Genomic DNA, 55,624 nt, shown 5'->3' on the forward strand with positions numbered 1-55,624 from the left:
CGCGCTGATGGGACTGCTCGGACTGTGGTCCCTGCTGGACGGCCGCCCCTCAGGTCTCGAACCCGGGTGGCCGCTGCTGCTCGCCGGCGGCGCGGTCGCTCTCGTCGGCCGCGTGGCCTGGCTGCGCACCACCGCCGGCTGGGCGGAATCCGCCGAGGAGTCATGACCATGACGCTTCGGCGCTGAAGATGTCGAGGCCGTCGAGTCCCGCTGTCAGAGGGGCCAGACGGTGTTGACGTCCGGGGTCTTGCCCTTCTTGGTCAGCCATTCGTTCATGCCCTCCGCCCAGCGGCGGTGCCAGCCCATCTGCTCCCGGTGCAGCTCCTCGAGCGAGGAGGCGCCGAGCTTCGGGTACTTGCCCGTGAGGGCCCGCAGCACGTCCAGGGTGGCGGAGACGTCGACGTCGGCCGTGTGGAGGCGGCCGTCCTGCTCGAGCCCGTAGAGCGCGAGCACGTCGGTGAGCGTGCGCTTGCCCTTGCGGTAGCGGTCCACGCCGCGATCCAGGACGAGCGCATCGAGCACCGGGGCGATGTCATGCCCGAGTCGCTGGCTGAGCGTGGGCAGGCCCAGACGGGTCAGCTCGTTCTCGAGGATCGCGAGGTCGAAGCTGATGTTGAAGGCGACCAGCGGCACGTCCCGGCGCAGCGCGTCGGCGATCATCTCGGCGACCTCGTCGAGCGCCTCCGCGGCCTTCATGCCATGGGCGCGAGCGTGCTCGGTGCTGATCCCGTGCACCCGCTGCGCGGGCTCGGGAATGTCCATCTCAGGATCGATCAGCCAGGTCGCGACGGTCTCGTTCTCCCGGCCCGGACCCACGGAGTGCACCAGGGCGACGGTGACGATCCTGTCGGTCGCCACATTCGTGCCGGTGGTCTCGGTGTCGAAACCCAGCAGGGGTCGGTCCGTCCAGGTCAGGGTGCTCGCGCTCATGCACACAGCCTAGGCATCGGCGCAGACATCCGTTAACCACGGCTGTGGATGACTTCACCTTGGGGAGGGACGGTGAGTGCCGCACGAGGACGGCGGAGACCGCAAGGCGATGGTCGGGACGGCACGGCGATGGCGGGGCCCGCTCGGCGACGGCCCGCAGCACGATGGACCGCAGCGCGCCCAGGCGTCTACCCTCGTCCCCACAGCGATCCCGGACCCGATCCGGTCGCGTGACCGAGGGGACCCTCATGCCCGCACCGGCTCTGTACCTCCACCTGCCCGGCACCGCGCAGGGCGCACTGGACTTCTACCACGCGGTCTTCGGCGGCGAGATCGAGGTGCACACCTTCGCGCAGTTCGAACGCACGGACGGTCCGGCTGCGTCGATCGCCCACGGTGTGCTGCGCGGGCCGGTGGACCTGTATGTCTCCGATACCGGAGAGCAGGACCGGCCGTTCCACGCCGAAGGGCTGATGGTCGCGCTGCTCGGCCATGCCGAGCCGACCACCCTGCGCACCTGGTTCGCCGCCCTCGCCGAGGGCGGGGAGGTCGTCGATCCGCTCCAGCGCCGTCCTTGGGGAGCCTCCGACGGGCAGGTCCGGGACCGCTTCGGGGTGCTGTGGCTGATCGGCTATGAGCACGCGAGCGATCCGTCGGCCCAGGCGGCGACCACCCAGGAGTGAGTCGGCGCCGAACGCCGGCGCAGGCCAGCACAGACCAGCACACCAGCTCACCAGCTCACCAGCTCACCAGCTCACCAGCTCACCAGCTCAGAGCAGCACGATCCCCGCTCCCATGGCCGCGAGCAGAACGGCGAGGGTGAGGACCGGTGCGAGGACCGCGAGGACGATCGCAGAGATCGCCCGCGCCCGTCCGCTCCCGGCGCGGAGGCCGAGCACGGCCAGCACGACCCCGGCGAGCCCCGCGACGGTCCAGATCAGCAGAGAGGCGAAGCCCACGAGGACCGCGACCTGATACCAGAGGGGCGTGTCGGTGAAGTAGTAGCCGGACGCCGCTTCCATGGGCGCCACCGAGGCCCCGACCGCACCCATCGCAACGATGCCTCCGATCAGGGCGAGGAGCGAGAGCCCGAGCGCCCAGGATGACGCCCGGGCCGATTTCTCGGGAGCGTCGGAGGACGGTACAGCGGGGAATGCGGGGATGTTGTACGAGGTCATGCCCACAATCCTAGGAACCGTCCCCCGCGCTCTGCCACGGTGACCTCCTCCGGCCGCGCAGGGGGATACCCCCCTGCCCCGGCTCAGCGTGAGCTGTAGTTCGGCGCCTCGATGATCGCGGCCATGTCGTGCGGGTGGGATTCCTTGAGCCCGGCGGCGGTGATGCGCACGAACTGGCCGCGCTCCTTGAGCTCGGGCACGGTGTTCGCGCCGACGTAGAACATCGACTGGTGCAGGCCGCCGGTGAGCTGGTGCACGACGGAGCCGAGCTGGCCCTTGTAGGAGACCCGACCCTCGATGCCCTCGGGCACGATCTTGTCGTCGCTGGGGACGTCGGCCTGGAAGTAGCGATCCTTGGAGAAGGACTTCTTGCCGCGCGAGGACATCGCGCCCAGCGAACCCATGCCGCGGTAGGCCTTGTACTGCTTGCCGCCCACCAGCACCACTTCGCCCGGGGACTCCTCGGTGCCGGCCAGCAGCGAGCCGACCATCACGGTGTCCGCGCCGGCGACCAGGGCCTTGGCGATGTCTCCGGAGTACTGCAGGCCGCCGTCGCCGATCAGCGGGACGCCGGCGGGGCCGCAGGCCTTGGAGGCCTCATAGATCGCCGTGACCTGCGGGACGCCGACACCGGCGACGACGCGGGTGGTGCAGATGGAGCCCGGGCCCACGCCGACCTTGACCGCGTCGGCACCGGCGTCGACCAGAGCCTGTGCCCCGGCGCGGGTGGCGACGTTGCCGCCGATCACCTGGACGTCGGCGAAGTACGGGTCGTTCTTGATGGTGCGGATCATCTCCAGCGCCAGGCGGGCGTGTCCGTTGGCGGTGTCGACGACGAGGACGTCCACCCCGGCCTCGCGCAGCGCACCGGCGCGCTCGAGGGAGTCACCGAAGAAGCCCACGCCCGCGCCGACCAGGAGCCGGCCCTGGCGGTCCTTGGAAGCGTCGGGGAACTGCTCGGACTTCACGAAGTCCTTCACGGTGATCAGGCCCGTGAGACGGCCGTCGGCATCGACCAGAGGCAGCCGCTCGCGCTTGTTCTTGCGCAGCATGGCGGTGGCCTGCTCCGGGGTGACGTCCTCGGGCGCGGTGAAGAGCTCGGTGGTCATGACGTCGCCGACCTTGGTGGCGGCCCACTCGGCGACGGGGATGAAGCGCAGGTCGCGGTTGGTGCAGATGCCCAGCAGGCGCAGGTCCGCATCCACCACGGGCAGGCCGGAGACCCGGAACTGCCCGCACACCGCGTCGAAGTCCTCGAGGGTGGCGTCGGGGCCGATGGTGACCGGGTTGGTGATGCGGCCGGTCTGGGTGCGCTTGACCAGATCCACCTGATGGGCCTGGTCCTCGATGGAGAGGTTGCGGTGGAGGATGCCGATGCCGCCGTGGCGGGCCATCGCGATCGCCATCCGGGACTCGGTGACGGTGTCCATCGCCGCACTCGCCAAGGGGATCTTCAGGGAGATCTCCCGCGTGAGGCGACTGGAGGTGTCCGCCTCCGAGGGGATCACATCCGTCTCCCCCGGGAGAAGCAGAACGTCGTCGTAGGTGAGTCCGATGAAACCGAAGGGATCCGCGCTCGTCATGCCCCGATGGTAGCGGCGCGGGCGCCCGTCGCGCTGTCTCGCCCACCACAGGCAGGACCAACATCTCGCTCCTTGACCTGCGCCGATGTTGGCGGTGGGCGGGATCACGCAGGCAGGAGCAGGAGCGAGCGATCGATCACCTCCCGAGGTCCCGGCTCTGTGATCTCGGGCGAGCTGGTCTCGTGATGTTCGACGGATGTTCACCCCGGAGCCCTTGACGGCCTACAGTGGCGGCGGCCCTGTCGGGGAGTCCGAGCGCCAGCACGTGCGCGGCCCCTCCCCCATCCTCCTCATCCCCGGGAACTCGACGATGCCTGGCACGCCCGCTCAGAAGACCACTGATGCCCCTCCCTCCACGGGCTTCCTCGGCCCCGACCGCAACTGGCACCTCGGCGCCGGTCTGATGACGGCGGCGACCGTTGTCGCCTTCACCATCTGGGCATTCGCCCACACCGGCACCGGGACCAACGCCTTCCTGCTGATCCTGGCGGTCGCCTTCGGACTGTTCATGGCGTTCAACATCGGCGGCAACGACGTCGCCAACTCCTTCGGCACCAGCGTCGGGGCGGGCACGCTCACGATGAAGCAGGCGCTCGTGGTCGCCGCCGTCTTCGAGGTCTCCGGCGCGGTCCTCGCGGGCGGCTCGGTCACCGAGACCGTGCGCAGCGGCATCGTCGACATCAGCGCCATGCACATGGACCCGCTGTCCTTCGCCTTCATCATGATGGCCGCCCTGCTGGGCGCGGCCGTGTGGCTGCTGCTCGCCACCAGGATGGGCTGGCCGGTCTCGACCACCCACGCGATCATCGGCGGCATCGTGGGCGCCGCCGTCACCACCGGCATCGTCACCGGCACCGGCGGCTTCGAGATGGTGCAGTGGAGCGAGATCGGGAAGATCGCCATCTCCTGGATCCTCTCGCCGCTGCTCGGCGGCGTGTCTGCGTACCTGTTGTTCGGAGCGATCAAGCGCCACATCCTGGCGCCCGCCGCGCGAGCCATCGCCCTGGGATCACGCGGGTTCGACGACGCCGAGGACGACGACGACGAGGACGACGACGACGAGGACGACGAGGACTCGGAGGACGGTCCCAGCCGCCACGTGCCCGGCTACGAGCGAGTCTCCGAACTCCAGCAGAGCGCCTTCGCCGAGTCCGCAGCGTTGGATCTCACCCCCGGCGGGCCGGGCGCGGAGCTCGCTGAGCACGCCTCGCATCTGTCCAAGAAGGAGCGCAAGGCGGCCCGCAAGGTCGAGCGACGCGCTGCCTACCACGCACTGGAGAAGCGGGTCCCCCCACTCGCAGCGGCTGCCGCTGTGCTGCTCGCGGCGATGCTCGTGTTCAAGGGTCTGAAGAACGTGGGCCTGGACATCTCGGCCGGCAGCGGGGTGCTGCTGCTCGTGATGCTCGCCCTGGGCGTCTGGATGGCCACGACCGTCTTCGCCCGCGCTCTGAAGAAGCAGTCGATCTCGCGGGCGACCTTCATCATGTTCAGCTGGATGCAGGTCTTCACCGCGTGCGCCTTCGCCTTCAGCCACGGCGCCAACGACATCGCCAACGCCATCGGCCCCTTCGTGGCCGTCCTCGACGTGCTGCGCACCGGGGTGATCTCGCAGGAGGCCGCGGTCCCCACAGCGGCGCTGATCGCCTTCGGCATCGCCCTGGTCTCCGGGCTCTGGTTCGTGGGACGCAAGGTGATCCACACCGTAGGCACCGGGCTCACCGCGATGCACCCCTCCTCAGGATTCGCCGCCGAGCTCGCCGCAGCCACCGTGGTGCTCTTGGCCTCGGTGCTGGGCTTGCCTGTCTCCTCCACGCACATCCTGATCGGCGCCGTGCTCGGCGTCGGGATGGTGAACCACGCGGCCAACTGGAAGCTGATGCGGCCGATCTTCCTGGCCTGGATCATCACCCTTCCGGCCGCCGCCGGCATCGGCGCCGTGGTGGTCCTGCTCCTGCGCGCGATCTTCTGAGCGAGGCTCAGGGCCTCGGGTCCGCGTCGCGGGCCTGCTCCTTGCCGCCGAGCACCCGGCGCACCCGATCGAACTCGGCCTGGAATGCGGCATCGTCGTGCTCGTATTCCTCGCGCCAGGGCATGCCGAGGCGGTCCGCGAGCTCGCGGTGAGAGCGGGCCCGACGTACCCGACGGTTCTCCCGCACCAGCTCGGCCCTGGGCGGGGCGGGCCGCAGGCCGGCCGCCGCCTGCAGGACGCGCAGACCGTCGAACGAGGCGGCGTCCCAGCCCACTTCGGGGATCACCCACTGCTGCACGGGCTGACCTACTCCGCCCGGTGTGCGGATCCCGATCAGGGCCATTCCGCCGCGTTCCGCCTCCCCCACCGCATGATCGACCTGTGAGACCGGTGCCCGCTGGATGATGCGCAGGCCCTTGCGCAGGGCGACGCTCCCCTGGTCCTCGTCCAGCAGCACCACACGCTGCGTCAGCAGCAGCGGCACCAGTGCCCACAGCGCGAACAGCACCCACAGCATCGCGGCGCCGAGCAGCAGCTGCACCCAGGCAGGGGCGAGGAGCTGTTCGAGCAGGCCATCCTGCCCGTCGCGCAGCCGGGAGTAGCGCCATTGCTGGATCCCGGCCCCCGCGAAGGGACTCAGCAGCAGCGAGACCAGCGGCAGGCCGATGAGGGCACCCGGCGTATAGCGTGCCCGCACAGTCGGACCGACGATCACTGCACCTGCCCGGGTGCGCCGCGGTGAAGGATCCGGATCGGCGGGCTCGGGGAAGCGGGGGACGGTCACTGCCCCAGGGTACGAGACCCCGCCGGAAGCACCTGGGAGCTGTGGAAGTCCCGCTGCGCGCCGGTGAACGGATCGAGGAAGCGGAGGCGGCGCGCCAGCAGCTGCAAGGGCAGCTGCTCAGGCCAGACCTGTGAGGACGGCTGAGGCCTCTGGGCTGGCCAGTAGAGGTCCTCCCCAAGGATCGGTGCACCGCGCGAGGCGAGCTGGATGCGCAGCTGATGGGTGCGTCCGGTGCGCGGCCGCAGGAGCACCCTCAGCACTCCGTCGGCCTCCCCTGTCTCTGCGCCGAGCACCTCGACGTCGCTCTCAGCATTGATCTCACCAGGCAGAACCTGCGCGGTCAGCTCGCCGCGTCGCTTGACCAGATGATCCTGCAGCCGGCAGCTCTCCCCGGGCAGGATCGGCAGGGACGACGAGATCGAGGGAAGGATCCGCGCTTCGTACTCCTTGTCCACCTCCGTGCGGGCGAACAGCTGCTGATATCCGGCGCGTTCCTCAGGGCGGATCCCGAAGGCGAGCACCCCGGCCGTGCGCCGGTCCAGCCGGTGAAGCGGAACCAGCGTCTCGATACCGGTCTGGCGGCGCAGCCTCACCAGCGCACTGGCCAGGATGTGCGCGCCGCGGGGCATGGTGGCCATGTCGTGGGGTTTGTCGAGGACCAGCAGGTGCGCATCCTGGTGCAGGATCTTCACCTCGATCGGGGGGACCTGCTCGGGGCGCAGCTCGCGATGGAACCACAGCTCGTCCCCGGGGCTGAGGGCGTCCTGCGGACCCCATGCCCTGCCCTCGGAGTCGACGATCTCTCCGGCGGCGAACCGAGCGGGAAGCGGGGTAGCCTCCGGATCGCCGAGCGCCGGGAATCGTCTGCTGAGCGCCTCGAGAGCGGGACCAGCTGAGGTCCCGTCCTGTGGCACCCGCCAGCGCACGGCGTCCAGGCCCTCGCGCTGCGGGAGCGGAGGCGGGCGTCGACGGGCGCGCCTCCGTGCCGCGCGCCCGGGCCGGACAGCAGCCTCAGCCGGCGCTCCAGTACTGAGGTCGTGGCCGGAGCCGGATCCGGCGTCGGCTCCGGAGCCGGTTCCAGAACTGGCTCCCGGGCCTGGCCCTTCGGAGACTGCGTTCACAGCCCCCACACGATGAAGGTCAGCACGTTGTGGCCGATGTAGAACAGCAGCAGCGCCAGGAGCAGCGGGTTGGGATGGCGATCCACGAAGGTCATCGCCTGCGGCGCCTGGCGTATCAGCTCAGCGGGGGTGATGGCGTCGATGTGCACGATGTCCACTCCAGCCTCCCGCGCACGGTGGAGCGTCATCGCCTGGGCCCGCTGACCGAACAAGCGGCTTGTGACCGCAAGGATCCGGCGCCCCTGCGGATCCAGGATGTAGACACCGTCGTAGGCGGTCTCGGGCGCATCGAGCGCTTCCGCTGCGCTCGCACCGCGATCGATGTCACGCGCCGCGATGACCTGCCCGACCTCGTCCCAGCTGGTCTTCCGCGTACGCCGGAACAGGCTCCGCAGCTCGAAGCCGTCCTCATCGATCTGCAGCCAGGAGGTGATCACCCGCAGCACCGCCACGGTCACCGTCACGGCGATCAGCACCCAGATCAGCAGCGGCAGGGTGAACACGAGATCGTGCATCAGCTCAGGGTGGTTCCAGAGCCTCTGGCCGACGAAGCTGATGATGACCAGGAACTCGAGCACCACCAGGAACACGAAGCCCACCACGAGGGAACCGATCACCACAGAGGCGGGGGGCCCGTAGGTGCGGGTGGGGAGGTCTCCATCCTGCGCCGGGATCGCGACATCCGGTGTACTGATCACCACTTCTCCTCCGACCGTCGCCCTGGTTGTGATTCAGCCCATCTTACGTCCAGGAGACATGGTTCAGACGCGGCTCGCCACACCTCGGACGCGCCGCAGTCCCCGTACCTCACCAGCAACGATGACCCATCCCAACATTCACATGCGGGGGCGGTCGCCGCGATGGAGGTCGTCCGCTCACGGCCGATGTCACGCGGCCCGGCATGCAGAACGGGCCCGGCATGCAGAACGGGCGGGTGGCCCGGGTCTCCCCGGATCACCCGCCCGTTCGGTGCGAGCTGATCAGCTGATCAGTCGATGCTCTGTCGAGCGGTCACTCGTCCTCGTCGTCGCGCTTGTCGATGATGAGGGTTTCGGTGGTCAGCACCATGGCCGCGATCGAGGCGGCGTTCCGCAGGGCGGAGCGCGTGACCTTGACGGGGTCGATGATGCCGGCTGCCACCAGGTCGACGTACTCGCCGGTCGCGGCGTTCAGGCCGGTGCCGAGAGCGGCCTCCCGGACCTTCTCGACCACGACGTAGCCCTCGAGGCCGGCGTTCTCGGCGATCCAGCGCAGCGGCTCGACGACGGCGCGGGCGACGGCGCGCACGCCGACAGCCTCATCGCCCTCGAGGCCGAGGCCGTCCTCAAGGATGGAGGACGCCTGGACGATGGCGCTTCCGCCACCGGAGACGATGCCCTCCTCGATCGCAGCGCGGGTCGCGGAGACCGCGTCCTCGATGCGCATCTTCTTCTCCTTGAGCTCCACCTCGGTGTGAGCCCCGACCTTGATCACGGCGACACCGCCAGCCAGCTTCGCGAGACGCTCCTGGAGCTTCTCACGATCCCAGTCGGAGTCGGTGTTCTCGATCTCGGCGCGGATCTGCGCGACCCGATCGGCGACGGCCTGGTCATCGCCAGCGCCGCCCACGATGGTGGTCGAATCCTTGGTGACGACGATGCGGCCGGCCTGGCCGAGCACCTCGGTGCCGACGGTCTTGAGATCCAGACCGAGGTCAGAGGTGACCACCTGGGCGCCGGTGAGCACCGCGATGTCCTGCAGCATCGCCTTGCGGCGATCGCCGAACGCGGGAGCCTTGACCGCTGCACCCTTGAAGGTGCCACGGATCTTGTTGACGACCAGCGTGGACAGGGCCTCGCCGTCGACGTCCTCCGCGATGATGAACAGCGGCTTGCCACCCTCGACGACCTTCTCCAGCAGCGGCAGGATGTCCGCCACGGCCGAGATCTTGCCCTGGTGCAGCAGCACCTGGGCGTCCTCGAGGACGGTCTCCTGGCGGTCTGCGTCGGTGACGAAGTGCGGGGAGATGTAGCCCTTGTCGAACTGCATGCCCTCGGTGAAGTCGAGCTCCATCGCCGTGGTGGAGGACTCCTCCACGGTGATGACGCCGTCCTTGCCGACCTTGTCGAACGCCTCGGCGAGCAGGTCGCCGATCTCGGTGTCCTGGCTCGAGACGGAGGCGACGGAGGCGATCTGGGCCTTCCCGTCGACCGGCGTGGCGATCTCGCCGAGCTTCTCGGAGAGCGCCTCGACGGCCTTCTCGATGCCGCGCTTCAGCGCTGCCGGGGCAGCGCCGGAGGTGACGTTGCGCAGACCTTCGTGCACGATGGCCTGGGCGAGGACGGTGGCGGTGGTGGTGCCGTCGCCGGCCACGTCGTTGGTCTTGGTCGCGACCTCCTTGGTGAGCTGAGCGCCGAGGTTCTCGTAGGGATCCTCGAGCTCGATCTCACGGGCGATGGTCACGCCGTCGTTCGTGATGGTGGGTGCGCCCCACTTCTTGTCGAGGACGACGTTGCGGCCGCGGGGGCCGAGCGTCACCTTGACGGTGTTGGCGAGCTTGTCGACGCCACGCTCGAGGGCGCGCCGGGCGTCCTCGTTGTAGATAATCTCCTTGGCCATAAAGCTCAGTCCGCTCAGTTCTCGATGATTGCGAGGATGTCGCGGGCGCCGAGGACGAGGAACTCCTCGCCGCCGTACTTCAGCTCGGTGCCGCCGTACTTGGAGAAGACGACCTTGTCGCCGACCTTGACGTCCATCGGGACGCGCTGACCGTTATCGTCGAAGCGGCCGGCGCCGATGGCGACGACCTCGCCCTCCTGGGGCTTCTCCTTCGCGGTGTCCGGGATGACCAGGCCGGAGGCGGTGGTCTGCTCCGCCTCGAGCGGCTTGACGACGACGCGATCCTCGAGGGGCTTGATGGAGACCGACATGCGGCTCACTCCTTCATGAAGAGATGACTCTGCTTGAGTTCTGGGTGGTGGGGATCCGTTCCCGATCGTCGTCGCGGTGCCGACCGGGGGAAGATCCCTCTGCGGCAGTCTCTGGCACTCTCGGCCGTCGACTGCCAACGAGCCCCACTGTAGAACCCTCGCTGGCACTCATGCAAGACGAGTGCTAGAACGATGTCGTCCCGCGGCCCGGTTTCGGCTCTATCCCAGCTTCGGCCGCAGGGTCCTTGCCCGCGCCTCACCCCGGACCGAGCCGGCGATTCCGCCGAGGATCGTGGCCGCCGCAGGCAGGGCCAGCGCCCACACGGCCCACCACCCGACGTCCAGCTTCTCGTTCCGCCATGGGCCGAAGGCGTCCCACGGGAAGGTGTCCTTCGGATCGATCAGGAGTGCCACCAGGAACGGCAGGAAGAACAGCAGGCTGGAGATCACCGAGCCGAAGCGCGCTGCCGTCACCCGAGTCCGGCGAGCGGGCGTGGCGTCGGCGACGGTGCGCATCCCCGGCTGCACCAGTTCGGACTGATCGATCGGGGCGAGCCATCCGGTCCAGTACGACAGCGGCAGGACGGCGATCAGCACCAGCACCGTCGGCCCCGGCCAGAGCGGCGGGAGCTCCGCGGACCGACCGAGGATTCCCGGCAGGTCGACCCCACCGGCTCCGAGGAACCACAGCAGGAGCCAGCCGAGGACCACCAGGCTCAGCGCCCACAGGATCGCCGTGGACCCCATCAGCGCCCGTCGCGCGCCGGGACGCGCATCCCGCTCATCGATCTCTCGGAAGAACGTCGAGTGGGCCCGTCGCCAGCGGCGCTGGTAGTCCTGATGGCGGGCCACCTCCGCGTCCTCGACGGGATCAGGCCGCTCCCCCGGAGGAACCCAGTCTTGCCGGAGCAGCTTGAGCCCCTTGGTGATCGCAGCGGTCAGCACGACCCGGGAGGAGAGCACGCGCAGGGGCAGCAGGCGATCGAGGGTCTCGCGCGGGATCGACCGGATCACTCCGACCAGGCGCCCCATCTCGCCGAGGCCCGGTGCGCGAGGTCTGGTCTCGAGCTCCGAGGCGGCGAAGAGGCCCTCCCCCTCGTGCGTTTCGAGACTCTTCGCCAGGGCCGCATATCCCTCAGCAGCAGCCGTGTCGAGATCGGAACGGGCGAGGACTTCACGCAGCGCCACGATCCAGGAGCGGGCGGCACGATGGTCGATGCCGATCAGCTCGGTGCGGATCCTGAGGGTCCGCAGCCGACCCAGCGTCTCCTCGAGGAGGTCGAGCACGACAGTGCCCGCCTCGCGGGCCCAGCGCACGGCGTGCGGGGCCGGCAGGATGGCACTGAGCTCCTCCTCGGTGAATTCCCGGGACTCGAAGCGGCTCATCGCGTCCTCGAGGCGTTCCAGGTCCCGATCGGTCTCGATGCCTTCGAGGCGCGGGATCACGTATCCGGCCTTCCCGAAGACCTCCCGGGCCTCGTCGAGGGTCGCCTGGACCACGGCGAGCCGGCGCACGCTCGAGCGACGCACTCCCAGGGCGAGGAGCAGCTGTCCGAGCGCCACCCAGAGGAAGGTCTCGTCCAGGAGCGCGCGGACCCAGCGGGGCAGCCGTCCGCCGCCGCCGGGCCCCCGCTCCGAGAGCCGAGCCAGGAACCGCTCCAGCAGCCAGTCGCGCATGGGTGGGGCCCTCTCCTGTCAGCGGGTCATGTCGGCGGGTCGTGTCGGCAGGACGAGCACCAGGTCACACACTTTTTGTGAGGCTGGCAACTTGTGCGGTCGGAGTGAATGCGGAGCCGCCCGGCCGCGCGTTATAACAGAAGTATCGATGACGTCGAGGCACCTGCGATCCAGGGCCCGGCCGATCACCTCACTCCGAACCGAAGGGGACCCCGATCATGACTTTCCTCCGCTCTCTCAGCTCCGCACTGAGCCGACTCTCCGAACGCATGCAGGGACAGGACGTCGAGCGCCACAACGCCGTGCCGAACAACCGCCTCGGCGGGGACTACGCCGCAGTGGCACGCGCTCGCTCCAGCCAGGGCATCAGCCCTCTCGGCATGGGTCGCTGACGCCACCCGAGCATCTTCACGAAGCCCCTGCAGAACTCGTCTGCAGGGGCTTTTTCGTGTCCGGATGCTGGTTCATCCCCGGGGCCGATGCTGACTCCGCTCCCGGGTCAGGTCGGGTCCGTCCGGATGCTCCGCCTCAGCGCCCTGCAGCCTCAGCGCCCTGTAGCCTCAGCGCCCTGCAGCCTCCACGATCTGCGCGACCTGCTCGGGACTGAAGCGGTAGACGGGGACCTCGGCGTCTTCTGCGGTATCCCCCAGGTTCGGGAACACAGAGCTGAACACCCGCGGCGCACCCTGGCCGAGCTCGACCACGCTCGCGCCGGACAGCGCCAGCGCCTTCTCGCTGGCAGCTGCGGTGACGGGGTCCACCACATTGGTGATCCCCGGGGCAACGTGGACCGGGATCCCGGCGATCGCCCCGTTCATCTCGTGGTGGTAGTGGCCGGAGAGCACGATGCGCACGTCCGTCCCCTCGAGCACGGCGGCGAGCTCGTCGAGCCCGTCGAGGTCCAGTCCGCGCAGCAGGGTGGTCGCTCCCACGAGCGGGGGATGATGGATCGCGAGCACCGTCCCGGCGGCGACGGGCTCGGCCAGCACGTCCCGCAGCCACTGGAGCTGTGCCGGCTCGAGGTGTCCGTAGCCGGCCCCGGGGACGCTCGAATCCAGCACCACCACGCGGCCGCCCCCGCCCACCTGCACCACCCGGTCCTGGCGGGAGGCGAGGTGCTGACCGGGGTCGATCTCCTCGCTGTAGACGCTGGAGACGTCATGGTTGCCCATCACGACGACCAGCGGCGCCCCGAGCGACGCCGCGAAAGGATCGAGGATCTCGTGCAGCAGGCGGTAGCTCTCCGCGGTGCCGTCCTCGGAGGCGTCCCCGGTGTGGACCACCACATCGATGTCGCGCAAGCCCTCGAGGCGGGTCAGCACGCCGGCCAGGGCGGCGGTGGTGTCGATGCGGTCGTAATGGCGGGCCGACGGATCGCCGTAGAGATGGGTGTCGGTCAGGTGCAGGATGCGCATGGGAGCACCGTAGCCATCGCGGGTGTCCGGCAGGTGAAGCCCGCGAAGTGCGCCGACGGGCGCCTCCTGCTGGCCGAACTCAGCCCAGGGCCTGCTGGCCGGACTCAGCCCAGCGCGCCGACCCATTCGCTCTCGCCGTCGTCGAAGACCTGGTGCTTCCAGATCGGGACCCGCTGCTTGACGGTGTCGACCAGCTCGTCGCAGGCGACAAAGGCCTGCTTGCGATGCGGTGCGGCGACGGCGCAGACGAGCGCGGAGTCGCCGATCTCGAGCGGACCGAACCGGTGGGCGACGGCGATGAGAATATCGGGATAACGCTCTGCGATCTCCCGGGCGACCTGGGCGATCACCTCCCCGGCGGTGGGATGGGCGGAGTACTCCAAGCGCTCGACGCCCCGCCCGCCGTCGTGGTCGCGCACCACTCCATCGAAGGTGACCACGGCGCCGCAGCGTGGATCGGTCACCGCCTGGATCATCTGAGCCACCGTGATCTCGTCCCGGCGGACCTCGGCGAGCCGGGCCCGTTCTGCGCCGTCGCCCATCGCGGGATCCCCAGCGATGCGGAGCTGCTCCGCCGCAATGCCGGAAGGCGCGGCGCCGAAGGGCGCAGTGCCAAAGGGTGTGGTGCCGGAGGGTGCGGCTCCGGAGGATGCAGTGCCGAAGGGCGTGGTGCCACGGGTCGGGTCCGCGGTGGTTCCGGTAGGTCCAGTGCTTCCAGTGGTCCCGGTAGGTCCAGTGCCGTTCATGCGTGGTCGCCTCCGTCGCGCTGTTCCAGCAGATGGTCGAGTATCGGGTCGAGCACCTCGATTCCGTCGCGCACTCCCCCGCGGGAACCGGGAAGGTTCACCACGAAGCTGCGCCCGGCCATGCCGGCCAGTCCGCGGCTGAGCAGCGCGGTCGGGATCTTCCGGGCTCCGAGCCGGCGCACCGCCTCGAGGATGCCGGGCATCTCGCGCTCGATCAGCGGGGCGGTCTGCTCGGGGGTGACGTCGGTAGGGCTGATGCCGGTGCCGCCGGAGGTGACGACGATGTCGATCCCCTCCGCGATCGCCTCGGCGAGGGCGGCTCCGACCTCGGGTCCGTCGCTGACGATGCGCGCTTGGACCTGCTGGAGGCCTCGCTCGCTGAGCCATTGCACCAGCAGCGGGCCGGTGCGGTCCTCATAGGTGCCGTCGGCTGCCCGGGTGGACGCGATGATCACCCGGGCGCTGCCCTTCAGCAGCGGCGCGGGCGCCGAATCCTCGCGCACGGTGCAGTCCTCATCGGTGCGACGGGCCGGGATGTGCTTCACCATCAGCGGTCCGCCCCCGGTCCCGCAGGCAGCCCCGGGCGTCCTGCCGTCCCGTCCTGCCCCGCGGGTTCCGGGCGCGCCGCCGACTCACGCGTCCAGTCACCGCTCTTGCCGCCGGACTTCGCGAGCACCTGGATGCCCTCGATGGTCGCGAGATGGTCCACGGCCTTGATCATGTCGTAGACGGTCAGCGCGGCCACCGTGGCAGCGGTCAGCGCCTCCATCTCGACCCCGGTGACGCCCTTGGTGCGCACCCGCGCGGTGATCTCCACCCGGTCCTCGCGAGGCACCAGGTCCAGCTCCACTCCGGACAGCGGCAGCGGATGGCACAGCGGGATCAGCTCCGGGGTGCGCTTGGCGCCCATGATCCCGGCGATCCGAGCCGTGGCCAGGGCCTCGCCCTTGGGCAGGTTCCCCTCGGCGATGCGGGCGACCACGTCGGGCCGAGTGCGCAGCACGGCTCGGGCGCTCGCCTCTCGGGAGGTGACAGCCTTGTCGGTCACGTCGACCATGTGGGCGGAGCCGTCCGCACGCACATGGGACAGGTCACCGGTGGTGCCGTCGGCAGCGACGTCGTTCATGAGTCTCCTCCAGGGATCAGCAGGGTCTCGAGCTGGTCGCCGTCACGCACGGTCTTGGTACCGCGCGGGACCAGCACCAACGCATCAGCAGCCGCATAGCCGCCGATCAGGTGGGAGGAGGCACCGCCCACCAGGCGCACCCGGCCCGAAGGCAGCACCCGGGCCCGACGGTACTGATCCACCGCAGGCGGCGAGGACTCCTCGGCCTCGAGCTGCACCGCCAGCTGCAGCCGACGACGAGCGGGTGCGCCGAGGGCCGGCCGGGCGATCAGCTCGCAGCTCAGCAGCGCGGAGACGGGATTGCCGGGGAAGGCCAGCCAGGGGACCCGGCGCCCGTCCACGTCCAGGAAGCCGATGCCCTGGGGGCCGCCCGGCTGCAGGGCGACCTTCGGGAAGGCGAGGGTGACGCCGTCGCGCCCGGCCGCGTGGCGGACCACCTCGAAGGCGCCCATGCTCACCCCGCCGCTGGTGACCACGAGATCGATGTTCAGTGCCCGGATCTCCCGGCGCAGATGCGTGAGCAGGGCGTCGGCATCGTCGGGCACCGCACCGACGTGCACCACCTCGGCTCCCGCGTCGGTGAGGGCGGCTGCCAGCCCGGGACCGTTGGCGTCGAAGACGCCGCCGGGGGCGGGCGCTCCGCTGTTCCGGGGGTCCCGGGACTGCACCTCGGTGCCGGTCGAGAGCACCATCGTGCGCAGCGGGACGTCGACCTCGACGTCCCCCACCCCGCAGGCGGCGAGGTGGGCGATCCGGGCCGGGGTGAGCAGGCGGCCCTCGCGCAGCACGGTGTCCCCGCGGCGGGTGTCGGAGCCGCGACGGCGCACGAACCGGCCGGTCATGATGGAGGAGGGGGTGAGCGTGATCGTCGCGGCCGGGTTCTGAGCAGGCACACTCTCGGCAGCTGCGAAGCGCCCCTCGGCGCTCTCCTCGACGGGGATCACCAGCTCCGCGCCCGCCGGGATGGGTGCACCGGTCATGATCGCTCGCGCGGTGCCGGGTGCGAGCACGGCGGGCTCGTCCCCAGCGGCGATCGTCGGCCCCAGCGGGAGCGTCACGCGCACGCCAGGCCCCTCGAGGTCACCCGCTGCAAGGGCGAAGCCATCCATCTGAGAATTGTCGTGACCGGGGACGTCCACCAGCGCACGTCGCTCCGAGACGGCGACCCGCCCCACCGCGCGGCCGTCCAGAGGGATCACCTCGGTGGTGCGGATGCTGCCGAGCAGGGCGACGGCATCGGCCACATGATCGGCCAGGGGGATCCGTTGGGCACCGGACATCTGCACTCGCTCCCGTCTGCACGTTCGGGCGTCTCCGTGACGCCTCACCAGTATGGCGCGCCGGGTCCAGCCCCGGCGCCGCGGAGGTCGCCACGGCGCCCGTGCCGACCGGACCGCACCGCCCCTGCGACCGGTGTGCGTCCGAGGTCCCTGCCCCCCGCGCCGGTGCGCCCCCTATCCTGGAGCGACATCCCGGCGTCGCCGGGCCCGGACGGAAAGGGGTGAGCAGATGGCATCGCGCCGCATCTCGCTGGGGATGCCGACACCACGCAGGACCGACGAGACCGCGTCCGAGCTGCCCGACACCTCGGACCGTCCTGACACGCCTGCTCTCGCCGACCGGTTCGGCCGGGAGGCGACGGACCTCCGCCTCTCGCTCACGGATTTCTGCAACCTGCGCTGCACCTACTGCATGCCCGCGTCCGGGATGACGTTCCTGAAGAAGGATCAGCTGCTGAGCGTGGACGAGGTGGTGCGCCTGGTGCGGATCGGGGTGGAGCGCCTGGGCATCGACCAGGTGCGCTTCACCGGCGGCGAGCCGCTGACCCGCCCCGATCTCGAGCAGATCATCGCGGGCGTCGCCGCGCTCCCCCAGCGCCCGGACATCTCGCTGACCACCAATGCGATCGGCCTGGACCATCGCGCCGCACCACTGCGCGAAGCGGGGCTGGACCGGATCAACGTCTCCCTCGACTCCGTGGTGTCCGAGACCTTCGAGCGGCTGACCCGACGCCCGCTGCTGCACCGGGTGCTGGACGGGATCGAGGGTGCCCGGCAGGCCGGGCTCGACCCGATCAAGGTCAATGCTGTCCTCCTGCCCGGCGTCAACGACCATGAGCTGCCTGATCTGCTGGACTGGTGCCTGGACCGGGATCTGCAGCTGCGCGTGATCGAGCAGATGCCGCTGGATGCGGACCACATCTGGGACCGCAGCTCGATGCTCACCGCCGGCGACATGCAGGCACTGCTGGCCCCCCGCTACGTCCTCACCCCGGTGGCCGAGGCCCGGAACGGTGCACCGGCGGAGCTGTTCGAGGTCGAGGACCGCGCCACCGGTCGCCATCGCGGACGGGTCGGCATCATCGCCTCGGTCACCCGGCCCTTCTGCGCCGACTGCCGACGCACCCGCCTCACCGCCGAGGGCCGGGTACGCACCTGCCTGTTCTCCCGTGAGGAGACGGATCTGCGCGGCGCGCTGCGCTCCGGGGCCGAGGACGAGACCATCGCCGAGATCTGGCGCGCCGCCCAGTGGGGCAAGAAGGCCGGTCACGGCATGGACCGCGAGGACTTCGTGCAGCCGGAGCGCCCGATGAGCGCGATCGGCGGCTGAGAGAGGACGAGATGACCAGCATCGACATCACCACCGAGGGAACCACCGGCGGGACCACCGAGGGCTCCCCCGCCACCGCACCGCGCATCGCCGTGCGGCTGTTCGCGGGGGCCGCCGCCGAATACGGGGCCGACGCCACGACCGTCCGGGCGGCGACCGTGCAGGACGCCGTGGACGCGCTGCTGGCAGATGCCTCCGCGGAGGCTGCCCGCGTGATCGGCCGCTCGAGCTTCCTGATCAACGCCGTGGCCTGCACGGACCGCACCCAGGTTCTCGCTGGCGGCGACCGGATGGATGTGCTCCCGCCCTTCGCCGGAGGGTGAACCCTCTCGCGGCGCACTCCGAGCGCGACCTTGCAGTCACTCTGGCGGCGCAGTCACTCCGGCAGCGTCACCGCGATCCCGCTGCCCTCCACTGCGCCGAAGCCGCCGCGCAGCGAGCGCACGGAGATGCCCCTCCCCGCCAGCACCTGCTGCGCGCTCGCCGAACGTGAGCCGGCCGCGCAGTAGAGCACGGTGCCCTCAAGCGCCGCTGACGCGCTCGACGAGTCCGTCGGTCCGTGCTGCGCGAGCAGCTCGGCCATCGGCACGTGCTCGGCGCCGCGCACCATCCCGCCGGCCAGTTCATGAGCCTCCCGGATGTCGATCACCCGCACCCCGGCGGCCAGCAGCGCCGGCAGCTCGGCGACGGTGAGCTCATCGGTCGCGGGCCCCGTCGGCCCCGGCAGCCCGCAGGTCACCATCACGTCCTCGACCTCGCTCACCGCGAGGCGCTGCGGGTCCCGGGCCAGCGGCAGCTCGTCCCAGCGGGCGCGGAGCGCGTCATAGAGGGCGAGGCGGCCGAAGAGCACGTCCCCGAGGCCGGCCAGGACCTTGACCGCCTCCATCGCCATGGTCGCGCCGATCACCCCGCACAGCATCCCGAGCACTCCGGCCTCGGAGCAGCTGGGGACCTCCCCGGGCCGGGGCGGGACCGGGTGCACGTCGCGGTATGTCACCCCGCGGCCGCTCGCTCCCCAGAACACGCTGACCTGTCCGGAGAACGCCAGGATCGATCCCCACACCAGGGGGAGGTCGAGGATCTCGCACGCGTCGGAGGCCATATAGCGGGTGGGGAAGTTATCGGTGCCATCGAGCACGAGATGGTGGCCGGAGAGCTTCTCGAGCGCATTGGCGGGGGTGACCGTCTCGACCTCCGCCCGCACGGAGATCTCCGGGTTCAGCGCCTGCAGCCGTTCTGCCGCGGCGATCGCCTTGGAGCGGCCCACGTCCGCATCGCCGAAGAGCACCTGCCGGTGCAGGTTGGTCGTGTCAACGGTATCCGGATCGAACACCGTGATCTCCCCGATCCCGGCCGCGGCCAGATAGGAGAGCACCGGCGCTCCGAGGCCGCCGGCGCCAATCACCGCGACCCGTGAGGCGGCAAGCCGCCGCTGCCCGAGGGCGCCCAGCTGCGGCAGGCGCATCTGGCGGAGGTAGCGCTCCGGGAGCCCCGCCGCCACCTCCGCAGCCGGTGCGATCGCGAGGTCGCCGATGTCCGGCAGCCCGCGTCCACGTCCGGACTCCGGTCGCCGTGCCGCCCCGGGCGAAGGCCGCTCCCCTGTGCCGGGCGAAGTGACCGCTCGGGAACCTTCGATATGCACAGACCTCTCGAAATCTCCATGTCTTTCCACCATGTGAGGTAGTCTCCCCCACGGCCACGCACTGTGGCAGGTGGATAACGATTCGGCCATGGAGCCGATCCCGGCGCGAAGATGCGTGTCCGAGTGACCTACAGTGCAGAAACCTGCTCAGAGGACCCGCGCGGTTGCGGACCGAGCACCGATCATGTGAGGAATTCTGACGATGCGATCACCTTCGTCTGCCTGGAGTCGTCTGAGCTGCCGTGAGGGCGCCCGGATGCTCGGCGTCCCCGGTGCGATGATCCCGAATCTCATCTCGGGAGTCCGTGCATGACCAAGTACATCCTGCGGCGGTTCGTCAACTACCTGATCCTCACGGTGATCGCGACCGTGTTCTCGTACATCGCCGCGAGCCTCTTCTTCTACCCGCGCCGGCGCTACCTCGGGGTCAACCCTCCGATCCCCGAGGAGTCGGTCGACGGCATCCTCAGCGCCTACGGCGTCAACGACAAGGACCCGGTGCTGCTGCGCACCTGGTGGTGGATCGAACGCGTCCTGTTCGAGCCGCTCTCGCAGAAGCTGGGTCAGGACCTCCAGGGGAACTGGGTCATCAACGAGATCGTCGGACGCGCCGGGACCAGCCTCCGCCTGCTCCTGCTGGGCGCTCTGCTGGCTGCGCTCCTCGGCGTCACCCTCGGCGTCTGGGGCGCGGTGCGGCAGTACAAGGCATCCGACCAGATCGTCTCCTACGCCTCCTTCATCCTGATCTCGACCCCGACCTTCGTCGGCGGCGTGATCCTGATGATCCTGGCGACGAACTTCAACCAGCTGCTGGGCTTCCAGGTGATCCGCTTCACCGGGTCCTACACGCCTGGCATCACAGGGTTCTTCCCCCAGCTATGGGACGGGTTCGTGCATCTGCTGCTGCCCACGATCGCGCTGATGCTGTTCGGCGCGGCCGGCTACTCCCGCTATCAGCGCTCGCTGATGCTGGACGTGCTGGGCAGCGACTTCATCCGCACTGCCCGGGCGAAGGGCGCCACCCGCAACCATGCCTTGGTCAAGCACGGGGTGCGCGTCGCGCTGATCCCGATGTCGACCTATTTCGCCTACAGCTTCGGCACCCTGGTCGCGGGCTCGGCGTTCCTCGAGATCATCTTCTCGTGGGAGGGCATGGGGAAATACGGCATCGTCGCCGTCCAGACCTCCGACGTCAATGCGCTGGCCGGCAACGTCTGCTTCACCGCGATCCTGCTGCTGTTCAGCTCCACCCTGTCCGAAGTGCTGTACGCGGCGCTCGACCCGAGAGTGAGGGTCTGACATGTCGATGAACGCACAGCAGCCCGCTGACCACAGCGCCGATCTCGCCGAGGACATCGAGCCCACGGCGAGCCTGATCGCCGATTCGGCCGGTGGCTCACCCGCCTCGCCGCAGCAGGCGCACCGCCCGATCTCTCGTGGCCGCCTGGTATGGCGCCGTCTGAAGAGCAAGCCGAACTTCTACATCGGCGGCGCGATCGTGGCCGCGATCGTGGCCTTCGCCCTCTTCGGCGACTTCTTCAACATCTACACCCAGGGTCAGCAGGACTCGTTCAACTTCAACTCCCCGCCGAGCGCGCAGCACTTCTTCGGCACGGATGCGATCGGGGTGGATCTGTACGCCTCGATGACCTCGGCGCTGCGCACCTCGCTGCTGATCGGCTTCCTCGCGGCCCCCACCGCCACGCTGGTCGCGGCGGTCATGGGGTCGTTGGCCGGCTATCTCGGCGGGCCGTTCGAGATGTTCACGAACTGGCTGATCAACCTGCTGCTGGTGCTGCCGGTCTTCTACGTCCTGATGATCGTCTCCCCCGCGATCGCTGATCCGAGCAACCTGCCCGGCGCGATCCAGTGGCTCGGCTTCATGCCCGCCTGGGGCCTGCTGGTCATCGCGATCGGCCTGTTCAGCTGGATGATCATGGCCCAGATCGTGAAGAACCAGACCAAGTCGCTCAAGGAGCGCGAGTACGTCAAGGCCGCCCGCTACATGGGCGTGAGCACCCCGACCATCCTGCGCCGCCACATCATCCCCAACGTCGCCTCGCTGCTGATCATCGACGGCGCCCTCGGCGTCGCCGGCGCGATCCTGGCCGAGACCTCGCTGTCCTTCTTCGGCCTGGGGATCCAGGCTCCAGACGTCTCCCTGGGAACCCTGCTGCAGGACGGCACCGGCGCTGCGGTCTCCCGGCCCTGGCTGTTCATCATCCCCGCATCGTTCCTGATCGCCCTGCTGACCGGAGTCGCGCTCGTGGGCGACGCCCTGCGCGATGCCATCGACCCCACCAGTGAGGTGAACCGTGCTTGAGCCACTGCTGCAGGTCAAGGACCTGACCGTCACCTTCCCGAACGCGAAGGGCGGCGTCCGCGCCGTGCGCGGCGTCGACTACACCGTGGACGAGGGCGAGTTCCTCGGCATCGTCGGCGAATCCGGCTCCGGGAAGTCTGTCTCCTCCCTCGCGGTGATGGGACTGCTCCCGTCCTCCGCGAAGATCACCGGCGACATCACCTTCCGCGGTGAGTCGCTGCTGGGGATGAGCGACCGTGCGCTGTCGAAGCTGCGCGGCCGCGAGATGGCGATGATCTTCCAGGATCCGCTCTCTGCGCTGACGCCCGTCTACACCGTGGGCCAGCAGATCGTGGAGGCGCTGACCCTCCACGACAAGAGCATCCCTCAGCGCAGCGCGGAGAAGCGCGCCGTCGAGCTGCTGAAGATCGTCGGGATCCCCGCGGCGGAGCGTCGTGTCAAAGCCTTCCCCCACGAATTCTCCGGCGGTATGCGCCAGCGCGCGATGATCGCGATCGCGATCGCCAACGACCCGGCGCTGATCGTCGCGGACGAGCCCACCACCGCGCTGGATGTGACCATCCAGGCGCAGATCCTCGAGGTCCTGCAGAAGGCCAAGGAGGTCACCGGCGCAGCCGTCGTGCTGATCACCCACGACCTCGGCGTGGTCGCCGGCAATGTGGACCGCGTCGCCGTGATGTACGCGGGCAAGCTCGTCGAGAAGGGCCCCGTCGAGGAAGTCTTCCACTCCCCGCGGATGCCGTACACGATGGGCCTGCTGCGCTCGGTGCCGAACATGCTCACCGCTGGCAAGGAGAGGCTGGTGCCTCTCGAGGGGCGACCGCCGAACCTCGCGAACCTGCCCGTGGGCTGCCCGTTCGCGGATCGCTGCCCGGCGGTCCAGGATCGTTGCCGCACCACCGAGCCGGAGCTCCTCGCGGAGCTCGGCGACGGCCGCGAGGTCGCCTGCCACCGGTCCGACGAGATCGCTGCGGGCACTCTGAAGCCCTCGGACATCTTCCCGCGCCCCCCGCACGAGGAGCGTGCGGTCAAGGACTCCACCGGCCTGGAGCCGGTGGTCCGGGCAGAGGATCTGATCCGTCACTTCCCGCTGTACAAGGGGTCGGTGTTCCGCCGCGTGGTCGGCAAGGTCAAGGCCGTCGACGGAGTGGACTTCGAAGTCCTGCCGGGCGAGACCCTGGGCCTGGTGGGCGAGTCCGGTTCGGGCAAGTCCACCACCGCGCTCGAGATCATGGAGCTGGTCAGCCCGCAGCGCGGCAGCCTCGAGGTGACGGGCAAGGACGTCAGCACGCTCTCCCGGAGCGAACGGCTGGCGATGCGCCAGGACGTGCAGATCGTCTTCCAGGACCCGATGGCGGCGGTGGACCCGCGCATGCCCGTCGGCGACATCGTCGCGGAGCCGCTGACGGTCCATAAGGTCCCCCGCGCCGAACGCGACCGCCGCGTGGTGGAGATGCTCGAGCTGGTGGGCCTGGACCCGGAGATGACCGACCGCTACCCGCACGAGTTCTCGGGCGGTCAGCGCCAGCGCATCGGCATCGCCCGCTCGCTGATCACCAACCCCAAGGTGCTGGTGCTCGACGAGCCGGTCTCCGCCCTCGACGTCTCGGTCCAGGCCGGCGTCGTCAACCTGCTCGAGGATCTGCGCGACCGGATGGGACTGTCCTATCTGTTCGTCGCGCATGACCTCGCGATCGTCCGGGAGATCGCCGACAAGATCGCGGTGATGTACCTGGGCAGGATCGTCGAGTACGGCCCGGTGCAGGAGGTGTACGAGACCCCTCGTCACCCCTACACCCGTGCGCTCATGAGCGCGGTGCCGGTGCCGGATCCGACGATCGAGCGTGAACGCCGACGGATCCTGCTCACGGGAGACCTCCCCAGCCCCACCGAGGACATCCCCGGCTGCAACTTCGCCTCGCGCTGCCCGTTGTTCCGGATGCTCGACGAGACCCGCCAGGCGCAGTGCCTCGGCGATGATCCGGCAGCGATCGTGCACGGGAAGTCCAAGGTGGCCTGCCATCACGTCGAGGAGATCCATCGGCTCGATGATGTGGACATCTCCGCCCTGTCCCCCACCCCCGGCGACTGACGCGCCGCGTCCAGCGCCCCCAGAACCGCAGTACCCACCCCACGACCCCGAGACCCCGTGCCGAGCAGCACATCTCACCCAGGAAGAGAGAAACCCATGAAGATCACGAGCACTCGTCGTCTTTTCCTCGCCGGAACCGGCGTGGTCGGCTCCGCCGCCGCCCTCGCCGCGTGCGGCGGCCAGGCCACCGAGGAGGAGCAGCAGTCGCAGGCTGCTGAGGAGAACGACAAGGCTGCGGAGGAACAGGGGGAGCTGCCTTCGACCGCCTGGGAGCGCATGGAGTACGACCAGGTCCCCGACGGTGGATCCCTGCGCAAGGCCATCCTCACCTTCCCGGCCAACTGGAACCGCAGCCAGGTCGACGGCAACAACGCCGACACCTCCGACATCGCCGACCCCTGCGGAGGTGGCGGCGAGCTCATCCTCTCCGAGACCGGTGAGAAGTCGCTGAACCCCGACTACATCGAGTCCGCAGAGATGACCTCCGAGGACCCGCAGACCATCGCCGTCAAGTTCAACCCGAACGGGAAGTGGGACGACGGCACCCCGATCGTGGTCGAGGACCTCATCGCGCAGTGGAAGGCGCTGAACGGCACCAACGAGGAGTTCCTCGTCGTCTCCACCGTGGGCTGGGACCAGATCGAGTCGATCACCCAGACCGATGACGAGTACTCCGCAGAGATCGTATTCTCCAGCCCGTTCATCGACTGGATCACCGTGCTCCACCCCGTGTCCCCGGCGTCGGTGTACGCCGACCCGGAGACCTTCAACACCGGCTTCGCCGATGGCCCGACCCCGGGCAAGGGCCCCTTCAAGGTCGGGACCATGGACCAGGGCGGCGGCGTGGTCACCCTCGAGCGCAACGAGCACTGGTGGGGTCGTGCGCCGAAGCTGGAGACCGTCATCTTCCAGGTCGTCGACCAGACCACCCAGCCCCAGTCCTTCGCCAACGGCGAGATCGACTGGCTCGAAGTCGGCACCGGCGACGTGCTCAGCCAGGCGAAGACCCGTTCGGATGCAACCATCCAGGCCACCAACGGCCTGACCTGGACGCACCTGACGATCAACGTCAATGGCGGCGACGGCCTCCTCGAGGACGTCAAGGTCCGCGAGGCGATGGCTCGTGGCATCGACCGCGACGCCATCGGCCGCGCCGTGGTGGGCCCGCTCGAGGCCCCGATCGTGCTGGTCGACAACTTCGTCTACATGCCCGGCCAGGACGGCTACCAGGACTCCTACGAGTCCATGGGCAGCCTCACCTTCGACCCCGAGGCTGCGGGCAAGATCCTCGACGAGGCCGGTTGGGCGCTCGAGGGCGACAAGCGCACCAAGGACGGCAAGGGGCTGGACCTCAGTGTCATCATTCCCGCGGACACCAAGTCGAACTCCGACCGTGCCCGTCAGGTGCAGACGAACCTCAACGCGATCGGCTTCAACGTCGAGCTGCAGACGGTGCCGTCCGACGGCTACTTCCCCGACTACGTCATGCCGAAGTCCTTCGACATGGTGACCTTCTCGTGGGTGGGCACCGCCTTCCCCGAGACCTCCTCGGTGAACCTCATGTACCCGCTCGAGTCGGGTCAGAACTACACCGGCTTCGCCGACGATCGCCTCGGGCCGCTCAATGAGCAGATCAAGGGTGCCTTCGATGAGGAGGAGCGTCGCAAGGTCGCCAATGAGATCTCGACGATCATCGCCGAGTCCTTCGTGGTCATCCCCTTCTACGCGACTCCGATCATCTTCGCGGTGAAGAACGGCGTCGTGAACACCGGTGCCTCGCAGTTCGAGACCACCGACTGGACCCAGGTCGGTATCAAGGCCTGATCGACGTATCGCGAGCTTGCGAGGGACAGGAGACCAGGCGGAAGATTCAGTCTGATCGACGAACTCTCAAGAGCAGGGGCCGGACCGCAGCAGCGGTTCGGCCCCTTCTCTGTGCCACGCAGAGCGTGTGGTGCCCGCGTCAGCAGGCTCTGTGGCTCACAGCACGATGCGCGCCACGGCGAACACCGCGAACACCGCCACCACCGCGATCTGCACGATGTTGGGCCGCGTGGTCATCACCGCGCCGGTGTCAGCGTCGGTCCCGGCTGCGCGGTCCAGCGCGGGCTGTCCCGGCTGCCCCTCGCGGCGGTCCTGCCAGCGCTCCCAGCGCAGCTTGATCACGGCGGACCGGCTGGACTGCTGGTCGTTGACCAGGCGCTCCTGCGGGGTGAGCCGTCGGCCGCGCAGATCCTGCTCATGGATCTGTGCCTGCCGCCGCCAGGGCGCATCCCGGCTCAGCGCCGGGGCGTTCCAGGCGGTGATGGTCTTCGTCGTGCCGTCGCGGCCCGCGGTCTCGAGGCGCAGCATCGCGCCGACCCGCACTTCTTCGATCATCGCGAAGGGGATCTGGTGGGTGACCACGATGTTGCGCACCTCGACGGAGTCCTCGTGGAGGACCACCCGCGGTGCCCACAGCACCATCCACACCAGCGCCATGATCAGCAGCAGCACCGGCAGGGTCAGCACACCCTGCCAGCCCGCGCGGACTACTGCGTCGATGGCAAGACCGAGACCGAGCAGCCCGACGACCGCACAGAGCACTGTCGCCCCGTGAGGGCGCAGGTGGAGGGTGCCTCCCGGATCGTGAACGGGGGCTGGGCTGGTGGACGGCATGGAGCCACGGTAATGCAGGGGCGGCTCAGATCCTGAGCACGGCCACCGTGCCGTCCGCGGCGTCGATGTCCCTGCGCAGCACGATCGCATCAGCTCGCCCATAGGGGGCAAGGCGCCGCCCGGGCAGCAGGTCGACCACCTCCCGGCCGTCGGCCCCGAGGCGCAGCCTCCCGGGCAGCGCATACACAGTGCCGGGTCGGCGATGCCCGTGATCTGCGGCGGTGTCGCCGAGCGGCATCCTGCGCGGGGCGGCGCGCTCCCCCACCAGCAGGGGACGGATGAACAGGTGGTAGCCGACCAATGCCCCCACCGGGGTGCCGGGAAGGTGGACGACGGGCACCCCGCCGCGGAGCAGTCCCCACCCTTGCGGTCCGCCGGGGCGCAGTGCGAGATGCTCGAAGCGGGAGGTGCTGCTGCCGTGCTCGCCGAGCAGGGTCTTGACCACGTCGAAGGCGCCGTGGCCGATCCCGCCGGTGGTGAGCACGAGGTCGGACTCCGCCGCGGCCCTGGTGAGCGTCTCACGAAGCTGGGTGTGGTCGTCGCTGCTGTGCAGCGGGGGCAGTGCCTGCGCGCCGTCGACCTCCAACGCCGCGGCGAGCATCGTGCCGTTGGATTCGCGCACGCTGCCGATCGCAGTCGCCTCAGCGGCGAGCTCGTCCCCGGTGACCACCACGGTCACCCGGCGGCGGCGGCGCACCGGCAGCTGGGCGAGTCCGAGCGCGCGGGCCAGTCCTACCAGTCCCGGTCCCACGAGGTCTCCCTCCCCGGCGAGCAGCTCGTCCGCAGCGACCTCCTCGCCGGGGAAGCGCACGTGGCGCCCGGCGGCGGGAAGGGCATCGAGGGTGAGGGTCACGGCGGCGGGGACCCGTCCGAAGGGGTCGGCATCCGTCGCCTCGACCTCGATCACGGCGTCCGCTCCTGCCGGGACCGCTCCGCCGGTCATGATCCGGGCGGCGGTGCCGAGCGCCAGGGCTCGGACCTGACCGGGGCGGGCGGGGATCTCGGTGCTCACCGGGAGGGTGGTGGCGCCCGGCGCCTTCAGGTCCGCACGACGCACGGCGAAGCCGTCCATCGCGGCGATGGGCAGGGCCGGCATCGCCTCGGGGCTGCGAACCTCAGCGGCGAGATACCGGCCTCTCGCCTGCTGGAGCGGCACCTGCTCGGTCTCGAGCGGCAGCGTGATCTCGCGGGTCAGGAGCTCACGCCACTGCCACGGCGAGAGACGGTGGGCGCTCATGGTCCTCCAGGGGTAGTGTCCGGGCAGGCGATCGCTCCATGATCCCCCATCGCCGGCCCCGCGAACCCGACCATCGACCTTCTGCCGTGGCCACTGCCAGGTGCGGGGTGCATGATGGGTCCATGCGTGAGATTCGTTTCGACCGCTTCGGCGGCCCAGAGGTCCTGACCCTGCACACCGACGCCCCCACCCCTGAGCCCGCGCCCGACGAGGTGCTCGTTCAGGTGCTGTTCGCGGGCCTGAACCCGCTGGACTTCAAGATCCGCGACGGCTCCTCCGGGCGGGCGAAGGATCTGCCGCTGCCGGCGGGCACCGGTCGGGAGATGGTCGGCACCGTGGTCGGGGCCGGCTCCGGGCTCGATCAGGCCGAGCTGGGCTCTCGCGGCCTCACCGAGGGCACGCGGGTGTTCGGGATGCGCGGCCCCGGCGATCACCGCGGGGTGGCCGCCGAGGTGATCGCGATCTCGGCGGATGACCTCGCCCCAGTGCCCGGGGAGATCCCCGAGGAGGACCTGCCGCGCTGGGCGGGGCTGGCGCTGGTGGGACTCACCGCGATCGCCACCGTGCGGGACACCGCCGGGATCGAGAAGGGCGAGACGGTGCTGATCCACGGTGGCAGCGGCGGGGTGGGACAGCTGCTGATCCCGATGGCGCTCGAGGCCGGCGCCTCTGCCGTCTATGCCACCGGACGGTCCGCGAACGTCGAGCGGATCCGTGAGCTCGGCGCGGTGCCCATCCCCTATGACACCGGCGAGTGGGGCTCCGAGCTGCAGCGCCTCACGGAAGGCCGCGGGGTCGACGTCGTGCTCGACACCCACTATCACGCGACTTTCCTGCCCAGCCTCGACCAGCTCGCCCCCGGCGGCCGGATCGTCGCCCTGCCCACGCTCGCGGATCTCACCCCGGCGCTCGAGCGGGGCATCGAGGCTAGGATCCCGTCGATCGTGCAGAGCCGGGAGCGGCTGGACCGCCTGGCTCAGGGCATCCGCGCTGGTCGCTACCCGCTCGAGGTCTCCGAGGTGCTGCCCATGAGTCAGATCGACCAGGCGCATGTGCGGCTCCAGGAGGGCCACACCCGCGGGAAGCTGGTGCTGGACATCGGCGCCTGAGCCGCGGGGCACGTACCGGCTCGCGGCGGTGAGCCCGGACACATGTCCAGCAGGTACCCTTTTCTCATGCCTGTGCCCTCTGCCGATGATGCCGACGCCGCCCTCCGTGCCCTGGAGCCGGTGCTGCATCCCAGCGGTTGGGCGCTGCTGAACTCCCTGCCTCCTTATCGTGAGGACGACGTGCTGCGGCACTCGACGCAGCTGCGTGAGGCCGGGCATTCCCCCGAGCTGGTCGCCGCCGTGCTGACCCAGTCGCGGCTGCGCGCACGCGCTGCGGACAAGTTCGGGGAGTTCGCCTCCTCCATGCTGTTCACCCCGCACGGTCTCGAGCAGGCCACCCGTCTGCCGATCGCGGCGCTCCACGCCAAGCGCTTCCAGCGCGCCGCAGTGGGCAGCGTCGCCGACCTCGGCTGCGGCATCGGCGGTGACTCGATGGCGATGGCGGGGCTGGGGCTCGAGGTGACGGCGGTGGATCGCGATCCCGCGGCAGTCACCGTGGCCACCGTGAACCTGCGCCCCTTCCCGAACGCGCGCGCCCAGCTGGGTGACGCCGCGGAGCACGACCCGACGTCGACCGACGGTATCTGGCTGGATCCCGCCCGCCGAGCCCCCTCCCGCGGCGGCACCCGGCGCCTGCACGACCCCGAGGAGTACGAGCCGCCGCTGTCCGCTGTCCTGGACCTGGCGCGCCGGCTCGGCACCGCCGACGAGCTGGGACCGCTCGGCGCGAAGCTCGGCCCTGCCGTCTCCCGGGAGGCGCTGCCGCGCGAGGTGGAGGTCCAGTGGCTGTCCTACCACGGGCAGGTCCTCGAGGCCGCCGCCTGGTGCGGGCCGCTCGCACGCGAGGGAGTGCTCTCTTCCGCCCTGCTCATCGACCACGCCGGTGCGCACCGCCTGGACCGGGGCGTCGACTCCGCCGGCGATCCCACGCCGGGCACGGTCGGGGACCACTTCTACGAGCCCGACGGCGCCGTGATCCGGGCCGGACTGATCGGCACTCTCGCCGAGCACCTCGGCGCCCACACCCTGGATGAGACGATCGCCTATCTCACCGGCGACCGCCTGGTGAGCACCCCCTTCGTCCGGGGCTACACAGTGCGTGACGTGATGCCCTTCGGCCTCAAGCGGCTGACCGCCTACCTGCGGGAGCATCGCCTGGGCGTTCTGGAGATCAAGAAGCGCGGCACCGCCGTGGAGCCCGACGAGCTGCGTCGCAAACTGCGCCCGCGCCGCTTCGGCGACGAATCCGCGACCCTGATCCTCACCCGCATCGGCGGGGAGCAGTCCGTGATCGTCGCCTCCCCGCATCCGAGCCCCGCCGCCCAGGGAACCGCGCAGGAGGCCGTCCGATGAGTACCGGGAACGGCGCCAGCAGCAGCACCACCACCACTGCTGACGCTGACGCCGACGCCGACGCCGGAGCTGACGCTGCCCGCAGCACGGACAGCTCCCCCCGCGTCGATGCCCACCGCCGTCTGGTCGCGGTGCTGCTGCTGGTGGTCTCCCTCGGCGCGATCGGCCTGGTCGCCCTCGGCGCCGCCGCGGACCGGGGCCCCGGCGCGGTGTACACCGGGGAGACCGAGGGCGAGTACAAGTTCGCTCCCGCTCGTGAGGACTACAACGAGCCGGACTGGGCCACCCAGGACCTCCCCACCCAGCCGCCGGATCCCGACGGTCCGAACACCGGGCTGATCATCGCCCTGGTGGTGCTCGGTGTGATCCTCCTCGCCCTCGCCATCTGGGTGGCGTACCGGATGCGGAAGCTCGCCCGGCCTGCGCCTGCGCTGGCCGGATACGCCGATGAGGATGAGCTCACCGCCGAGCAGGCGATGGCCGCGCTCGAGGATGCCCGTGCGCATCTGTCCACCGTGGTCGACGCCCATGACGCGGTGATCGCGGCCTGGCTGGCGCTGGAGCGCGCGATCGCCGAGGCCGGGGTGCGGCGCGCCCCCTCCCAGACCACGCTCGAGTTCGTCGTCGCCGTGCTCGGCGCCCTGGACCTCGACCGTTCGGCGCTGGATCGGCTCGCACATCTGTACCGTCGGGCGCTGTTCGACCCCCAGCCCCTGGTGGAGTCGGACCGCGAGGAGGCACTCGCCCTGCTCGACGGGCTGACCGCGGATCTCGGCGGCGGCACGACGGAGAACGGCCCGGCTGGGAACGGCCCGGCTGAGGAGGGCTACGCATGATCCGTTCCTGGCTGCCGCTGCTGGTGAAGCTGGCGATCGGCGTGGTGCTCGCCCTGGTGCTGTACTTCATCTGCACGCTGTTCGGGCTGTACCTGCCGCTGCCGATCCTGTTCTCCGTGGGCCTGGCCTGCGGCGCGATCTGGTGGATCATCGACGAGGGCGCTGACCGCGCCGATCAGCTCCATGCCCCCGAACTCGATCTCGACGCCGACTACGCGCTGCCCCATGCCCAGGACACGCGGGTGCGCCGGCTCGAGGATCTCGCCCATGGCGCCCAGCCCAGCCGCCGCATGACCAGCCGCGGCCTCGCCCGCACGCTCGGCGAGATCGCGGAGGAACGTGCCCGCGACCCCGAAGCCCCCGCACTCAGCACGGGCCTGGAGCGGCTGCTCGAGATCGCCCGCCACCCCGATGCCGAGACCCATCCCGTCGGCCCCATCGACCGACGTGCCCTGCACCGCTGCCTGACCGAGCTCGCCTCGCGCGAGGAGAGGGACCGATGACCGACCCCACCCCTGATACCCCCACTGCTCTCACGCCCCGGGCGATGTCGCCCCAGGAAGCCACCGCTGCCGCCGCCACCGTGCTGGACGCCGTCGAGACCGCCGTGGTCGGCAAGCGCGAGTCCCTCGAACTGGTCCTCACCGGCATCCTCGCCGGCGGGCACGTGCTCCTCGAGGACCTCCCGGGCCTGGGCAAGACGCTCGCCGCGAGGTCGTTCGCGCAGGCGCTCGGGCTGCCCTTCAAGCGTGCCCAGTTCACTCCCGACCTGCTGCCGGCGGATCTCACCGGCGCCGAGGTGTTCGACCAGCGCACCGGCGAGTTCGTGTTCCGTCCGGGCCCGGTGTTCACCGGACTGCTGCTGGCCGACGAGATCAACCGCACCCCGCCGAAGACCCAGTCCGCGCTGCTGGAGGCGATGCAGGAGCGGCAGGTCTCCGTCGAGGGCACCACCCGGAAGCTGCCCAACCCGTTCCATGTGCTCGCCACCGCGAACCCCATCGAGCATGAGGGCACCTATCCCCTGCCCGAGGCGCAGCTGGACCGTTTCCTGCTGCGACTCTCCTTCGGCTATCCCACCGCCGCACAGGAGTGGGAGGTGGTCTCCCGCCGCATCGATCGCCGCCGCGAGGAGCAGATCGTGCCCGAGGTGCTGGATGCCGCCGGGCTGCTCGGCGTGCAGCAGGCCGTCGAGGATGTCCACGTCGAGGACTCGGTGGGTCATTACGCGGTCGAGCTCACCGCCGCGACCCGCAGCCACCAGCACGCCCTGGTCGGCGCCTCACCGCGAGGCACCCTCGCCCTGATCACCTGTGCCCGCGCGCTCGCGGTGATCCGGGGGCGCTCCTACGTGGTCCCCGAGGACATCAAGGCACTCGCCCATCCCGCGCTGGACCACCGCGTCACCGTCAAGCCCGAGCTGTGGCTCCAGAACGCGACCGGCGCCGGCGTGGTCGACGCGGTCCTCGGGCAGGTGCCGGTCCCCGCAGCGGTCGAACCGGTCCCCCAGGCCTCGGCGTGAGCTCCGGGGACTCACGGCAGATCGAGCTGCGGACCCGGCCGACGGCGGCGCTGGTGCGGGCCGCGATCATCGGCGGTGCCGCCCTCGCACTCGCCCTGGTCATGGGCCGGCCCGACATCATCCTGGTCGGGCTGCCGTTGCTGGTCTGGGCCCTGGTGGCACTGGCTCGACGGACCCTGCGCGGTGAGGAGCGGGCGGTGGTGGATCCGCAGCAGCGGGTGAACCGCCGCAGCATCGAAGAGGGTGGCACCGCAGCCGTCACCGTGCGCACGGACCCTGGGGTGCTCACCGCGGCGACGCTGCCGATGCCGCCCCACGCCGACATCGCCCCGCGCCACGGCTCCCTCGCCGGCGACGGGGAGCTGCAGATGCGGGTCAGCGCGCAGCGCTGGGGAAAGGTCCGGGTGGGCCCGATGCACGTGCTGGTGGCCGACGCACTCGGCGCCTACCGCGCCCAGCGGACCCTCGCCCCTGCCGAGGTGCAGGTGGTCCCCGCCTCCACCGTGCTCGACGCCCCCGTCGAGGTGCCCACCCCGATCGGGGTCAGCGGGGTGCACCTGTCCCGCCGCCGCGGCGATGGCACCGCGCTCTCCGAGGTGCGGACCTTCCGCCCCGGTGACCGCCTGCATCGCATCAACTGGCGCGTCACCAGCCGCACCGGCGAGCTGCACACCAACGCCACCTTCACCGAGCAGGACACCGAGGTCCTGATCGTCACCGACACCATTGCGGATATCGCTCCCGCGCCCTGGTCCGATGCGGAGGCGCCCACCAGCCTGGACATGACCATCCGGGCGACCTCGGCGATCGCCCGTCACTATCTCACCGCCGGGGACCGCGTCTCGGTGTTCGACATCGGTCATCTCATCGGCCCGGTGCCGCCCGGCTCCGGTCCCCGCCAGCTGCGCGTGCTGACCGCCGCCCTGTCACGGGCCAGCCGGGATGCCGGCGCGCTGCGCCCGGCGCGGCGCCTGCGCTCGGTGCGCTCGGGCACCCTCACCGTGGTGTGCACGCCGCTGCTGAGCCGGGACACGATCGCGCAGATCGGAGTGCTGGTCTCGCATGGGGCCGACGTCATCGTGGTCGACACCCTGCCGCCGAGCATCGGCGACACCTCGGTGCTGCACGGGAAGCCGCTGCGTATCGATGGCAAGGTCTCCGACCGGTTCTGGCCCGAAGCCTGGGCGATGCGCCGCCTGCTGCGCGAGAAGACGGTGCGCGAGCTGCGCGAAGCCGGTGTGCCGGTCACGGCCTGGGAAGGTCCGAGCTCTCTCGCCCCCGTGCTGCTGTCACTCTCGGCGGCCCGTACGGCGCCCCGGATGAGGAGGTCCTGATGCGGATGGGACAGGTGGTCGATCCCGTCGCCCAGCGGCTGCTCGAGCTGCAGAAGGTGAGCGCCACGCAGTGGCTGCTGCGCATCACCGGCACCGCCGCGACGGTGTTCGCGCTGCTGATGCTGTTCGGGGTCACGGGGCTGTTCACCCACGTCGGCACCGTCCTGATCACCCTCACGGTCGCGCTGGGGCTCCTGTTCCAGTTCCGCAACCCGGACACCGATCTGGGGCTGCTGGCACCGGCGGGGATCGTGCTGGGAGTCCTCGGCCTGGGCGAGGTCTCGATGCTGCGCACCGCCGGGATCGGGCTCCTGCTGCTGATCGCGCACAGCGCCTTCGCCCTCGCGGCGACGATTCCCGTGCACGGCGTGTTTGCCCGCAGCGCCTGGTTACTCGCCGGCAAGGGGCTGCTCCCGGTGCTCGTCCTGAGCCTGCTGGGCGGGCTGCTGGTGGCAGGGCTCGCAGGGGTGCAGCTCGGTCCCTGGATGATGGTGCTCGGAGTGCTCGCGGCGATCGGACTGTTCATCACGGTGCTGCCCCGCGAGCGGTGAGATCGCAGCGAAAGAGCACTGGGTCACCGCCTCACCTTGAGGCTGCAAAGTCCGGCGGCGCTTCGTCCTCCGTGCGCTGCTGAACGTCCGGCTGGGCCTGAGCGTCCGTCTGGCCCTGAGCGTCCTGAGACTCCTCCGGCGCGTTCGGGAGGATCCTGGCCCGCTCTCCGTCGGGCCCGTCGAGGAGCCGCCTCAGCAGCGGCGAGGTCGAGGTATATCGGTGCCCGGTGGGCGTCTCGATGGTGAGCAGACCTGGTTCCTCATCGGCGGCGGGGTCCAAGGTCGAGGTCCATCCGGGCATCTCCTTGGCCAGGTTGAACCGTTGGCAGTGGCCCACGCCGTTGCCGACGTCGGTGCTGCCCCCATCGGCGTGGCGGTGCGCATGGTCGACGTCATGGATCGCGGCATCGCAGAAGGGCGTGCGGCAGCGCTGGTCCCGCGTGAGGATGAAGCGTCGGACCTCGCCGCGGAAGAGCCGACGGCGGCCGTCCACCTCTGTCAGATCGCCCGTGGGCGAGTCGGTGTAGAGGCGTCTGATCCAGCGCTTCGCCTCGGTCACCTCCCGCGAATCTGTTGCGGCCGTCGCGGGATCCGGTGGGCTGGTCTCGAGCTCTTCCTCAGGAGGACCGGCCGACGGTGCTGCGGGCATGACATTCTTCGGGCCTGCGGAGGCTTCGTTCGGCAGGCCGGCAGGTGAAGTGGTCGACGGCTCTGCGGTCACCTCGGTCGGCGGCGAAGGCACTATCGGCTGTTCGGGCGAACCGGCGAGTGCCGGTCCATCCGACGCGGCCAGCTCGGCAGGGTGCGCGTGAGCGGAGCGTGATTCGGCGTCGTCGACAGGCAGGGCAGGCAGGGCGAGCGCGGCAGGCTCATCTCCGAGCTCAGACGGTGGCGTTTCGTGCACATCCGGCTGGCGCCGGGAGGGCGCTGTGCGGGTGCCGAGGGCGATGTCGCGAGCGACCGGGCCAGGGATCGGAATCCCGCCCATCCAGGCAGTCTCGACGTCCTCGCCGAGCAGCGTCAGATCGGTCATGAGCAGCTGGACCTCCACCGGAACGTCGTCCACGGTCTCCACCCCGGTGGTCCGCTCGACGAGCGTATCGGCCATGATCTGACCCTTCCCCCGAGGATCACCCCCGCTCTTGGCGGCCTTGGCGGCGCGAGTGAGGGCGTCGAAGCTGGCGACGCCGTCCTTCACCGGGAGGACCGCTCGCAGCACCGACATCCCATCCACGGCGGGGCGCAGCGTGACCCGTCGGCCGCTGACCGCTCGCTGGTTCCGAGCCACCGCCGCTCCAGGGTCGAGCTCCATAGCCCGCGCCCGCGTGATGTCGCTCGCGCGGCCTGCGGTGACCTTCGGGAGCCGGGCCTCGAACTCGGCATCGATGGTGGCACGGTCCTCGTCGTCGAGGACCACCACATTGGCCGCCACCATGTGGGCGGCCCACTCGCTGATCTTCCCGGCGCCGAGCAGCGCAGTGGTGCGCGGCATCGAGGTGACGAGTATCCGTCGCAGCGCAAGCTCATCGGAGGCCTGCTTGGGGGCGATCCTGCGCGCGAGACCGATCTGGTCGGCGATGCCACGTCCGAGCTCATCGCGCGGCACCCCGAGGCGCTTCTGCTCCCGGATCTGAGAGTCGTGAAAGACAGTCTCTGCCTGCGCCTGCACGGCGGCGAGGCGGGCCTTGCCGTGCTCCATGGCGGTGATGAGATCGATGAGGGCGTCGTCATGCCCCCTGGGGAGCTGTTCCAGGGACGGTGCAGCGTCGAGAAGGAGCTCGAGGTCAGTGGTCCACTGCATCGCGCTGGCGCTCATGCCTCTGCCCTCCTTCACGCCTGGTCACGGTCCTGGACGACTGTGTCCGGGGCTGTCGTGCTGTTCGAACAAGCGTGCGCTCCGCTCCGTGGCAGCACCAGGTCTGCATCCCGAATGTGGACGAAGGGGTGGTGGGGAGGAAGGGTCACGCCGTGCGTCACGCCCTGGGCGGAACCCAGGTGTTCCACGTCGCTCCAGACCTCCACGGCAGGTCGGCGAGGACTACCGTGAGGGGCATGTGGCAGATGATGGACCTCCTGTACGGGCACAAGAAGGAGATGGTCGCGCCGGAAGACGCCCTTCCCGGCCGCGACCGCTATCCCTATCCCCTCGCGCGCGAGCACCTTGTGCTCGGCACCGACATGCTCGGGCCGGACTCCCCCGTCGATCCGCGGTCTTGGCCCGCGGGCACCGAGGAGATCATCCTCGCCGGCGGCTGCTTCTGGGGCATCGAGCGCATCGCGTGGCAGGTCCCCGGCGTGCACACCACCTCCTCAGGCTATGCCGGCGGATATACGCCGCATCCCACCTATGAAGAGGTCTTCTCCGCCAAGACCGGTCACACCGAGGCTGTGCGCGTCATCTACTCCGGTGGAGAGCCGACGCTGCGCGCCCTGCTCACACAGTTCTGGGAGCAGCACGACCCCACCACCGCCAACCGTCAGGGCAACGATGTCGGTACCGAGTACCGCAGCGCCGTGTATTGGACATCCGCGGCACAGGGCGAGGTGGTGGCCAGCTCCGCTCAGCGCTATCAGCAGGCGCTCGACGAGGCCGGTCGCGGTGCGATCACCACCGAGCTGTCACCGCTGGCCGAGGCCGGCAACGGCGTGTACTACACGGCGGAGCCCGAGCAGCAGCAGTTCCTGGAGAAGAATCCCGGCGGCTACTGCAACCACGGGTTCAACGGGGTGGCCTGCTCGCTCTGAGCGACTCAGCGGGCCGGGGCCTCCTGGCCGGGCAGCCCGTCGCCGTGGTCCCCGCCCATGAGGTTCCGTCGTGCGCCGATGTCCGGCCCACCCTCGGGCCGTGCCGGAGCCGGGGCGACACCCAGCAGCTGCGCCGCGAAGCCACCCGCCTCGCGCGGCAGCGGAACAGCGCCCGCGCCGGGAGCACCGCCAGGTCCGCAGGCCGACGCCGCCGCTGAGCGGGGTGCCCGCGGTGCACCTCCCTCCTGGGCGAAGCGCGTCATCTGCTCCGTGGTGGGGTAGACGGAGCTGACCACGATGTCCAAGCCCAGCAGCGTCACCGGCAGCGCGGATTCCCCTGCGGACTCCAGCAGCGCACGCACCGGCTCGCACTCCTCGAAGGCCCAGGCGTCCTCGTCCTGCAGGTAGACGGTGATCGGCTGGCCGGCGAGCGCGAGGGCCGCGGCCTCGTCGAGGAAGGCCTCCTGCTGCTCGACGTCGGGCGGCGGGGAGGGCAGGAAGATGTCCAGTGCGGCCTGCTGCGCAGACTCGTCCACAACGTTCATGAGCACCACGGTAGCGCCCTGGACGCCTGGCACACTGTGGCGATGGACTCCTCCGCACCCACCCCTATGCCCAACCCAGCTCCCGGCTCCGTGCTCCTCGGCCACGACACCCTGGTGATGCAGCAGATCACCGGGTTCATGTCCAACGACTTCGACATCCTCGATGCCACCGGCGAGCAGGTGATCGGGCACGTCACGACCTCGGGAAGCGGGGTGTCACGGCTCTTCGCAGGGAGCCGCGCGCTCGATGTCGCCGACGCCGACGGCACACCGCTGCTGCACGTCCAGGATCCGCCGGGCATCGGCTTCGACCGCTTCGAGCTCTCGACCCCCGAGGGCGCTCCGCTCGCCGAGGTGATCAGTCACTTCGCGCTCTTCTCGACACGTGTGGGGATCTCGGTGGTGGGCGGACCCTCGCTCGAGCTCAAAGGGGACATGCTGGGGATGGACTTCACCGTCGAGGTCGAGGGATTCGTCGCCGCGACGGTCGCCCGGCAGTGGGGCGGGCTCTCCCGTGGCTTCCTCGGCCACAGCCGCTATGTGCTCGCGATGGACCCGACGGCGCCGCCTCAGCTGCGGCTGGCGGTCATCGGCGGCTGCATCGTGCTGGACCTGATCCGGCAGAAGAAGTCGCGCAACAACTGAGTCTGGCGGTCACCGAAGCATCCGCTGCGCGGTGCGCAGCCAGGCCCTGGACTCCTCGGCCCAGCCCAGTTTCGCCAGGTGGATCGCGGTGGTGACGCGTTCGAGCCCTGCCCAGGCCGCGGTCCGCTCCGCGTCGAGCTCGAGCCGCTCCGCGAGCTGCGCGACGAGCCGTGCATGCCAGCGCCGCCCTGCACCGACTCCCTCGCGATGATCGAGGTCGTCGATCACCCGCTGGTGGTCCCGCAGCGCCACCCCGAGGTCATACTCCGGCTCTCCGAGGAATCCGTCAGGGTCGATGAACACATGCTCCGGCCCACGACGCAGCACATTTCCCGGATGCGGATCTCCGTGCAGCACCACCTGGCGCGGAGAGGGATCGGCGATCAGCTCGAGGGCGAGGGCCCGCGCCCGCTCGAGGACCTCGCGCTCCCCCGGCTCAATGCCCACGCCCCCGAGCACCCCACCGCCCGCACCCTCCAGTACCCCACCGCTCGCGCGCTCCAGCGCCCCACCGCTCGCGCCCTCGAGCACGTCGTTCGCGAGCCCGCTCTCGAGCGCGCCGTCCACAAGGGCCAGCAGCGAGGTGGCCTTCTGGGCGGGGGTGAAGGGTGCGCCGACGGCGACGGGAAGCTCCCAGGTGGTGGGCAGCAGGTCGGCGAGGGCCAGGGACTGGGCGACGGGGTCGGGGACGGACGCCCACAGCGAGGGGCCGAGACGTTCCAGCAGCACCGCACGGAGGTCGTCGGCCTGCTCGAGCACTCGCACATAGCCGCGCCCGTCGGCCGCCTGGAGAATCCGCACCTGCTGGGCATGATCTGAGCCGTGTCCGCTGAGCTTCAGGACGGCGGGGCCGGTGGTGCGTCCGTGCACCTCGAGCACGGGCAGCTCGGCCCCGTCGGCGAAGGTCCGGACCACGGTGAGCTCCCAGCGGGACAGCACCGCCCGCAGCCGATCCGGGAGTGCATCGAGGAGGTCCCGCGCCCAGGGCTGCGCGGCCCAGGGACGAGCCCTCGCGTCGTCGAGCACCTCGCTCAGGTGCACAGGCCTCAGACCGTTTCTGCTGCGGCGGGCTCCGCGGCCGAGCTCTGAGCTTTCGCCGCTGCGTCCAGCACCCTTCCCAGCGGGAGGTAGTGCGCGTGGACGGCCTGGCGATAGGCGTCCGCGTCGCCGGTCTCGAGGGCGGTGAGCATGGCCTGATGGGCGTTGACGGTGTCCAGGATGTCCTCGGCCGGGGGGAGCTCGAGCAGCGGGACGGCGACGGTGTGGATCTCCCAGAAGGCCTGCGCGAGCTGGCGCAGCAGCCCGTTGTCCAGGTGTGAGAACAGCGCCGTATGGAAGGCGGCATCCGCCTCGGGGAAGGGGCGGCCCGCGGAGGCGAGATCCCGCATCTGCTCGACCAGCCCCTCGAGCTCGGGGTTCGTGGTGTCCTGATAGGACGCCACCAGCTGATCCGCGACCGAGAGATCGAGGGCTATTCGCAGCTCGACCACCTCTCGCAGGGCCCGCAGGTCGTTGCCGTCGTCGAGCCGCGCCCGGAACAGCAGCCCGTCCACCAGCGGGGAGAGCGAGAGCTGCCCCACGAAGGTGCCGTGCCCGTGCCGCACCTCGACGATGTCCAGCGAGGCCAGCGTGCGCATGGCCTCGCGCACCGAGGAGCGTGAGATCTCGAGCCGCTCGCACAGCGCGCTCTCGGTGGGCATGGGATCTCCCGGCACCAGCCCTTCGACGAGGATCAGGTCCTGGATCCGCTCGACAGCGCTGTTGCCCGTGCCTCTGCTGCGCACCATGCCTCTTCCTCTCGGACCCGCCGCAGTGTGCGACACAGGTCTCATCATGCCGTGCCCGGCCCTCCGCCGCGTTCCGGTCCGGAGGGTCTTCCTCGTGCGTGGCGACCTCACAGCCGCGTGGTCACCATTCGGTGACGACCGCTCTCTGGGGTGGTGGCGATCACGCCATCCGTGATGCACTCTTCCCAGTCATCAGACATCATACGTCTGATCTTCGCGAGGTGGCGGACTTCCCGCCGACTCGCGAAGACGGCGTGACCATCCCCGTCGCCACCGGCGCCGGGACCACCCTCCGAAGGGATGTATCAACGGTGATCTCCAACTCCACTGGTCGGCTCGGCCGACGCGGCTTCCTCCGCGGCACCGCCGCCATCGCCGGCGCGGCCGGCATCGTCGCCGGCATCGGCACCTGCGCACCCAGCGACAGCGGAGGTGACGGCGGCAACGGCGGCAGCGGCTCCGACGGCGGCGGTGCCCCCGCGGGGGAGGCGAATCCGGACGGCCACATCAACGCCGCCATCAGCTACGAGCTTGGCACCAACGGCTACGACCCGATGACCACCTCGGCGGCGCTGACCGTCGCGGTTAACTGGCACACCCTCGAGGGCCTGACGGAGCTGCACCCCGTGACGCGTGAGGTGTACGCGGCGCTCGCCACCGAGGTCCCCTCGGCCGAGGGCGACACCGTCGACGTCACCCTGCGCGAGGGTGCGGTCTTCCACGACGGCTCCCCCGTCACCGTCGACGACGTCGTCTTCTCCTTCGAGCGGGTCAAGGACCCGGCGAACGCGTCGCTGTACTCGCAGTTCATCCCCTTCATCGACACGATCGAGAAGAAGGACGACACCACCGTCACCTTCACCCTCCTCCACCCCACCGGAGTGTTCGCCGAGCGGCTGTCGACGGTGAAGATCGTGCCGAAGGCTGCTGTCGAAGCTGATCCGAAGGCCTTCGATTCGAACCCGGTGGGCTCGGGCCCCTGGAAGATGACCGACAACTCCGCCGCCTCGAAGATCGTCGATCAAGCACGTGGCACGCAACTGCATCGCCCCGATCATGGTGTTCGCGACCGTGCTGGTCGCCGATGCGATCGTGCTCGAGGCCTCGCTGTCCTTCATCAACGCGGGTGTGCAGCCGCCCAGCCCCTCCTGGGGCAACATCCTGGCCGACGGCAAGCAGCTGCTGCTGTCGGGCTACTGGTGGCCCACCTTCTTCCCCGGGTTGTCGATCCTGCTGACCGTGCTCGCCCTGAACATCCTCTCCGAAGGCCTGACCGACGCGATGGCGAGCCCCCGCGTCAAGGTCAAGGTCGACGTCGAGGCCGATGAGCAGTCCCTCGTCGAGGCCGCGGTCGACGGCCGGAAGGCTGGCACCGGACCCGGCACTGGTACCGACGCCGGCGCCGGGTCCGGGTCCGGGTTCGACGCCGGGTCCGGGTCCGGGTCCGGGTCCGCCGTCGCTGCTGCCGCTGGCCCCGCCAGCACTGCGCACGAGATCCCTCACGAGGTGCTCGGTGCGACCGACGAGGAGACCGCCCAGCGGCTGCTGCTCGAGTCGCTCTCCGCCCTGCGCAGCGCCGAGCTGTCCCGGCCCGAGCGCGTCGCCTCCGAGACCGTGTCCGCGCCTCTGCTCGAGGTGCAGGACCTGCGGGTCGCCTTCCCCTCCGCGCACGGCGGGACGGACATCCTCGACGGGATCTCCTTCCAGGTGCGACCCGGCGAGACGATGGGACTGGTCGGCGAGTCCGGCTCCGGCAAGTCCGTGGCGAGCCTCGCGGTGATGGGTCTGCTGCCCCGCACCGCACGGATCAGCGGGAAGGTGCTGCTGAACGGTGTGGACCTGCTGTCCCTGCCCGCGAAGCAGATGAACGCCCTGCGCGGCCACGAGATCGCTGATCTACCAGGACGCGCTCAGCTCGCTGAACCCCTCGATGCTGATCCGCTCCCAGATGGCCCAGCTGACCCGCCGCGGCGGGACCCGCAGCGCGGAGGAGCTGCTGGAGCTGGTGGGCCTGGATCCGAAGCGCATGCTGAACTCCTACCCGCATGAGCTCTCCGGCGGTCAGCGCCAGCGGGTGCTGATCGCAATGGCCCTGACCCGCGACCCGAAGCTGGTGATCGCCGACGAGCCCACCACCGCCCTGGACGTCACCGTGCAGAAGCAGGTCGTGGACCTGCTGAACCGGCTGCGGGAGGAGCTCGGCTTCGCGATGGTGTTCGTCAGCCACGACCTCGCCCTGGTGTCCCAGCTCGCCGACCGGATCACCGTGATGTACGCCGGTCAGGTCATGGAGCAGGCCACCACCCACGAGCTGCTCATCGATCCCCGCCACGAGTACACCCGCGGCCTGCTGGGCTCGGTGCTGTCGATCGAGGCCGGCGCCGAGCGCCTGCACCAGGTCCCCGGCACCGTCCCCTCACCCCGCGACTTCGCCGCCGGAGACCGTTTCGCCCCGCGTTCGCTGGATCCGTCGGCCGATCCCACCGCGCACCCGCGACTGGTCGAGATCGGGATGAGCGGTCACCTCGTGGCCACCACCGGCACCGTCCCCACACCTCTGGCAGGAGATCCGCGATGACCACCGACTCCACCCCGCAGTTCACCTCGGACACCGCCGGCCGGGAGCAGCCCACGATCGAGCTGGTCGACGTCCACGTCGTCCACCGCCTGCGCAGCGGAAGCCTGCTGCATCCCGACACCATCCGCGCCGTCGACGGGGTGAGCGTCTCCGTGCGCCGCGGCGAGGTGCTCGGCATCGTCGGCGAATCCGGTTCCGGGAAGTCCACCCTGGCCCGGGTGATGACCGGGCTGCAGCCCGTCACCAGCGGTCACGTCTTCTTCGACGGCCAGCCGCTGCGGCGCGGAGGCGCGGCCCGCAAGCAGCTGGGCCGGAAGGTGTCCGTCGTCTTCCAGGATCCCGCGACGGCGCTGAACCCGCGCCTGGCGGTGCGGGAGACGCTGGTCGACCCGCTGCGCGTGCACGGGATCGGCACCGAGCCCGAGCGCCTGGCCCGGGTGAAGGACCTCCTCCACCTGGTGGGGCTGCCCCAGTCCGCGCTCGAGGTGCTGCCGCGCCAGCTCTCCGGCGGGCAGCGGCAACGCGTCGCGATCGCCCGCGCCCTCGCGCTCGAGCCCGAGATCATCGTCGCCGACGAGCCCACCAGCGCCCTGGACGTCTCCGTCCGCGCCCAGGTGCTGAACCTGCTCACCGACCTCAAGCACGAGCTGGGGCTGGGACTGGTGTTCATCTCCCATGACATCAGCACCGTCCGCTTCATCTCCGACACCATCGCCGTGATGCACCACGGGAAGGTCATCGAGCATGGCAGCGTCGAGCAGATCTTCGAGGGCGCCGAGGACGAATACACCCGAGCCCTGCTGGCCGCAGCCCCGTCGCTGCTGTGACAGCCCAGCTGTGACGGCACTGCTGTGACATCGCTGCTGTGACAGCCCCACTCCGAACATCCTGATATCCACCGTTCTTCGAAGGAGCACCACCGCCATGACCTCCCCCTCCACCCTCACCGGTGTGGTCCCCCCGCTGCTGACCCCGCTGACCGCCAACGGCGACATCGACCTGCCCTCGCTCGAGCGGCTGGTCGCCCACCTGCTCGAGGGCGGAGTGGACGGGATCTTCTCCCTCGGCTCGAGCGGGGAGGTCGCCTTCTGGGACGACGCCCGCCGCGCCGCCGTGCTCGAGGCCGTCACCGGCACCGTCGCCGGCCAGGTCCCGGTGATCGCCGGCGTCATCGATATGCAGACCGACCGCGTGATCCAGCACGTCCGCGCCGCCGAGCGCTTCGATCTGGCCGGCTATGTGGTCACCGCTCCGTTCTACGCGATCACCGGACCGGAGGAGATCGATACCCACTTCCGCGCCGTCGCCGCCGTGACCGAGCGCCCGATCTGGGCCTACGACATCCCCGTCTGCGTGCACACGAAGCTCTCCGCCGCGCAGATGCTGCGGCTCGGAAACGATGGCATCATCACGGGGGTGAAGGATTCCAGCGGCGACGATGTGGGCTTCCGGCGGCTCGCTGCCGCGAACCGTGCTGCGGGCTCCCCGCTGACGCTGCTGACCGGCCACGAGGTGGTTGTCGACGGCGCCTACCTCGCCGGGGCCGACGGCTCCGTGCCAGGGCTCGGCAACGTGGACCCCGCCGGCTATGTGCGCATGCACCAGGCCGCCCAGGCCGGCGACTGGGAGCAGGTGCGTCGCGAACAGGAGCACCTCGCGCAGCTGTTCGAGATCGTCTTCCAGCCCACCGACAAGGTCGGCCCGGCCGCCGGCGTCGGCGCTTTCAAGACCGCGCTGCGGGAGCTGGGGATCTTCTCCACCAACACGATGGCCACGCCGATGTCCCCGATCGAGGGGGACGCGGTGGGTCGCATCCGCGCGATCCTCGAGCAGACGGGGCTGCTCGAGGGGGCGTTCACCGACGGGGGCACGGATGCCTGATCCTGTCCTCGCCCTCGACCTCGGGGGCACCAAGATCCGCGCCGCGCTGGTGCACGGCGCGGGAGCCGACGACGCCCAGCGAGGCATCGCGCCCCGGCTCGAACGAGTGGCCGAGGTGCCGACGCCCGCGACCGCCGGACCGGCCGCGATCCTCGGCGCCGCGGCGGACCTCGCCGACCAGGTGCGCTCAGGCTCACGGGTGCAGGCGGTGGGCCTCTCCTCAGCGGGTGTCATCGACAGCGGCCGAGGACGGGTCTCGCACGCCACCGCCTCCCTGACCGGCTGGGCCGGGACCGACCTCCTCACCCCCCTCGCCGACCGCTTCGGAGTGCCGGTCAGCGCGCTCAACGACGTCCACGCCCACGGGCTCGGCGAAGCCCGATTCGGGACCGGTCGCGACCGGGACTCGCTCCTGCTGATCGCCGTGGGCACCGGCATCGGCGGTTGCCACGTGCTCGGCGGGCGGGGGGTCCTCGGCGCGCACGGCGCCGCCGGCCACGTCGGCCATGTGCCGGTCCCCGAGGCCGCAGGGGTGCCCTGCCCCTGCGGCCGGGTGGGACATCTGGAGGGACTGGCCTCCGGGCCGGGGATCCTCCAGCTGGCCACCCGCCTCGGCGCAGACAGCTCGCTGAGCGACGGCCGAGCGCTCGCCGCCGCGGCCATCGCCGGGGACGCCACGGCGCTGGAGGCCTACCGGGTCGCCGGTATCGCGACCGGGCGGGTGATCGGGGCGCTGTTGAACGTGCTGGATCCCGAGGTGGTGGCCCTGACCGGCGGTGTCCACGGAGCCGGAGCGCCGTGGCGCGATGCCGTGACCGCTGGCATCGCGCAGGAGGCGATGGACGTCGTCGCGTCCACCCCTGTGCTGTCAGCGAGCGCCGGAGAGCATGCCGCGCTGCTGGGTGCCGCCGCTCGAGCGCTCGACGACCTCACCGCCTGACACCGACCGTCCACTCCGCCGATAGGACTTCTCTTGCATCCTCTGGTCGCCCCGCTCGAGGGCTCACTGATCGTCTCCTGCCAGGCCTATCCCGGAGAGCCGATGCGCGATCCCCGCACCATGGCGCAGATCGCCGCCGCAGTGGAACAGGGCGGCGCCTCAGCGGTGCGCGCGCAGGGGCTCGACGACATCCGCCAGGTCAGCTCCGCCGTCGAGGTGCCGGTGATCGGCATCTGGAAGGACGGGGAGGAGGGAGTCTTCATCACTCCCACCCTCGATCACTGCCTCGCGGTGATCGACGCGGGCGCGGACATCCTCGCCCTGGACGGCACCACCCGTCCCCGCCCTGACGGGCGCACCTTCGCCCAGACCGTCACGGCCGTGCGCGAGCGCTTCGACGGACCGCTGATGGCGGACTGCGACAGCCTCGAGTCGGCGCATATCGCCGCGGATCTCGGGATCGAGCTGATCGGCACGACCCTCGCCGGCTACACCGCGGCGCGCCCGACGACGGACGGACCCGATCTCGAGCTGCTCGGCGAGCTCGCGCAGCAGCTGCCCGCGACCTCGGCACTGGTGGCCGAGGGGCGGGTCCACACCCCGCAGGAGGCGTCCGACGCCCGCGCCGCCGGGGCCTTCGCCATCGTGGTCGGCACCGCGATCACGCATCCCACGAGCATCACCCGCTGGTTCCGCACCGCAGTGGAGGATGCTGCGGACACTGCCGCCTCGGGCACTCGGCTGCGATGATCTCACTGGGCTCCTCCCCTGCGCCGGTCCCCGACGCCCCGGTCCCGCACACCGTGCTCGCCCGCGCCGGGGAAGGGCCCTGGCCCCGGTACCGGATCGTGGGGCTCATCCATCTCGGCGACGGGCACCTGCTGGCGGCCTTCGACGGCCGCGACACCGGTCAGGACGTCCCGGATCCGACGGGCCTGGTGCAGCGACGCTCCCTGGACGGAGGCCGCAGCTGGGGCCCCTTCGAGGATCTCCGCGCGGCGGATCGCGAAGACCGCCAGTGGTACTGCGATCCCAGCTATCTCCACGACCCCGCCACCGGCAGGCTGTTCGTCTTCCACACCCATGCGAAGGACCGCGGGGTCTGGGACGCGGTGGCCGGCACCGATGACGCGGACCGGGACGTGATGGGCTCCGCCGTCGGCCTCTCCGATGACTCCGGCCGCAGCTGGGAGTTCCGCTCCGTGACCGCGGTCGCCGCTCCCCCGGAGCTGCTCCGCACCGCATTCCCGACCTCCGGTGCCGGAATCGTGCTGTGTCGCGGACCGCACGCCGGCAGACTGCTGCAGCCCTACTGCGGCTGGTTCCGCGAGGGTGGCCGTGCGGGAGAGGGACCGGCCGCCGGTGAGGTGGTGCGCTCCTATGTGCTCTTCTCCGACGACCATGGCGAGAGCTGGCAGCGCGGAGCCCCGGTGGGCGAGGACATGGACGAGACCACGATCGTGGAGCTCTCGGACGGCCGGGTGCTGCTGAACTCGCGCGATCACGCCCGCGGCGGGCACCGACGGATCGCGGTCTCCGCCGACGGCGGGGAGAGCTGGCAGAACCCCGGGATCGATGTGCAGTTCCTCGATCCCGGCAACAACGCCCAGCTGGCGAGCCGCTGGCCGGATGCCGGCGCCGAGGACCCACGGGCACGGGAGCTGCTGTTCACCGGTGCCCACGACCGCTTCGCCCGGATCCGCGGCACGCTCAGCGCCTCGCACGATGACGGGGAGACCTGGCAGAAGGTGCTCGTGTTCGAACCCGGTCCGCTGGACTACTCCGTGGTCCAGGCGCTGGATGACGGCGTGATCGGAGTGCTCTGGGAGGTCGAGGCCCGCGAGATCCGCTTCGCACGGATCACCGCGGATCAGCTGCCAGCCTGAGCGACCGCCGGACGCAGCTCGCAGCTCGCAGCTCGCAGCTCGCAGCTCGCAGCTCGCAGCTCGGAGCTCGGAGCTCGGAGCTCGGAGCCGATTTCGCAGGCAGAGGGCGGCGGCACCGTGATGGTGCCGCCGCCCTCCGTCATGCGGTCCGCTGGGTCAGGCTCAGCGGGCCGCGACTCGGTGCGCTCCGTTTCAGTGCGCTCCCGCTCAGCGAGGCCCCGCTCAGCGAGCTCCGGGCTTGCCCGGGTTCGGGTTGTCGATCGTGAACTGCGGGGAGGTGAAGGTCTCCCAGTGGTCCGGGTTCGCCGGATCACCCAGGGGCTTCAGCACCCGCATCTCGAGGATGTAGTCCCCGTTCTTCACGGTCTTGAACTTCTGGTTCTTCAGCGCGTAGCTGCCGTCCCAGCCGTAGACCTCGGGTGCGGCCGAACGGCCGAGGTGATCGCCGGCGTCGATCAGGCCGACGGAGGGGTTGACCGGCTTGGCCTTCCCTCCCCCGTTGATCGAGTAGGCCTTGATCTCGAGCCGCTCGACCGGGTATCCGAAGTAGTACGCGAGGTAGGGGATGTCCCCGTCCTGCATCGTGTACGTGTGGCCGCCATCGGGATCCAGCAGAACGCTGCCGGCCCCGTCGGAGACGCCGAGGACGGGCAGGCCCAGGCCCTGGGGATCCAGCACCGGCAGCGCCTGGTAGTCACCGGAGAGCCCCGCGAAGGGGACGACGATGTCATCCTCCGCGCCGGTCAGGGTGATCCAGCCGCCGTAGATGATGCCGTCCTCGCCGAAGGCCTCACCGAGGACCACGTCGAGCTCGGTGCTGCTCCCGGCGGGCACCGCCACCGTGTCGGCGGCGGGCTCGGCGATGCCTGCGGCGTCATAGAACGCCGGGTCATAGGCGGGGTGGCCGGTGGCGATGCCGTGGCGGACGCCGACCTGGTAGGTCTGCTCCGCCTCGGAATCGTTGTGGACCGTGAGGGTGACGGTCTTCGGGCCGTCCTCACCCTCGCCGAGGGAGATCGAGGGCTCATCGACGCGGGTAGCGGTGTGCACGGCGCCGACCATGTCCAGCAGGCCCGCACCCTGACGGTGGACCGGCTCGAGGTAGCCGACGTCCGGGATCAGCGACCAGGTCAGCTGATCTGCGGTGTTCATCATCGCGGTCTTCACGTCACGAGGGGTGAGCTCCGGAGAGGATTCCAGCAACAGCGCCGCGGCGCCGGCGACATGGGGCGCCGCCATCGACGTACCGGACTTGGCGCCGTGACCGCCCTGCTCGAGCGGGACGGTCGACCAGATCGAACCGCCGGGGGCGGCGATGTCGGGCTTGAGCTGCAGCTCTGCGGTGAGGCCGTAGGAGGAGAAGTCCGAGACCAGGCCCGCGGTCGGGTTCTCGAGGGTCACGGTGCCGTCCTGCCAGGCCCAGGTGACGTCGCCGGCGGCGGCCGCCTCCTGCAGCGCCAGGCCGTCATCCTGGCTGATCATCACCACGGGGATCGTGATCGCCGGATCGCCCTCGACCGTCGGGTTCACGGCGCCGGGAGCGTTGTTGTACAGGATCACGGCGTCATATCCGGCGGCCTGGCCGGAGAAGGCCTTCTCGTAGAAGGAGCAGACCCCGCGCTCGACCAGCAGTGCCTGACCTGGACCGGAGGCCGGAACGACGGCGGAGGGGTCGCAGGCCTGACCTGCTGCGCTGCCCGGGGCTCCAGCGGAGATCAGGGCGAACTCACCGGAGGTCGGGATCGCCGCTCCGCCGGTGGCGCCGCTGTAGGCGATCTCGGCATCCGCCGCAGTCGCGTAGGGCGAGCGGAAGTGGGTGTTGTCCACCGATGCGACGGTGATCGCGTCGGCCGCGACCCCGGGGGCGCCGCTCGAGAACGTGCCTGCGACGCCCTCGTTCCCGGCGGAGATCACCATGGTGACCCCGTTATCGGTGAGCACATCGGACATCTGTGCGGTCGGGTAGTCCTGCCAGGTCACGAAGCTCGCGCCGAGGGACATGTTCACCACGTCGGCGCCGTCCTCCATCGCCTGCTCCATCGCTGCGAGGATCACCTCGGTGCTGCTGGAGCCGTCGCAGCCGAACACGCGATAGGACAGCAGGTCCACCTTGGGTGCCACGCCGAGCACCTCGCCGTCGGCGCCGATGATGCCGGCGACATGGGAGCCGTGGCCGCCGCAGTCGTCGGGGTACTCGTCGGGGGCGACGGGGACCCCGGTCTGGGAGTCGTAGTCATCTCCCACGAAGTCGTAACCGCCCACCACCCGCTCACCCGGGAAGTCCGCCGTCTGGTCGTTGGTGCCGGAGCCCCCGAAATCGGGGTGGTTGTAGTCGATGCCGGAGTCGATGACGGCGACGGTGACGCCCTCACCGGTGAGGCCGTCGACCTGCTGGACCTGGTCCACGCCGGTCATGGCGTTGCCGTAGACGTCCTTCGGTGCGGCGTCGACGGGCTCGGGCATCGAGACCTCGAGCACCGGGTAGACGGCGGTCACGCCGGCGACATCGCGCAGCTTGGCGACGTCGGCATCGTCCATGACGACGGACATGCCGTTCCAGCCGGCCACGAAGGTCTCCTCGACCTCCATCGGGATCTGGGCGGCTTCCGCACGCTCGTGGACCTGCTCCTGGGCGCGGGAGTTCGTCGAGGCGCTGCCGCCGCGGAGCGTGGGGGCGCCATCGACCTGGACGAGCCAGCGGCCTGGGATCGCGGTCTCGGCCACATCGAGCACGTCGTCGGGGGTGGGAACCTCGACGCCGAGCTCGGAAGCGGTGCCGAGGCGCTCGGGAGAGCCTCCCTCGGCCAGAGCGGGCGGGGCGACCAGCAGGCCGGCCACGAGGGCCGCACCGGCGCCGGCCGCGAGCGCGCCGCGGAGTCTGAGCAGACGTGAACGGTTGAAGTGCATCGTTGCATTCCTCCGGGGATGGGATGAGCGGTGCGCTGCGCATCATCGCGCCCGGGCCCTCCGGTGCGCACCGGCGCTCAGCATTCCATCACGAACTGCCCAGCCGAGGAGGGAGAATCAGCGATTCGAAGCCGAGAACCGAAGAATTCCCGCGGAAGCTGGGGCGGCCTCGGCCGGTCAGGGCGTCGCCGTCTCGCGGACGATCTTGATCTCGTCGGACCCGGGCAGCGAGAAGTCCGTGCCCGAGAGGTGCTCGAGCGCCGCATCCACGTCGGCCTCCTCGATGTCGTCGGCGAGGACGATGCTGAGCATGCTCAGCAGACCGTCGTCGATCTGCAGCTCGGCCTGGAAGCGATGGCCCTTCTGGGTGAAGACGCCACGCACCGGCCAGGTCTGTTGGCGCGGAACCGCGCGCTCGGCGGTTTCGGGCACGGAGAGCCACACCTCTGCAGCTTCCTCGGAGGGACCGTGTGCGTTCGCCTCCGGCAGCTGGGCATGCAGTGCCGCCGCACCGGGAAGGTCCGTACCCTCCGCCGCCAGCAACAGGTCCACGAGGTCCCGGACCGGGGTGGGCAGCTCGCGCTCCTCGACGTCTTCCTCGATCTCCGTGCCGTGCTCCTCCGAGGCCCGGTACGTGTCGAGTGCGTACATCGCGACAGTTCCGGCCGCGCCGAGCGCGGCGAGCACCAGGCGAGGCCGGGAGATCCCGCGGCGGCCCATCGCATCGACGATCCGGGCATCGAGATGCTCGACAAGATCCATCAGGCCGAGCGTCGCGGCGCCGATGATCACACCGTCCAGGCCTCGCGAGAGCATCACCTCCTCCTCGCGCGTGGTGTCAGCGACGAGCAGACCGCTCACCCCTGCCGTACCGATCCGGTACGCGGCGCGCGACCATGGGCCCAGCCGTCGGGGTTCGATGAGGCTGAGCCCGCCGATGGTGGCCGCAGCGGCGGCGGAGCGGAGCAGGGAAGCCGTGGAGTTCGAGGTCATAGGCGAATCGTAGAGCGTGGAGGCTCCTCCGGTCATGGCATATACCCTCGCACCGTGGATACTCCGGCCGACGCCCGCTCCGTGACCCAGCACGGAACAGCGGAGACCCCCGATGCTGGCGGACTCTCGCGACGGCTGGTGCCCGGACTGCTCGCCCTCGCCGCGACCCTCGCCTACGGGATGCTGGGCTCCCAGCAGTTCCACCATCTCGTCGCCCGCTCGTGGGATCTGGGGATCTTCACCCAGCTCGCACGCGCTTACGGGGAGCTGCGTGCCCCGATCGTCCCCATCAAGGGGGACGAGGTGAATCTGCTGGGCGATCACTTCCATCCGCTGCTGGTGATGCTGGCCCCGGTGTGGTGGGCCTGGCCCTCCGGTGAGGCGCTGCTGTGGACGCAGGCGCTGCTGTTCGGGGTGTCCGCGATCCCGCTGACCCGCCTCGCGATCGACCGCCTGGGCCCGGGGCTCGGCTCCCTCGCCGGGGGCGCATATGTGTTCTCCTTCGGGCTGCAGTCCGCAGCATCGGTCCAGTTCCATGAGATCGCCTTCGCGGTGCCGCTGCTGGCGCTGTCGCTGACGGCGCTGCTGCGCGGCAGGGTGCTCGACGCAGTGCTGTGGGCGGCGCCGCTGGTCTTCGTCAAGGAGGATCTGGGGCTCACCGTCGCCCTGCTCGGGGTGCTGATCGCGCTGCGCCACCGCGAGCACTCGCGCGACCGCCGTGCGGGATGGGCGCTGGCCGGGTGGGGCGCGGGGTGGTTCGTGCTGTCGACCTTCGTGCTCCTGCCGCTGCTGAACACTGCCGGTCAGTACGACTACACCGACAACCTCGGCTCCCCGCTCGAGGTGTTCTGGCCGCCGGTGAAGTGGCTGACAGTGCTCATGCTGCTGCTGGTCGCGGGCCTGATCGGTGGCCGCTCACCGCTGATCGCGCTGATGCTGCCCACCCTCGCCTGGCGTTTCACCGGGACCGTCGAGTTCTACTGGGACTGGTACTGGCACTACAACGCGGTGCTGATGCCGATCGCGCTGGCCGCGATGCTGGACGCCCTCGGGGATCGACGCACAGGACGCGCGACCGCCTGGTGGCGGCGGGATGCTCCGCTCCCGGTGCGCCGGATCCGCATCACCGCGGTCGCCGCCTCCGCAGCGGTCACCCTGCTGCTCGGCCCGGCGATGCCGGTGCTCGACGTGCTGCGGCCCCAGCTGTGGGAGCCGACCTGGCGGGCGGAGCCCGCAGCGGAGGCGCTCGCGGCAGTGCCCGACGGGTCAGTGCTCGCGGTGGACATCACGCTGATGGCCCAGGCGGTCCCGGACCATGACGTGCAGTGGCTGCACGGACCCAATCAACGGGTGCCGGACTGCGTGCTCAGCGACGACTACGCCTTCTCCTGGGGCGAGGGCCCGCCGCAGGATCTGCCGAGCTGGGCACAGCAGCAGTGGGACGCGGAGTATCAGACGGAGTTCGAGGACGGCGGCTTCACCGTCGTGTGCCGGCCGTAGTGCTCTGCTGATTCAGCCCCTGCGGGTTCGTTCCCCGCTGGTTCGCTCCGTGATCGCTGGCGCCCTCGCCCTCAGCGCCGCCTGAACCGTTGCCGCCCTCAGCGCCTTCGGGATCGGGATCGGCGGAACTCTCCGGGTTCGTTGCGGTCTCTTCGCCGGTGCCAGCCCCTGGCGTGGTGGAGTCGCCTTGCCCCGGCGTCGAGGAGTCACCGTCCCCGGGAGTCGAAGAGTCACCGTCTTCAGGTGTCTCCTGCCCGGGGTCCGGGCTCCCAGACTCAGGATCGTCGCTCGGCGTCGTGGATTCCGCGGGAGGCGAGGTAGTTCCAGTCTCCGGCGCCGAGGGCGGGGTCGAGCTACCGCCGCCGGAGCCGTTGCCCGGCTTGGTGCCGCCGTCGGAGGAGCCGCCATTGCCGCCGCGGGGCGAGTCATTGCCGGTGGAGCCGTCGTCACGCCCACCCTCGGCCTCACGCCCGGGGTCATCCTCCGCAGGTTCGGTGGGTGCCGGCTGCGTCTCCTCGGGCGAGGCGCTCTCGGTCTCCGCCGGCGTGGTCTCTGCGGCGGGCTCGGTCGGCACCGGTGCGATCGGCGTGCCGGCGGGGTCCGGGGCTCCGCCGCCGTCCGAGGGGGCGGGCGTCGCGGGATCGGTCGCGACGGGGAGCTCGGCGGGGCTCTCCCCGGCGTCACCGGCGAGGGCGGCGAGCGGTCCCATCCCGGCGGCTCCGAAACCGGTCACCGTACCGACCCCGACGATGCTCGCGATCGCCAGTGCACGCAGCAGGCCCTGATGGGTCGTCAGCGGCGCGCTGCTGCGGATGCCGGTGGCGCGTCGCCTGCTCGACCCAGACCTCATCGATGCTCTCCCTGACTGTGCTGTGCTGTGCTCGGCTCAGAATACTGGCGCATGCCCTCCGATGATCTGCTGAGGGGCAGGGCTCACACCGGATCCGCCCGCTCGTGCGGCGAGCGCCGACCGCGATGGGGCCGGGGATCGGAGCGGGCGCGTTCCCGCAGCAGTCGTTCACGCTCGGCGCGCGCCGACTCCAGGCGCAGCCGCCACGGAGAATAGCGTTCTGCGGCGAGCGCGATCTGCAGCCCCCGCGAGAGCGCGAGATCGGTCGCCGACGCCGGCAGCGCCGCGAGCTCGGCGGCGCGCCCCGGCAGTTGGGCCGCTGCTCCGCAGGCGCTCCAGCGCGCGGCGACCTGCAGGATCCGACTGCGGGTGTCGAGGATCGAATGCCGGGCGCCGGGGATCTCGAGCAGCTGGGCACCGGGAATGCGCTCCGCGAGCTCACGCGCGATGCACGGGGGTGAGATCAGGTCCTGGGAACCGGTGATCACGAGTGTCGGTGCGGTGATCGCCGGTGCCAGCTCATGCAGGTTCAGCTGCTCCCCGGTGAACGGGGGCACCGCCCGTGCCTGCTCCGCCTCCAGCAGGAGCGGATCCAGCGGGCCGCCATCGGCGTGATGCCCGCCGCCGAGCTCGGTGTGCAGGATCCGTGCGGTGAGGTCGTGCTCGATCACGTACGGGGTGGACTGCAGCCAGGACTGGTTCAGGACCTGGCGGACGCTGGTCCAGGTCAGATGCCCGCGCCCCACGGCCAGCAGATCCACCAGATCACGCACCGCCTCCGGCCCGCCGTGCTCGTGGACGGCGAGCACCACCGGCCCCGCCCGAGAGGCGTCGACCGTGCCCTCCTGCGCGAGCCTGCGCAGCGTGCGGGCGGTGGTACCGGTGGACGGCTCGGTGCCCTCCCAGTACAGCGCGCGCAGCGCCTCCTGGGCGATCACCTCGTCCCCCGCACCGGTCAACGGGGAGTCCAGCACCAGCGAGTGCACCCGCTCCGGGTGGAAGATCGCGAGCAGCTGCGCGAGATAGGCGCCGTAGCCGCTGCCCACCACCGCCGCCCGCGGGACCCGGGCGTGGTCGAGCACCGCCACCAGGTCGCCGACCACCTCACGCAGGGACATCGCATGCGGCGGGAGGTCCTCGCCCTCCGCGTCGAGCCGCGACAGACCCACCCCGCGGTGCTCCATCATGAGCACGTCCAGGCCCCGCCCTGCGAGGCTGCGGCGCAGCACGTCATAGGGCAGCACCGAGGCCCGCGCGGGACCGTCGGGGATCAGCAGCACAGGCACCTGCGGCGCAGCGGCACCGCCCGCGGCAGTGCTGCCCGCAGCGGCACCGCCCGCGCCTGCGCTGCTCGCGGCACGGACGCGGCGCGGGACCGTGCGGGCGTAGCGCAGCGGGAACAGCCGCGGGTCCTCGGCGGAGAACTCGCGGTAGACCGTCATCAGGTCGTTGCGCAGCTGGAGCAGATCGTCCTGTGCGGCGCGGTCGAAGAACTCCGAGGGTCGAGAACGGGTGGAGCGGAGTCCGGGCAGAGCGATCACTCGCCGATCCTCCCATCGAGCAGCTCCACCAGGATGTCCAGCTGTCCGGCATGTCGCGCGGTCTCCTCGACCATATGGGCCAGCACCCAGCGCACGGTGCGCACCTCGCCGCCGCCACGCA

General features: G+C 70.4%; 51 protein-coding genes and 2 pseudogenes (2 of these 53 running past the window's edge). 27 read left to right on the plus strand and 26 right to left on the minus strand.

Translation table 11 applies throughout. From position 1 onward, the window contains the following. Positions 1 to 166, plus strand: partial view of a hypothetical protein gene (locus tag ACT3SQ_RS01975; RefSeq protein ID WP_441443358.1) — the 3' portion only. Its footprint begins 446 nt before the window's first position; only the last 166 of its 612 coding nucleotides appear in the window; the start codon falls outside the window, past its left edge; it ends in the stop codon at positions 164 to 166. A gap of 47 nt (positions 167 to 213) precedes the next feature. Here ACT3SQ_RS01975 and ACT3SQ_RS01980 read toward each other — a convergent pair whose 3' ends face one another. After that, on the minus strand, positions 214 to 930 hold the full coding sequence (locus ACT3SQ_RS01980) for an exonuclease domain-containing protein (RefSeq protein WP_441443359.1): 717 nt from the start codon (positions 928 to 930) through the stop codon (positions 214 to 216). Between the two features lie 248 nt (positions 931 to 1,178). Between ACT3SQ_RS01980 and ACT3SQ_RS01985 the strand changes: the two genes are divergently transcribed. Further along, positions 1,179 to 1,613, plus strand: coding sequence for a VOC family protein (locus tag ACT3SQ_RS01985; RefSeq protein ID WP_441443360.1), 435 nt, complete (start codon positions 1,179 to 1,181; stop codon positions 1,611 to 1,613). 87 nt (positions 1,614 to 1,700) lie between these two features. Here the strand turns inward: ACT3SQ_RS01985 and ACT3SQ_RS01990 are convergent, their stop codons facing one another. Continuing rightward, positions 1,701 to 2,108: a hypothetical protein gene (locus ACT3SQ_RS01990; protein WP_444591929.1), complete on the minus strand. Its 408-nt coding sequence runs from the start codon at positions 2,106 to 2,108 to the stop codon at positions 1,701 to 1,703. A gap of 83 nt (positions 2,109 to 2,191) precedes the next feature. After that, the gene (gene guaB / locus ACT3SQ_RS01995; protein WP_444600774.1) at positions 2,192 to 3,691 is read right to left on the minus strand and encodes an IMP dehydrogenase; all 1,500 of its coding nucleotides are present in this window, start codon (positions 3,689 to 3,691) and stop codon (positions 2,192 to 2,194) included. A gap of 310 nt (positions 3,692 to 4,001) precedes the next feature. On the opposite strand from guaB, the gene ACT3SQ_RS02000 reads away from it, so the two are divergent. Further along, the gene (locus ACT3SQ_RS02000) at positions 4,002 to 5,660 is read left to right on the plus strand and encodes an inorganic phosphate transporter (protein ID WP_441443496.1); all 1,659 of its coding nucleotides are present in this window, start codon (positions 4,002 to 4,004) and stop codon (positions 5,658 to 5,660) included. 7 nt (positions 5,661 to 5,667) lie between these two features. Here the strand turns inward: ACT3SQ_RS02000 and ACT3SQ_RS02005 are convergent, their stop codons facing one another. The 6 genes from ACT3SQ_RS02005 to ACT3SQ_RS02030 form a co-directional block, all read right to left on the minus strand. Next, complete coding sequence (locus ACT3SQ_RS02005) at positions 5,668 to 6,444, minus strand: hypothetical protein (RefSeq protein ID WP_441443363.1); 777 nt, start codon at positions 6,442 to 6,444, stop codon at positions 5,668 to 5,670. Beyond that, positions 6,441 to 7,358 (minus strand): pseudouridine synthase, encoded by a 918-nt coding sequence (locus tag ACT3SQ_RS02010; RefSeq protein ID WP_441443364.1) that lies wholly within the window; start codon positions 7,356 to 7,358, stop codon positions 6,441 to 6,443. The genes ACT3SQ_RS02005 and ACT3SQ_RS02010 overlap by 4 nt, the downstream gene beginning before the upstream one ends. Before the next feature lie 203 nt (positions 7,359 to 7,561). Next, the gene (locus ACT3SQ_RS02015) at positions 7,562 to 8,263 is read right to left on the minus strand and encodes a hypothetical protein (RefSeq protein ID WP_441443365.1); all 702 of its coding nucleotides are present in this window, start codon (positions 8,261 to 8,263) and stop codon (positions 7,562 to 7,564) included. Between the two features lie 313 nt (positions 8,264 to 8,576). Next, complete coding sequence (gene groL / locus ACT3SQ_RS02020) at positions 8,577 to 10,163, minus strand: chaperonin GroEL (protein ID WP_441443366.1); 1,587 nt, start codon at positions 10,161 to 10,163, stop codon at positions 8,577 to 8,579. A gap of 14 nt (positions 10,164 to 10,177) precedes the next feature. Continuing rightward, entirely contained in the window at positions 10,178 to 10,474 is a 297-nt protein-coding gene (gene groES / locus ACT3SQ_RS02025) for a co-chaperone GroES (protein ID WP_441443367.1), read from the minus strand. 219 nt (positions 10,475 to 10,693) lie between these two features. Then, entirely contained in the window at positions 10,694 to 12,151 is a 1,458-nt protein-coding gene (locus tag ACT3SQ_RS02030) for a hypothetical protein (protein ID WP_441443368.1), read from the minus strand. Positions 12,152 to 12,369: 218 nt separating this feature from the next. Here ACT3SQ_RS02030 and ACT3SQ_RS02035 point away from each other — a divergent pair, with 218 nt between their 5' ends. After that, complete coding sequence (locus tag ACT3SQ_RS02035) at positions 12,370 to 12,543, plus strand: hypothetical protein (protein ID WP_444501755.1); 174 nt, start codon at positions 12,370 to 12,372, stop codon at positions 12,541 to 12,543. A 168-nt stretch (positions 12,544 to 12,711) separates the two neighbouring features. Here the strand turns inward: ACT3SQ_RS02035 and ACT3SQ_RS02040 are convergent, their stop codons facing one another. From ACT3SQ_RS02040 to ACT3SQ_RS02060, 5 genes are all read right to left on the minus strand, one after another. Beyond that, positions 12,712 to 13,566, minus strand: a complete 855-nt coding sequence (locus tag ACT3SQ_RS02040) for a metallophosphoesterase family protein (RefSeq protein WP_441443370.1) — start codon at positions 13,564 to 13,566, stop codon at positions 12,712 to 12,714. Between the two features lie 104 nt (positions 13,567 to 13,670). After that, on the minus strand, positions 13,671 to 14,108 hold the full coding sequence (locus ACT3SQ_RS02045) for a molybdenum cofactor biosynthesis protein MoaE (protein ID WP_441443497.1): 438 nt from the start codon (positions 14,106 to 14,108) through the stop codon (positions 13,671 to 13,673). A gap of 200 nt (positions 14,109 to 14,308) precedes the next feature. Next, on the minus strand, positions 14,309 to 14,860 hold the full coding sequence (locus tag ACT3SQ_RS02050) for a MogA/MoaB family molybdenum cofactor biosynthesis protein (RefSeq protein WP_441443371.1): 552 nt from the start codon (positions 14,858 to 14,860) through the stop codon (positions 14,309 to 14,311). Then, positions 14,860 to 15,438: a cyclic pyranopterin monophosphate synthase MoaC gene (gene moaC / locus ACT3SQ_RS02055; protein WP_441443372.1), complete on the minus strand. Its 579-nt coding sequence runs from the start codon at positions 15,436 to 15,438 to the stop codon at positions 14,860 to 14,862. The genes ACT3SQ_RS02050 and moaC overlap by 1 nt, the downstream gene beginning before the upstream one ends. After that, entirely contained in the window at positions 15,435 to 16,718 is a 1,284-nt protein-coding gene (locus ACT3SQ_RS02060; protein ID WP_441443373.1) for a molybdopterin molybdotransferase MoeA, read from the minus strand. The genes moaC and ACT3SQ_RS02060 overlap by 4 nt, the downstream gene beginning before the upstream one ends. A 229-nt stretch (positions 16,719 to 16,947) precedes the next feature. Between ACT3SQ_RS02060 and moaA the strand changes: the two genes are divergently transcribed. Further along, a complete protein-coding gene (gene moaA / locus ACT3SQ_RS02065; protein WP_441443374.1) occupies positions 16,948 to 18,048 on the plus strand; it encodes a GTP 3',8-cyclase MoaA in 1,101 nt (366 codons plus the stop codon). Positions 18,049 to 18,059: 11 nt separating this feature from the next. Further along, positions 18,060 to 18,371, plus strand: a complete 312-nt coding sequence (locus ACT3SQ_RS02070; protein ID WP_441443375.1) for a MoaD/ThiS family protein — start codon at positions 18,060 to 18,062, stop codon at positions 18,369 to 18,371. A 53-nt stretch (positions 18,372 to 18,424) separates the two neighbouring features. On the opposite strand, the gene ACT3SQ_RS02075 is transcribed toward ACT3SQ_RS02070, so the two are convergent. Next, positions 18,425 to 19,513, minus strand: a complete 1,089-nt coding sequence (locus ACT3SQ_RS02075) for a ThiF family adenylyltransferase (RefSeq protein ID WP_441443376.1) — start codon at positions 19,511 to 19,513, stop codon at positions 18,425 to 18,427. Between the two features lie 486 nt (positions 19,514 to 19,999). On the opposite strand from ACT3SQ_RS02075, the gene ACT3SQ_RS02080 reads away from it, so the two are divergent. From ACT3SQ_RS02080 to ACT3SQ_RS02095, 4 genes are all read left to right on the plus strand, one after another. Then, the gene (locus ACT3SQ_RS02080; protein WP_441443377.1) at positions 20,000 to 20,989 is read left to right on the plus strand and encodes an ABC transporter permease; all 990 of its coding nucleotides are present in this window, start codon (positions 20,000 to 20,002) and stop codon (positions 20,987 to 20,989) included. A 1-nt stretch (position 20,990) separates the two neighbouring features. Continuing rightward, complete coding sequence (locus tag ACT3SQ_RS02085) at positions 20,991 to 22,013, plus strand: ABC transporter permease (protein WP_441443378.1); 1,023 nt, start codon at positions 20,991 to 20,993, stop codon at positions 22,011 to 22,013. Further along, the gene (locus ACT3SQ_RS02090) at positions 22,006 to 24,105 is read left to right on the plus strand and encodes an ABC transporter ATP-binding protein (protein ID WP_441443379.1); all 2,100 of its coding nucleotides are present in this window, start codon (positions 22,006 to 22,008) and stop codon (positions 24,103 to 24,105) included. Before ACT3SQ_RS02085 ends, ACT3SQ_RS02090 begins: the two co-directional genes overlap by 8 nt. A gap of 96 nt (positions 24,106 to 24,201) precedes the next feature. Continuing rightward, the gene (locus ACT3SQ_RS02095) at positions 24,202 to 25,929 is read left to right on the plus strand and encodes an ABC transporter family substrate-binding protein (RefSeq protein ID WP_441443380.1); all 1,728 of its coding nucleotides are present in this window, start codon (positions 24,202 to 24,204) and stop codon (positions 25,927 to 25,929) included. A 156-nt stretch (positions 25,930 to 26,085) separates the two neighbouring features. Here ACT3SQ_RS02095 and ACT3SQ_RS02100 read toward each other — a convergent pair whose 3' ends face one another. Beyond that, on the minus strand, positions 26,086 to 26,763 hold the full coding sequence (locus ACT3SQ_RS02100) for a PH domain-containing protein (protein ID WP_441443381.1): 678 nt from the start codon (positions 26,761 to 26,763) through the stop codon (positions 26,086 to 26,088). A gap of 25 nt (positions 26,764 to 26,788) precedes the next feature. Beyond that, positions 26,789 to 28,000, minus strand: a complete 1,212-nt coding sequence (locus ACT3SQ_RS02105; protein WP_442331860.1) for a molybdopterin molybdotransferase MoeA — start codon at positions 27,998 to 28,000, stop codon at positions 26,789 to 26,791. Positions 28,001 to 28,122: 122 nt separating this feature from the next. Between ACT3SQ_RS02105 and ACT3SQ_RS02110 the strand changes: the two genes are divergently transcribed. From ACT3SQ_RS02110 to ACT3SQ_RS02140, 7 genes are all read left to right on the plus strand, one after another. Then, positions 28,123 to 29,109 (plus strand): NADP-dependent oxidoreductase, encoded by a 987-nt coding sequence (locus ACT3SQ_RS02110; RefSeq protein WP_441443383.1) that lies wholly within the window; start codon positions 28,123 to 28,125, stop codon positions 29,107 to 29,109. 66 nt (positions 29,110 to 29,175) lie between these two features. After that, entirely contained in the window at positions 29,176 to 30,462 is a 1,287-nt protein-coding gene (locus tag ACT3SQ_RS02115) for a THUMP-like domain-containing protein (RefSeq protein ID WP_441443384.1), read from the plus strand. Next, positions 30,459 to 31,298 (plus strand): DUF4129 domain-containing protein, encoded by an 840-nt coding sequence (locus tag ACT3SQ_RS02120; RefSeq protein WP_444501756.1) that lies wholly within the window; start codon positions 30,459 to 30,461, stop codon positions 31,296 to 31,298. The genes ACT3SQ_RS02115 and ACT3SQ_RS02120 overlap by 4 nt, the downstream gene beginning before the upstream one ends. Continuing rightward, positions 31,295 to 31,801, plus strand: a complete 507-nt coding sequence (locus ACT3SQ_RS02125) for a hypothetical protein (RefSeq protein WP_444501757.1) — start codon at positions 31,295 to 31,297, stop codon at positions 31,799 to 31,801. Before ACT3SQ_RS02120 ends, ACT3SQ_RS02125 begins: the two co-directional genes overlap by 4 nt. Beyond that, positions 31,798 to 32,820, plus strand: a complete 1,023-nt coding sequence (locus ACT3SQ_RS02130) for an AAA family ATPase (RefSeq protein ID WP_444501758.1) — start codon at positions 31,798 to 31,800, stop codon at positions 32,818 to 32,820. Before ACT3SQ_RS02125 ends, ACT3SQ_RS02130 begins: the two co-directional genes overlap by 4 nt. After that, entirely contained in the window at positions 32,817 to 34,154 is a 1,338-nt protein-coding gene (locus ACT3SQ_RS02135; RefSeq protein WP_441443388.1) for a DUF58 domain-containing protein, read from the plus strand. The genes ACT3SQ_RS02130 and ACT3SQ_RS02135 overlap by 4 nt, the downstream gene beginning before the upstream one ends. Continuing rightward, positions 34,154 to 34,705, plus strand: coding sequence for a hypothetical protein (locus ACT3SQ_RS02140; RefSeq protein WP_441443389.1), 552 nt, complete (start codon positions 34,154 to 34,156; stop codon positions 34,703 to 34,705). Before ACT3SQ_RS02135 ends, ACT3SQ_RS02140 begins: the two co-directional genes overlap by 1 nt. Positions 34,706 to 34,736: 31 nt before the next feature. Here ACT3SQ_RS02140 and ACT3SQ_RS02145 read toward each other — a convergent pair whose 3' ends face one another. After that, positions 34,737 to 36,521, minus strand: a complete 1,785-nt coding sequence (locus ACT3SQ_RS02145) for a hypothetical protein (RefSeq protein WP_441443390.1) — start codon at positions 36,519 to 36,521, stop codon at positions 34,737 to 34,739. A 236-nt stretch (positions 36,522 to 36,757) separates the two neighbouring features. Between ACT3SQ_RS02145 and msrA the strand changes: the two genes are divergently transcribed. Next, positions 36,758 to 37,450, plus strand: a complete 693-nt coding sequence (gene msrA, locus ACT3SQ_RS02150; RefSeq protein ID WP_444501759.1) for a peptide-methionine (S)-S-oxide reductase MsrA — start codon at positions 36,758 to 36,760, stop codon at positions 37,448 to 37,450. Between the two features lie 5 nt (positions 37,451 to 37,455). Here msrA and ACT3SQ_RS02155 read toward each other — a convergent pair whose 3' ends face one another. After that, complete coding sequence (locus ACT3SQ_RS02155) at positions 37,456 to 37,995, minus strand: arsenic metallochaperone ArsD family protein (RefSeq protein WP_441443392.1); 540 nt, start codon at positions 37,993 to 37,995, stop codon at positions 37,456 to 37,458. Between the two features lie 42 nt (positions 37,996 to 38,037). On the opposite strand from ACT3SQ_RS02155, the gene ACT3SQ_RS02160 reads away from it, so the two are divergent. Next, entirely contained in the window at positions 38,038 to 38,640 is a 603-nt protein-coding gene (locus tag ACT3SQ_RS02160) for an LURP-one-related/scramblase family protein (protein WP_441443393.1), read from the plus strand. Between the two features lie 9 nt (positions 38,641 to 38,649). On the opposite strand, the gene ACT3SQ_RS02165 is transcribed toward ACT3SQ_RS02160, so the two are convergent. Next, complete coding sequence (locus ACT3SQ_RS02165; RefSeq protein ID WP_441443394.1) at positions 38,650 to 39,681, minus strand: aminoglycoside phosphotransferase family protein; 1,032 nt, start codon at positions 39,679 to 39,681, stop codon at positions 38,650 to 38,652. Positions 39,682 to 39,686: 5 nt separating this feature from the next. Continuing rightward, the gene (locus ACT3SQ_RS02170) at positions 39,687 to 40,427 is read right to left on the minus strand and encodes a FadR/GntR family transcriptional regulator (protein WP_441443396.1); all 741 of its coding nucleotides are present in this window, start codon (positions 40,425 to 40,427) and stop codon (positions 39,687 to 39,689) included. A 554-nt stretch (positions 40,428 to 40,981) separates the two neighbouring features. Between ACT3SQ_RS02170 and ACT3SQ_RS02175 the strand changes: the two are divergent. The 7 genes and pseudogenes from ACT3SQ_RS02175 to ACT3SQ_RS02205 all read left to right on the plus strand — a co-directional run. Further along, positions 40,982 to 41,386: pseudogene (locus ACT3SQ_RS02175) on the plus strand (ABC transporter substrate-binding protein); the annotation flags it as partial. A 61-nt stretch (positions 41,387 to 41,447) separates the two neighbouring features. After that, positions 41,448 to 43,005, plus strand: a pseudogene (locus tag ACT3SQ_RS02180) (dipeptide/oligopeptide/nickel ABC transporter permease/ATP-binding protein); the annotation flags it as partial. Further along, on the plus strand, positions 43,002 to 43,832 hold the full coding sequence (locus tag ACT3SQ_RS02185) for an ABC transporter ATP-binding protein (protein ID WP_441443397.1): 831 nt from the start codon (positions 43,002 to 43,004) through the stop codon (positions 43,830 to 43,832). The pseudogene ACT3SQ_RS02180 and the gene ACT3SQ_RS02185, both read left to right, overlap by 4 nt. A gap of 97 nt (positions 43,833 to 43,929) precedes the next feature. After that, positions 43,930 to 44,886, plus strand: a complete 957-nt coding sequence (locus tag ACT3SQ_RS02190) for a dihydrodipicolinate synthase family protein (RefSeq protein ID WP_441443398.1) — start codon at positions 43,930 to 43,932, stop codon at positions 44,884 to 44,886. Next, on the plus strand, positions 44,879 to 45,826 hold the full coding sequence (locus tag ACT3SQ_RS02195) for an ROK family protein (RefSeq protein ID WP_441443399.1): 948 nt from the start codon (positions 44,879 to 44,881) through the stop codon (positions 45,824 to 45,826). Before ACT3SQ_RS02190 ends, ACT3SQ_RS02195 begins: the two co-directional genes overlap by 8 nt. A 33-nt stretch (positions 45,827 to 45,859) precedes the next feature. Further along, complete coding sequence (locus ACT3SQ_RS02200; protein WP_441443400.1) at positions 45,860 to 46,576, plus strand: N-acetylmannosamine-6-phosphate 2-epimerase; 717 nt, start codon at positions 45,860 to 45,862, stop codon at positions 46,574 to 46,576. Beyond that, positions 46,573 to 47,712: a sialidase family protein gene (locus tag ACT3SQ_RS02205; protein ID WP_441443401.1), complete on the plus strand. Its 1,140-nt coding sequence runs from the start codon at positions 46,573 to 46,575 to the stop codon at positions 47,710 to 47,712. Before ACT3SQ_RS02200 ends, ACT3SQ_RS02205 begins: the two co-directional genes overlap by 4 nt. Positions 47,713 to 47,934: 222 nt before the next feature. Here the strand turns inward: ACT3SQ_RS02205 and ACT3SQ_RS02210 are convergent, their stop codons facing one another. Both ACT3SQ_RS02210 and ACT3SQ_RS02215 read right to left on the minus strand, forming a co-directional pair. Next, on the minus strand, positions 47,935 to 50,619 hold the full coding sequence (locus tag ACT3SQ_RS02210) for a S8 family serine peptidase (protein WP_444600775.1): 2,685 nt from the start codon (positions 50,617 to 50,619) through the stop codon (positions 47,935 to 47,937). A 177-nt stretch (positions 50,620 to 50,796) separates the two neighbouring features. Further along, entirely contained in the window at positions 50,797 to 51,612 is an 816-nt protein-coding gene (locus ACT3SQ_RS02215) for a hypothetical protein (RefSeq protein ID WP_441443403.1), read from the minus strand. A gap of 54 nt (positions 51,613 to 51,666) precedes the next feature. Between ACT3SQ_RS02215 and ACT3SQ_RS02220 the strand changes: the two genes are divergently transcribed. After that, the gene (locus ACT3SQ_RS02220; RefSeq protein WP_345082086.1) at positions 51,667 to 53,112 is read left to right on the plus strand and encodes a DUF2079 domain-containing protein; all 1,446 of its coding nucleotides are present in this window, start codon (positions 51,667 to 51,669) and stop codon (positions 53,110 to 53,112) included. Here ACT3SQ_RS02220 and ACT3SQ_RS02225 read toward each other — a convergent pair. The 3 genes from ACT3SQ_RS02225 to ACT3SQ_RS02235 all read right to left on the minus strand — a co-directional run. Beyond that, the gene (locus tag ACT3SQ_RS02225; protein ID WP_441443404.1) at positions 53,090 to 53,962 is read right to left on the minus strand and encodes a hypothetical protein; all 873 of its coding nucleotides are present in this window, start codon (positions 53,960 to 53,962) and stop codon (positions 53,090 to 53,092) included. The two genes, ACT3SQ_RS02220 and ACT3SQ_RS02225, sit on opposite strands and share 23 nt — an antisense overlap. A gap of 83 nt (positions 53,963 to 54,045) precedes the next feature. Further along, on the minus strand, positions 54,046 to 55,503 hold the full coding sequence (locus tag ACT3SQ_RS02230; RefSeq protein WP_444600776.1) for an alpha/beta fold hydrolase: 1,458 nt from the start codon (positions 55,501 to 55,503) through the stop codon (positions 54,046 to 54,048). Then, positions 55,500 to 55,624: the 3' portion of a DinB family protein gene (locus ACT3SQ_RS02235; protein ID WP_441443406.1), read on the minus strand. It continues 592 nt past the right edge of the window; only the last 125 of its 717 coding nucleotides appear in the window; the start codon falls outside the window, past its right edge — the gene reads right to left on this strand; it ends in the stop codon at positions 55,500 to 55,502. The genes ACT3SQ_RS02230 and ACT3SQ_RS02235 overlap by 4 nt, the downstream gene beginning before the upstream one ends.

Source organism: Brachybacterium sp. AOP42-C2-15, assembly GCF_052377065.1.
GTDB lineage: Bacteria > Actinomycetota > Actinomycetes > Actinomycetales > Dermabacteraceae > Brachybacterium.

Coding starts and splice junctions, on each gene's coding strand:
- ACT3SQ_RS01980 (WP_441443359.1), bottom strand. CDS start 930: ATGAGCGCGAGCACCCTGACCTGGACGGACCGACCCCTGCTGGGTTTC.
- ACT3SQ_RS01985 (WP_441443360.1), top strand. CDS start 1,179: ATGCCCGCACCGGCTCTGTACCTCCACCTGCCCGGCACCGCGCAGGGC.
- ACT3SQ_RS01990 (WP_444591929.1), bottom strand. CDS start 2,108: ATGACCTCGTACAACATCCCCGCATTCCCCGCTGTACCGTCCTCCGAC.
- guaB (WP_444600774.1), bottom strand. CDS start 3,691: ATGACGAGCGCGGATCCCTTCGGTTTCATCGGACTCACCTACGACGAC.
- ACT3SQ_RS02000 (WP_441443496.1), top strand. CDS start 4,002: ATGCCTGGCACGCCCGCTCAGAAGACCACTGATGCCCCTCCCTCCACG.
- groL (WP_441443366.1), bottom strand. CDS start 10,163: ATGGCCAAGGAGATTATCTACAACGAGGACGCCCGGCGCGCCCTCGAG.
- groES (WP_441443367.1), bottom strand. CDS start 10,474: ATGTCGGTCTCCATCAAGCCCCTCGAGGATCGCGTCGTCGTCAAGCCG.
- ACT3SQ_RS02030 (WP_441443368.1), bottom strand. CDS start 12,151: ATGCGCGACTGGCTGCTGGAGCGGTTCCTGGCTCGGCTCTCGGAGCGG.
- ACT3SQ_RS02035 (WP_444501755.1), top strand. CDS start 12,370: ATGACTTTCCTCCGCTCTCTCAGCTCCGCACTGAGCCGACTCTCCGAA.
- ACT3SQ_RS02040 (WP_441443370.1), bottom strand. CDS start 13,566: ATGCGCATCCTGCACCTGACCGACACCCATCTCTACGGCGATCCGTCG.
- ACT3SQ_RS02045 (WP_441443497.1), bottom strand. CDS start 14,108: ATGGGCGACGGCGCAGAACGGGCCCGGCTCGCCGAGGTCCGCCGGGAC.
- ACT3SQ_RS02050 (WP_441443371.1), bottom strand. CDS start 14,860: ATGGTGAAGCACATCCCGGCCCGTCGCACCGATGAGGACTGCACCGTG.
- moaC (WP_441443372.1), bottom strand. CDS start 15,438: ATGAACGACGTCGCTGCCGACGGCACCACCGGTGACCTGTCCCATGTG.
- ACT3SQ_RS02060 (WP_441443373.1), bottom strand. CDS start 16,718: ATGTCCGGTGCCCAACGGATCCCCCTGGCCGATCATGTGGCCGATGCC.
- moaA (WP_441443374.1), top strand. CDS start 16,948: ATGGCATCGCGCCGCATCTCGCTGGGGATGCCGACACCACGCAGGACC.
- ACT3SQ_RS02070 (WP_441443375.1), top strand. CDS start 18,060: ATGACCAGCATCGACATCACCACCGAGGGAACCACCGGCGGGACCACC.
- ACT3SQ_RS02075 (WP_441443376.1), bottom strand. CDS start 19,513: ATGCGCCTGCCGCAGCTGGGCGCCCTCGGGCAGCGGCGGCTTGCCGCC.
- ACT3SQ_RS02080 (WP_441443377.1), top strand. CDS start 20,000: ATGACCAAGTACATCCTGCGGCGGTTCGTCAACTACCTGATCCTCACG.
- ACT3SQ_RS02085 (WP_441443378.1), top strand. CDS start 20,991: ATGTCGATGAACGCACAGCAGCCCGCTGACCACAGCGCCGATCTCGCC.
- ACT3SQ_RS02095 (WP_441443380.1), top strand. CDS start 24,202: ATGAAGATCACGAGCACTCGTCGTCTTTTCCTCGCCGGAACCGGCGTG.
- ACT3SQ_RS02100 (WP_441443381.1), bottom strand. CDS start 26,763: ATGCCGTCCACCAGCCCAGCCCCCGTTCACGATCCGGGAGGCACCCTC.
- ACT3SQ_RS02105 (WP_442331860.1), bottom strand. CDS start 28,000: ATGAGCGCCCACCGTCTCTCGCCGTGGCAGTGGCGTGAGCTCCTGACC.
- ACT3SQ_RS02110 (WP_441443383.1), top strand. CDS start 28,123: ATGCGTGAGATTCGTTTCGACCGCTTCGGCGGCCCAGAGGTCCTGACC.
- ACT3SQ_RS02115 (WP_441443384.1), top strand. CDS start 29,176: ATGCCTGTGCCCTCTGCCGATGATGCCGACGCCGCCCTCCGTGCCCTG.
- ACT3SQ_RS02120 (WP_444501756.1), top strand. CDS start 30,459: ATGAGTACCGGGAACGGCGCCAGCAGCAGCACCACCACCACTGCTGAC.
- ACT3SQ_RS02125 (WP_444501757.1), top strand. CDS start 31,295: ATGATCCGTTCCTGGCTGCCGCTGCTGGTGAAGCTGGCGATCGGCGTG.
- ACT3SQ_RS02130 (WP_444501758.1), top strand. CDS start 31,798: ATGACCGACCCCACCCCTGATACCCCCACTGCTCTCACGCCCCGGGCG.
- ACT3SQ_RS02140 (WP_441443389.1), top strand. CDS start 34,154: ATGCGGATGGGACAGGTGGTCGATCCCGTCGCCCAGCGGCTGCTCGAG.
- ACT3SQ_RS02145 (WP_441443390.1), bottom strand. CDS start 36,521: ATGAGCGCCAGCGCGATGCAGTGGACCACTGACCTCGAGCTCCTTCTC.
- msrA (WP_444501759.1), top strand. CDS start 36,758: ATGTGGCAGATGATGGACCTCCTGTACGGGCACAAGAAGGAGATGGTC.
- ACT3SQ_RS02155 (WP_441443392.1), bottom strand. CDS start 37,995: ATGAACGTTGTGGACGAGTCTGCGCAGCAGGCCGCACTGGACATCTTC.
- ACT3SQ_RS02160 (WP_441443393.1), top strand. CDS start 38,038: ATGGACTCCTCCGCACCCACCCCTATGCCCAACCCAGCTCCCGGCTCC.
- ACT3SQ_RS02170 (WP_441443396.1), bottom strand. CDS start 40,427: ATGGTGCGCAGCAGAGGCACGGGCAACAGCGCTGTCGAGCGGATCCAG.
- ACT3SQ_RS02185 (WP_441443397.1), top strand. CDS start 43,002: ATGACCACCGACTCCACCCCGCAGTTCACCTCGGACACCGCCGGCCGG.
- ACT3SQ_RS02190 (WP_441443398.1), top strand. CDS start 43,930: ATGACCTCCCCCTCCACCCTCACCGGTGTGGTCCCCCCGCTGCTGACC.
- ACT3SQ_RS02195 (WP_441443399.1), top strand. CDS start 44,879: ATGCCTGATCCTGTCCTCGCCCTCGACCTCGGGGGCACCAAGATCCGC.
- ACT3SQ_RS02205 (WP_441443401.1), top strand. CDS start 46,573: ATGATCTCACTGGGCTCCTCCCCTGCGCCGGTCCCCGACGCCCCGGTC.
- ACT3SQ_RS02210 (WP_444600775.1), bottom strand. CDS start 50,619: ATGCACTTCAACCGTTCACGTCTGCTCAGACTCCGCGGCGCGCTCGCG.
- ACT3SQ_RS02215 (WP_441443403.1), bottom strand. CDS start 51,612: ATGACCTCGAACTCCACGGCTTCCCTGCTCCGCTCCGCCGCCGCTGCG.
- ACT3SQ_RS02225 (WP_441443404.1), bottom strand. CDS start 53,962: ATGAGGTCTGGGTCGAGCAGGCGACGCGCCACCGGCATCCGCAGCAGC.